The organism is Pseudomonas sp. PDM26 (assembly GCF_019219185.1).
Lineage (GTDB): Bacteria > Pseudomonadota > Gammaproteobacteria > Pseudomonadales > Pseudomonadaceae > Aquipseudomonas.
This window is the reverse complement of record NZ_JAHUWC010000001.1, coordinates 515960-573630: the sequence shown is the minus strand read 5'-3', so window position 1 is coordinate 573630 and position 57671 is coordinate 515960. Positions and strand designations below refer to the sequence as shown.

Annotated in this window: 49 protein-coding genes (2 of these 49 running past the window's edge); 20 read left to right on the top strand and 29 right to left on the bottom strand. The window is 60.6% G+C overall.

Annotated elements, in window-relative coordinates; all coding sequences use genetic code 11:
- From KW849_RS02590 to KW849_RS02560, 7 genes are all read right to left on the bottom strand, one after another.
- A protein-coding gene (locus KW849_RS02590) for a DUF2058 domain-containing protein (protein WP_108215292.1) crosses the window boundary here: on the bottom strand, positions 1 to 110 show its beginning. The gene continues 433 nt to the left of window position 1, outside the view; the window shows 110 of its 543 coding nt (coding positions 1-110); the start codon lies at positions 108 to 110; its stop codon lies off the left edge, out of view.
- A gap of 28 nt (positions 111 to 138) precedes the next feature.
- The gene (mazG, locus tag KW849_RS02585; protein WP_218427365.1) at positions 139 to 972 is read right to left on the bottom strand and encodes a nucleoside triphosphate pyrophosphohydrolase; all 834 of its coding nucleotides are present in this window, start codon (positions 970 to 972) and stop codon (positions 139 to 141) included.
- A gap of 110 nt (positions 973 to 1082) precedes the next feature.
- On the bottom strand, positions 1083 to 3326 hold the full coding sequence (gene relA, locus KW849_RS02580; protein WP_218427363.1) for a GTP diphosphokinase: 2244 nt from the start codon (positions 3324 to 3326) through the stop codon (positions 1083 to 1085).
- 121 nt (positions 3327 to 3447) lie between these two features.
- Positions 3448 to 4800: a 23S rRNA (uracil(1939)-C(5))-methyltransferase RlmD gene (gene rlmD / locus KW849_RS02575; RefSeq protein WP_218427361.1), complete on the bottom strand. Its 1353-nt coding sequence runs from the start codon at positions 4798 to 4800 to the stop codon at positions 3448 to 3450.
- Entirely contained in the window at positions 4800 to 5702 is a 903-nt protein-coding gene (gene cysM, locus KW849_RS02570; RefSeq protein ID WP_218427359.1) for a cysteine synthase CysM, read from the bottom strand. Before cysM ends, rlmD begins: the two co-directional genes overlap by 1 nt.
- A 168-nt stretch (positions 5703 to 5870) precedes the next feature.
- Positions 5871 to 7292 carry a sensor histidine kinase gene (locus tag KW849_RS02565; protein ID WP_218427357.1) on the bottom strand — a complete coding sequence of 474 codons (1422 nt, stop codon included), beginning with the start codon at positions 7290 to 7292 and terminating at the stop codon, positions 5871 to 5873.
- Positions 7282 to 8001: a response regulator transcription factor gene (locus KW849_RS02560; RefSeq protein ID WP_108215286.1), complete on the bottom strand. Its 720-nt coding sequence runs from the start codon at positions 7999 to 8001 to the stop codon at positions 7282 to 7284. Before KW849_RS02560 ends, KW849_RS02565 begins: the two co-directional genes overlap by 11 nt.
- Positions 8002 to 8216: 215 nt before the next feature.
- Between KW849_RS02560 and KW849_RS02555 the strand changes: the two genes are divergently transcribed.
- The 4 genes from KW849_RS02555 to KW849_RS02540 all read left to right on the top strand — a co-directional run bounded on the left by KW849_RS02555 (position 8217) and on the right by KW849_RS02540 (position 13048).
- Complete coding sequence (locus tag KW849_RS02555; RefSeq protein ID WP_218427355.1) at positions 8217 to 10970, top strand: response regulator; 2754 nt, start codon at positions 8217 to 8219, stop codon at positions 10968 to 10970.
- Between the two features lie 169 nt (positions 10971 to 11139).
- Complete coding sequence (locus KW849_RS02550; RefSeq protein WP_218427353.1) at positions 11140 to 12132, top strand: 2-hydroxyacid dehydrogenase; 993 nt, start codon at positions 11140 to 11142, stop codon at positions 12130 to 12132.
- 77 nt (positions 12133 to 12209) lie between these two features.
- Positions 12210 to 12644 carry a hypothetical protein gene (locus KW849_RS02545; RefSeq protein WP_218427351.1) on the top strand — a complete coding sequence of 145 codons (435 nt, stop codon included), beginning with the start codon at positions 12210 to 12212 and terminating at the stop codon, positions 12642 to 12644.
- Positions 12644 to 13048, top strand: a complete 405-nt coding sequence (locus tag KW849_RS02540) for an META domain-containing protein (protein WP_218427349.1) — start codon at positions 12644 to 12646, stop codon at positions 13046 to 13048. The genes KW849_RS02545 and KW849_RS02540 overlap by 1 nt, the downstream gene beginning before the upstream one ends.
- A gap of 197 nt (positions 13049 to 13245) precedes the next feature.
- On the opposite strand, the gene KW849_RS02535 is transcribed toward KW849_RS02540, so the two are convergent.
- A complete protein-coding gene (locus KW849_RS02535) occupies positions 13246 to 13713 on the bottom strand; it encodes a TlpA disulfide reductase family protein (protein ID WP_108215282.1) in 468 nt (155 codons plus the stop codon).
- Between the two features lie 114 nt (positions 13714 to 13827).
- Between KW849_RS02535 and arsC the strand changes: the two genes are divergently transcribed.
- From arsC to KW849_RS02520, 3 genes are read left to right on the top strand one after another with little or no spacing between them, the layout of a single operon-like run.
- Positions 13828 to 14181, top strand: coding sequence for an arsenate reductase (glutaredoxin) (arsC, locus tag KW849_RS02530; RefSeq protein ID WP_218427346.1), 354 nt, complete (start codon positions 13828 to 13830; stop codon positions 14179 to 14181).
- Positions 14178 to 14774, top strand: coding sequence for an NAD(P)H:quinone oxidoreductase (gene wrbA / locus KW849_RS02525; RefSeq protein ID WP_218427344.1), 597 nt, complete (start codon positions 14178 to 14180; stop codon positions 14772 to 14774). The genes arsC and wrbA overlap by 4 nt, the downstream gene beginning before the upstream one ends.
- Before the next feature lies 1 nt (position 14775).
- Positions 14776 to 15201 (top strand): DUF2069 domain-containing protein, encoded by a 426-nt coding sequence (locus KW849_RS02520; protein WP_115947293.1) that lies wholly within the window; start codon positions 14776 to 14778, stop codon positions 15199 to 15201.
- 118 nt (positions 15202 to 15319) lie between these two features.
- Here the strand turns inward: KW849_RS02520 and KW849_RS02515 are convergent, their stop codons facing one another.
- Positions 15320 to 15994, bottom strand: a complete 675-nt coding sequence (locus KW849_RS02515) for a DNA-3-methyladenine glycosylase I (protein WP_218427342.1) — start codon at positions 15992 to 15994, stop codon at positions 15320 to 15322.
- 196 nt (positions 15995 to 16190) lie between these two features.
- Positions 16191 to 17015 (bottom strand): tRNA 2-thiocytidine(32) synthetase TtcA, encoded by an 825-nt coding sequence (ttcA, locus tag KW849_RS02510; protein ID WP_108215277.1) that lies wholly within the window; start codon positions 17013 to 17015, stop codon positions 16191 to 16193.
- A 408-nt stretch (positions 17016 to 17423) separates the two neighbouring features.
- Here ttcA and KW849_RS02505 point away from each other — a divergent pair, with 408 nt between their 5' ends.
- Both KW849_RS02505 and KW849_RS02500 read left to right on the top strand, forming a co-directional pair.
- The gene (locus KW849_RS02505; RefSeq protein ID WP_218427339.1) at positions 17424 to 18026 is read left to right on the top strand and encodes a Yip1 family protein; all 603 of its coding nucleotides are present in this window, start codon (positions 17424 to 17426) and stop codon (positions 18024 to 18026) included.
- 157 nt (positions 18027 to 18183) lie between these two features.
- Positions 18184 to 18678 carry a SprT family zinc-dependent metalloprotease gene (locus KW849_RS02500; RefSeq protein ID WP_218427337.1) on the top strand — a complete coding sequence of 165 codons (495 nt, stop codon included), beginning with the start codon at positions 18184 to 18186 and terminating at the stop codon, positions 18676 to 18678.
- A 52-nt stretch (positions 18679 to 18730) separates the two neighbouring features.
- Here the strand turns inward: KW849_RS02500 and KW849_RS02495 are convergent, their stop codons facing one another.
- Together KW849_RS02495 and KW849_RS02490 are read right to left on the bottom strand one after the other, a co-directional pair.
- Positions 18731 to 19906: a CaiB/BaiF CoA-transferase family protein gene (locus KW849_RS02495; RefSeq protein WP_218427335.1), complete on the bottom strand. Its 1176-nt coding sequence runs from the start codon at positions 19904 to 19906 to the stop codon at positions 18731 to 18733.
- A 144-nt stretch (positions 19907 to 20050) separates the two neighbouring features.
- Positions 20051 to 21385, bottom strand: a complete 1335-nt coding sequence (locus tag KW849_RS02490) for a dicarboxylate/amino acid:cation symporter (protein WP_218427333.1) — start codon at positions 21383 to 21385, stop codon at positions 20051 to 20053.
- A 338-nt stretch (positions 21386 to 21723) separates the two neighbouring features.
- On the opposite strand from KW849_RS02490, the gene KW849_RS02485 reads away from it, so the two are divergent.
- The gene (locus KW849_RS02485) at positions 21724 to 22722 is read left to right on the top strand and encodes an AraC family transcriptional regulator (RefSeq protein WP_218427331.1); all 999 of its coding nucleotides are present in this window, start codon (positions 21724 to 21726) and stop codon (positions 22720 to 22722) included.
- A gap of 138 nt (positions 22723 to 22860) precedes the next feature.
- Here the strand turns inward: KW849_RS02485 and KW849_RS02480 are convergent, their stop codons facing one another.
- From KW849_RS02480 to KW849_RS02470, 3 genes are all read right to left on the bottom strand, one after another.
- On the bottom strand, positions 22861 to 24207 hold the full coding sequence (locus tag KW849_RS02480; protein WP_218427329.1) for an ATP-binding protein: 1347 nt from the start codon (positions 24205 to 24207) through the stop codon (positions 22861 to 22863).
- The gene (locus tag KW849_RS02475) at positions 24204 to 24881 is read right to left on the bottom strand and encodes a response regulator transcription factor (protein ID WP_102669958.1); all 678 of its coding nucleotides are present in this window, start codon (positions 24879 to 24881) and stop codon (positions 24204 to 24206) included. The genes KW849_RS02480 and KW849_RS02475 overlap by 4 nt, the downstream gene beginning before the upstream one ends.
- Positions 24882 to 25001: 120 nt before the next feature.
- Positions 25002 to 25604: a porin family protein gene (locus tag KW849_RS02470; protein ID WP_218427327.1), complete on the bottom strand. Its 603-nt coding sequence runs from the start codon at positions 25602 to 25604 to the stop codon at positions 25002 to 25004.
- Between the two features lie 145 nt (positions 25605 to 25749).
- Between KW849_RS02470 and KW849_RS02465 the strand changes: the two genes are divergently transcribed.
- The gene (locus tag KW849_RS02465; RefSeq protein ID WP_218427325.1) at positions 25750 to 26541 is read left to right on the top strand and encodes a dienelactone hydrolase family protein; all 792 of its coding nucleotides are present in this window, start codon (positions 25750 to 25752) and stop codon (positions 26539 to 26541) included.
- A gap of 195 nt (positions 26542 to 26736) precedes the next feature.
- Complete coding sequence (locus KW849_RS02460) at positions 26737 to 27462, top strand: 4'-phosphopantetheinyl transferase (RefSeq protein WP_218427323.1); 726 nt, start codon at positions 26737 to 26739, stop codon at positions 27460 to 27462.
- A gap of 126 nt (positions 27463 to 27588) precedes the next feature.
- Here the strand turns inward: KW849_RS02460 and KW849_RS02455 are convergent, their stop codons facing one another.
- On the bottom strand, positions 27589 to 29199 hold the full coding sequence (locus tag KW849_RS02455; protein WP_218427321.1) for an ATP-binding protein: 1611 nt from the start codon (positions 29197 to 29199) through the stop codon (positions 27589 to 27591).
- Positions 29196 to 29918: a response regulator gene (locus tag KW849_RS02450; protein ID WP_218427319.1), complete on the bottom strand. Its 723-nt coding sequence runs from the start codon at positions 29916 to 29918 to the stop codon at positions 29196 to 29198. Before KW849_RS02450 ends, KW849_RS02455 begins: the two co-directional genes overlap by 4 nt.
- A gap of 741 nt (positions 29919 to 30659) precedes the next feature.
- On the opposite strand from KW849_RS02450, the gene KW849_RS02445 reads away from it, so the two are divergent.
- Complete coding sequence (locus tag KW849_RS02445) at positions 30660 to 33554, top strand: ribonucleoside-diphosphate reductase subunit alpha (protein WP_218427316.1); 2895 nt, start codon at positions 30660 to 30662, stop codon at positions 33552 to 33554.
- A gap of 258 nt (positions 33555 to 33812) precedes the next feature.
- On the opposite strand, the gene flgE is transcribed toward KW849_RS02445, so the two are convergent.
- From flgE to KW849_RS02415, 6 genes are all read right to left on the bottom strand, one after another.
- The gene (flgE, locus tag KW849_RS02440) at positions 33813 to 35144 is read right to left on the bottom strand and encodes a flagellar hook protein FlgE (RefSeq protein ID WP_218427314.1); all 1332 of its coding nucleotides are present in this window, start codon (positions 35142 to 35144) and stop codon (positions 33813 to 33815) included.
- Between the two features lie 31 nt (positions 35145 to 35175).
- Positions 35176 to 35898 (bottom strand): flagellar hook assembly protein FlgD, encoded by a 723-nt coding sequence (flgD, locus tag KW849_RS02435; RefSeq protein ID WP_218427312.1) that lies wholly within the window; start codon positions 35896 to 35898, stop codon positions 35176 to 35178.
- A 15-nt stretch (positions 35899 to 35913) separates the two neighbouring features.
- Positions 35914 to 36357, bottom strand: a complete 444-nt coding sequence (gene flgC / locus KW849_RS02430) for a flagellar basal body rod protein FlgC (RefSeq protein ID WP_007980123.1) — start codon at positions 36355 to 36357, stop codon at positions 35914 to 35916.
- 3 nt (positions 36358 to 36360) lie between these two features.
- Positions 36361 to 36768 (bottom strand): flagellar basal body rod protein FlgB, encoded by a 408-nt coding sequence (flgB, locus tag KW849_RS02425; protein WP_008051530.1) that lies wholly within the window; start codon positions 36766 to 36768, stop codon positions 36361 to 36363.
- Positions 36769 to 37109: 341 nt separating this feature from the next.
- Positions 37110 to 37937 carry a protein-glutamate O-methyltransferase CheR gene (gene cheR, locus KW849_RS02420; RefSeq protein ID WP_108215260.1) on the bottom strand — a complete coding sequence of 276 codons (828 nt, stop codon included), beginning with the start codon at positions 37935 to 37937 and terminating at the stop codon, positions 37110 to 37112.
- Positions 37938 to 37949: 12 nt separating this feature from the next.
- Positions 37950 to 38915 (bottom strand): chemotaxis protein CheV, encoded by a 966-nt coding sequence (locus tag KW849_RS02415; protein ID WP_218427310.1) that lies wholly within the window; start codon positions 38913 to 38915, stop codon positions 37950 to 37952.
- A gap of 83 nt (positions 38916 to 38998) precedes the next feature.
- On the opposite strand from KW849_RS02415, the gene flgA reads away from it, so the two are divergent.
- From flgA to KW849_RS02395, 4 genes are all read left to right on the top strand, one after another.
- Positions 38999 to 39757, top strand: a complete 759-nt coding sequence (gene flgA, locus KW849_RS02410) for a flagellar basal body P-ring formation chaperone FlgA (protein WP_218427308.1) — start codon at positions 38999 to 39001, stop codon at positions 39755 to 39757.
- Between the two features lie 167 nt (positions 39758 to 39924).
- On the top strand, positions 39925 to 40251 hold the full coding sequence (gene flgM, locus KW849_RS02405) for a flagellar biosynthesis anti-sigma factor FlgM (RefSeq protein WP_218427306.1): 327 nt from the start codon (positions 39925 to 39927) through the stop codon (positions 40249 to 40251).
- Between the two features lie 48 nt (positions 40252 to 40299).
- Entirely contained in the window at positions 40300 to 40767 is a 468-nt protein-coding gene (locus tag KW849_RS02400; RefSeq protein ID WP_218427303.1) for a flagella synthesis protein FlgN, read from the top strand.
- Between the two features lie 93 nt (positions 40768 to 40860).
- Positions 40861 to 41607, top strand: coding sequence for a flagellar brake protein (locus tag KW849_RS02395; RefSeq protein ID WP_218427301.1), 747 nt, complete (start codon positions 40861 to 40863; stop codon positions 41605 to 41607).
- 63 nt (positions 41608 to 41670) lie between these two features.
- Here KW849_RS02395 and KW849_RS02390 read toward each other — a convergent pair whose 3' ends face one another.
- From KW849_RS02390 to KW849_RS02375, 4 genes are all read right to left on the bottom strand, one after another.
- Positions 41671 to 43047: an MFS transporter gene (locus KW849_RS02390; RefSeq protein ID WP_218427299.1), complete on the bottom strand. Its 1377-nt coding sequence runs from the start codon at positions 43045 to 43047 to the stop codon at positions 41671 to 41673.
- A gap of 70 nt (positions 43048 to 43117) precedes the next feature.
- Positions 43118 to 44362 carry a glutamine synthetase family protein gene (locus KW849_RS02385; RefSeq protein ID WP_218427879.1) on the bottom strand — a complete coding sequence of 415 codons (1245 nt, stop codon included), beginning with the start codon at positions 44360 to 44362 and terminating at the stop codon, positions 43118 to 43120.
- A gap of 301 nt (positions 44363 to 44663) precedes the next feature.
- On the bottom strand, positions 44664 to 45356 hold the full coding sequence (locus KW849_RS02380; protein ID WP_218427297.1) for a sensor histidine kinase KdpD: 693 nt from the start codon (positions 45354 to 45356) through the stop codon (positions 44664 to 44666).
- A complete protein-coding gene (locus tag KW849_RS02375; protein WP_108215251.1) occupies positions 45353 to 46957 on the bottom strand; it encodes a tetratricopeptide repeat-containing response regulator in 1605 nt (534 codons plus the stop codon). Before KW849_RS02375 ends, KW849_RS02380 begins: the two co-directional genes overlap by 4 nt.
- A gap of 338 nt (positions 46958 to 47295) precedes the next feature.
- On the opposite strand from KW849_RS02375, the gene KW849_RS02370 reads away from it, so the two are divergent.
- Entirely contained in the window at positions 47296 to 51429 is a 4134-nt protein-coding gene (locus KW849_RS02370; protein WP_218427295.1) for a CheR family methyltransferase, read from the top strand.
- Here the strand turns inward: KW849_RS02370 and KW849_RS02365 are convergent.
- Positions 51398 to 51970, bottom strand: a complete 573-nt coding sequence (locus KW849_RS02365) for a hypothetical protein (protein ID WP_218427293.1) — start codon at positions 51968 to 51970, stop codon at positions 51398 to 51400. The two genes, KW849_RS02370 and KW849_RS02365, sit on opposite strands and share 32 nt — an antisense overlap.
- Before the next feature lie 383 nt (positions 51971 to 52353).
- Between KW849_RS02365 and KW849_RS02360 the strand changes: the two genes are divergently transcribed.
- Positions 52354 to 52623, top strand: a complete 270-nt coding sequence (locus KW849_RS02360) for a hypothetical protein (RefSeq protein ID WP_218427290.1) — start codon at positions 52354 to 52356, stop codon at positions 52621 to 52623.
- Positions 52613 to 53329, top strand: a complete 717-nt coding sequence (locus KW849_RS02355) for a response regulator transcription factor (RefSeq protein WP_218427288.1) — start codon at positions 52613 to 52615, stop codon at positions 53327 to 53329. The genes KW849_RS02360 and KW849_RS02355 overlap by 11 nt, the downstream gene beginning before the upstream one ends.
- Positions 53330 to 53606: 277 nt before the next feature.
- Here the strand turns inward: KW849_RS02355 and KW849_RS02350 are convergent, their stop codons facing one another.
- Positions 53607 to 57671 carry the 3' portion of a DUF5801 repeats-in-toxin domain-containing protein gene (locus KW849_RS02350; RefSeq protein ID WP_256357020.1) on the bottom strand. The gene runs 2373 nt beyond the window's last position, so only the last 4065 of its 6438 coding nucleotides appear in the window; the start codon falls outside the window, past its right edge; its stop codon occupies positions 53607 to 53609.

Below are 57671 nucleotides of genomic sequence, written 5' to 3'. Positions count from 1 at the left end.
CCTTTGTGGGCCAGGCGTTGTTGTTTCTGCTTGTCTTTGCTGACCTGCTTGGCCTGCTTCTGGTTGACCAGCCCTGCTTTGAGCAACTGGTCGCGAAGGGAAATGCTCATGGTGCTTATTACTCACTTAGGCCACTGCTCAACCGCAGCTGGGCAAATTCTTTTCCTGACGTTTGGCTTCGCCCCACAAGGCGTCCAACTCTTCGAGGGTGCAATCTTCCATGGGACGGCGGGTGTCGCGCAATGCCTGTTCGATAAAACGAAAGCGTCGTTCAAACTTGCCGTTGGCGCCACGCAGTGCGGTTTCCGGATCGACCTTGAGATGCCGCGCCAGATTGACCACGGAAAACAGCAGATCGCCGATCTCGTCGGCCACGGCTTCGGGATCGTTTTCCGACATCGCTTCGAGGACTTCATCGAGTTCCTCGCGCACTTTATCGAGCACCGGCAAGGCGTCTGGCCAGTCGAACCCGACCTGCCCCGCGCGCTTCTGCAGCTTTGCCGAACGCGACAACGCTGGCAATGCGGCGGGAACATCATCGAGCAACGACAGCTGTTCGGGCGCTGAAGATTTCTCCACACGCTCCTCGGCCTTGATCTCTTCCCAACGCTGCTTGACCTGCTCTTCACTCAAGCGCGGGACATCCAGTGGCGCATACAGGTCGCCGGTGGGGAACACGTGGGGATGACGGCGGATCAGCTTGCGGGTGATGCCGTCGACCACGCCAGCGAATTCGAAGCGCCCCTCTTCCCGAGCCAACTGGCTGTAATAAACCACCTGGAACAACAGATCGCCCAGCTCACCCTGCAAGTGATCGAAGTCGCCGCGCTCGATGGCGTCGGCGACTTCATAGGCTTCTTCAAGGGTGTGCGGGACGATGGTGGCCCAGGTTTGCTTGAGATCCCACGGGCAACCGTACTGCAGGTCGCGCAGACGGCTCATCAGGTGCAACAAATCTTCAAGGCTGTACATCGATAATCTCATTTAGAGGCAGGCCCCTGTAGGAGCTGCCGCAGGCTGCGATCTTTTGATTTTAAAAACAAGATCAAAAGATCGCAGCCTGCGGCAGCTCCTACAGGGGGTCACGGCGTACGGTTACGCCGGGTTTCGATGATGTTCGGCAACTGGGAAATCCGCCCCAGCAACCGCCCCAATGCGTCCAGCCCCGGAATCTCGATGGTCAGGGACATCAGCGCGGTGTTGTCCTCCTTGTTCGAGCGGGTGTTGACCGCCAGCACGTTGATCCGCTCATTGAGCAGCACCTGCGAGACGTCACGCAGCAGACCGGAACGGTCGTAGGCGCGGATGATGATGTCCACCGGATAGGTGAGCACCGGCACCGGCCCCCAACTGACCTGGATGATTCGCTCGGGCTCGCGCCCGGCCAGCTGCAGCACCGAGGCGCAGTCCTGGCGGTGAATGCTCACGCCGCGACCCACGGTGATGTAACCGACGATTGCATCGCCCGGCAACGGCTGGCAGCAGCCGGCCATCTGGGTCATCAGGTTGCCGACACCCTGGATCTGGATATCGCCGCGCTTGCCCGGCTTGTAGCCGGTGGCCTTGCGTGGAATCAGTTCCAGCTGCTCGTTGCCACGCTCCGGCTCGACCAGCTGCTGCGCCAGGTTGACCAGTTGCGCCAGGCGCAGATCCCCGGCGCCGAGGGCGGCGAACAGGTCTTCGGCGGTTTTCATGTTGGCCTTGTCGGCCAGCTTGTCGAAATCCACCGCAGGCAGACCGAGGCGATTGAGCTCGCGCTCAAGCAGCGTTTTACCGGCCGCGACGTTCTGGTCACGGGCCTGCAACTTGAACCAGTGAACGATCTTCGCCCGCGCCCGGGATGTGGTGACGTAACCCAGGTTCGGGTTCAGCCAGTCGCGGCTCGGGGTGCCGTGCTTGCTGGTGATGATCTCGACCTGTTCACCGGTCTGCAGGCTGTAGTTGAGCGGCACGATGCGCCCGTTGATCTTGGCGCCGCGGCAGTTGTGACCGATTTCGGTGTGTACGCGGTAGGCGAAGTCCAGCGGCGTCGCACCCTTGGGCAAGTCGATGGCGTGACCGTCCGGGGTAAAGATGTAGACCCGGTCGGGCTCGATATCGACCCGCAGCTGTTCCGCCAGGCCACCGATGTCGCCCAGCTCTTCGTGCCATTCGAGCACCTGGCGCAGCCAGGAGATTTTCTCTTCGTAGTGATTGGAGCCGGACTTGACGTCGGTGCCCTTGTAACGCCAGTGCGCGCACACACCGAGTTCGGCTTCTTCGTGCATCGCATGGGTGCGGATCTGCACTTCCAGCACCTTGCCCTCGGGCCCGATCACCGCCGTGTGCAGCGAGCGATAGCCGTTTTCCTTGGGGTTGGCGATGTAGTCGTCGAACTCTTTCGGAATGTGCCGCCACAGGGTATGGACGATGCCGAGCGCGGTGTAGCAATCGCGCATTTCCGGCACCAGCACGCGAACGGCGCGAACGTCGTAGATCTGGCTGAACTCCAGACCCTTGCGCTGCATTTTGCGCCAGATCGAATAGATGTGTTTGGCCCGGCCGCTGATGTCGGCATCGACGCCGGTGGCCTGCAATTCGTTTTTCAGCTGGCTCATCACGTCGCTGATGAAGCGCTCGCGATCCAGGCGCCGCTCGTGGAGCAACTTGGCGATCTGCTTGTACTGGTCCGGCTCCAGGTAACGGAAGGACAAGTCCTCCAGCTCCCACTTGATGTGACCGATACCCAGGCGATGGGCCAGTGGCGCGTAGATGTCGAAGACTTCACGGGCGACGCGGTTGCGTTTTTCGTCGTCGGCGGTCTTCACCGCACGGATGGCGCAAGTACGCTCGGCCAGTTTGATCAGGGCGACACGAACGTCGTCAACCATGGCCACCAGCATCTTGCGCAGGTTTTCCACCTGGCCCTGGGTGCCCATCACCAAGGACTTGCGCGGGCTCAGGCTGTCGCTGATCGCCGCCATGCGTTGCACGCCGTCGATGAGTTTGGCCACCACCGGGCCGAAGCGCTGGCTGACCGCCGGCAACGGGATCTGGCCTTCGCGCACGCCCCGGTACAGGACCGCGGCGACCAGTGAGTCCTGATCGAGTTTGAGATCGGCGAGAATCTCGGCGATCTCAAGGCCGGTACGGAACGTGGAGTTCCCTTCCGACCAGAGATTCTGTGCCGCATTGGCTTGTTGTTCTGCCTCGCGAGCGTACTCGCAGGCCTCTTTCAAGGCTTCGCGATCCAGTGCCAGATCGACACTCACCGCGTGATCGAGCCAAGCCTCGAGATTGATACTGCCGTCGGTGTTGATCGGCTGGTGTGCTCTCACCTGTACCATCTTGCTTACCTTCCCTACGACGCAGATTCAATGCGTCAAATCGCTGACCTTCGTTACCCATGCGCCCACGTCGGGCTGGTGCGCGGCTGCACGGGCGGGCCAGTCGGACCAGACGAGCATCCTAGCTCGCTTCAAATAACGCCATGGCCTCGACATGTGCCGTTTGAGGAAACATATCGAGAATCCCGGCACGTTTTAACCGGTAGCCCTGCTTGATCAATTCGACCGTGTCACGCGCCAGAGTGGCCGGGTTGCACGACACGTACACCAACCGTTCGGCGCCCAGGGTCTTGAGCTTGTGAACAACCTCGAAAGCACCGTCACGCGGTGGGTCCAAGAGTACCGCACAAAAGCCTTCGGCGGCCCATTCGGCGTCCGTCAAAGGCTGGGATAAATCGGCGTGAAAAAACTTCGCGTTATGCAGATTATTGCTAGCTGCATTCGCTGCTGCCCGATCGACCATCACCTGCACACCTTCGACCGCCACCACTTCGCGAGCGGCCTTGGCCAGTGGCAAGGCAAAGTTGCCCAGGCCACAGAACAGATCGAGTACGCGCTCATCTGCTGTCGGCTTCAACCAGTCCAGCGCCTGGGCGACCATCGCTTCATTGACTGCGGCGTTGACCTGGATGAAATCCCCGGGACGGTATGCCAGCTCCAGACCCCACTGTTCAAGACGATAGCCCAACGATTGATCGGCCTCGACCGGATGCGGTTCACCGTCGCCATGCAGCCATAACTGGGCTTGGTGGAGCGCGCAGAAATCCTTGAGGATCGTCAGGTCGGCGTCGGACAACGGCGCCATGTGCCGCAGCAAAACCGCCAACGTCGAGCCGCTGAACAACTCCACATGCCCGAGTGCCTGAGGTTTGCTCAAGCGCCGCAGCATCTGGGGCAGGCGGGTCATGATGGGTTGCAAGGGTTGTACCAGCACCGGGCAATCATCGATGCCAACGATGTCCTGGCTGCCGGCGGCGCGGAACCCGACTTCGAGTTTCTTCGCCTTCATGTCCCAGCGCACCGCCACACGGGCACGACGACGGTAGCCGAATTCCGGACCGGTCAATGGTTCGGCCCACTCCTCGGGCGCGACACCGGCGACCCTGGACAATTGCTCGGCGAGCATGCGCTGTTTCAGGGCGAGTTGTTCGTTGTGGGGCAGATGCTGCACGCTGCAACCGCCACAACGGCCGGCATGGGCGCACGGCGCCGGGCGGCGCAATTCGCTGGCGCTGAACACCCGCTCGGTCCGCGCCTCGACCACTTTACCGTGGGCACCGAGTACGCGAGCCTCGATTTCTTCGCCGGCCAATGCACCGATGACAAACCAGGTACGACCTTCGAAAAACGCGATGCCGCGACCGTCATTGGCCAGGCGCTCGATGGTCAGGCGCTGTTTTTTGCCGGTCGGGATTTGCGGGGCCTTGCTGCCACCGGTGGGCTGGAAGCGCAGGCCTCTTTCATGTTTGGCCATCAGTTGGGCGCGTCGAAAATGCCGGTCGACAAGTAACGGTCGCCGCGGTCGCAGATGATCGCGACGATCACCGCGTTTTCAACTTCTTTGGACAGGCGCAGCATTGCCGCCACCGCGCCGCCCGAGGACACGCCGCAGAAAATGCCTTCTTCGCGGGCCAGACGACGGGTCACGTCTTCAGCTTCGCTTTGGGCCATGTCGACGATCCGATCCACGCGGTCAGCCTGGTAGATCTTCGGCAGGTATTCCTGAGGCCAGCGGCGGATACCCGGGATCGCCGAACCTTCCATCGGTTGCAGGCCGATGATCTGCACGTTGTCGTTCTGCTCTTTCAAGTAGCGCGACACGCCCATGATGGTCCCGGTGGTGCCCATGGAACTGACGAAATGGGTGATGGTGCCCTGGGTCTGGCGCCAGATTTCCGGGCCAGTGGTGGTGTAGTGCGCCTCGGGATTGTCACCGTTGGCGAACTGATCCAGTACCTTGCCGCGACCCTCGGCTTCCATCTTCTGCGCCAGGTCACGGGCGCCTTCCATGCCCTGTTCCTGGCTGACCAGAATCAGCTCGGCGCCATAGGCCGTCATGGCCGCCTTGCGCTCGGCGCTGGAGTTGTCCGGCATGATCAGGATCATCCTGTAACCCTTGATCGCGGCGGCCATGGCCAGGGCGATTCCGGTGTTGCCCGACGTCGCTTCGATCAGCGTATCGCCAGGATGGATCTGCCCGCGCAGTTCGGCGCGGGTGATCATCGACAGCGCCGGACGGTCCTTGACCGAACCCGCCGGGTTGTTCCCTTCGAGCTTGAGCAAAAGGGTATTGCTGGTGGCGCCGGGCAGGCGCTGCAAACGAACCAGCGGAGTGTTGCCGACGCAATCGGCGATGGTTGGGTACTGCAAGGTCATGGCGTATTCGCAATCCAGACTGCGGGGGCGTCTATCATACCGGCAAACGTTCGCAGGCCATATCACGCAAAGTATGGTGCTTATGGTTTATGGGAATAAGCCCGGATTCATTGGTGTGTGGAAGGGCCTCATCGCGAGCAGGCTCGCTCCTACAGGGGGCTGAGGTGATCACACATTTTTCGGTTGAAACACGGTCAATGCAGGAGCGAGCCTGCTCGCGATGACGTTGTCACTGGCACCGCCATCATCCGCCAACAAGCGCATATTCAAGCGCAACCCGGTCCCGGTGTTCTGCGCCCAAAGCTGTCCACCCTGACGCTGTACCGCGTTCCGGGCAATGCTCAAGCCCAGTCCGAATCCACCATCCCCCGGCCGCGAACCGTCGAGTCGGGTGAACGGCAGGAAGATCCGTTCCAGATCAGCTTGCGCCACACCATCGCCCTGATCCTCCAGCCACAGGTGCCAGAAGTCGCCATCACGCTGGCCGCCCAGCAGGACAATGCCTCCCGCCGGCGAATGACGAATGGCATTGCGCAGAATGTTTTCCAACGCCTGGGCCAGGGTGTTGAGATGACCGCGAACCCAACAGGATGAATCCACCGTGCATTGCAACTGCGAATCGGGCCAGCCACTTTCATAGCAGGCATTCTCCGTGAGCATTTCCCACAGGGCCTGGATCTGGATCGCTTCGTCGGGCAACCGGGTGCGCTCGGTATCGAGCCAGGCCAGTTGCAGCGTGTCTTCCACCAGGCGCTGCATGCCATCGACCTCACGGCCGATGCGTTCGCGCAATGGCTCCAGCCCCTGCTCGCTTTCACTGGCCACCCGCAGGCGGCTCAAAGGCGTACGCAATTCGTGGGACAAGTCGCGCAGCAGTTGCTGCTGCAAGGCCACGGTGCTTTGCAGGCGTTCGGACATATGGTCGAACGCCCGCCCCAGCTCACCCAATTCATCGCAACGATTGGTGGTGCGGCTCGATAGGCGCACATTCAGTTGGTCGGCACGCCAGGCATTGGCCTGCGCGCGTAAGTGATTGAGTGGCACCACCAGCAAACGGTAGAGCCCGACGCACAGCAGCAAAGTGAACAGCCCTGGAATCACGCCGTTGGTGATCACCCGCCAGAACACCCGGTATTGCCCAGGCAGAAAGCGCTCGGGCAGTTCGATCACCAGGCTGCCGGCGGACGGGTCGCCGGGAAACGGCACGCGCATCCAGGGCCGGCCTTTCTTGTGGATGGGCCAATCGAGGCCGCGCAAAAAAGTCAGGCGTTCGACTTCCTTGTCCGTCAGCGATTGGTTGCTCAAGGACTGCAAATCACCGCCGATGACACCGACCCAGCCGTATTCCCGCTGACGCATGCCTTGCAGCCAGTGATCGACACCGGCGCTCTGGTGCTGCCGCCAAGCCTGCTCGGCTTCGGCGGCGTAGCCCGTCAGGGTGCCGCGGGCTTCATCGGAGAGGAACTGGTTGCGCTGCTCCATGTAACGCCCCCAGGACCAACTCAACCAGATCATCAGCAGACAGAAAGCGACCAATAGACAAGCCAGTTTCCAGAACAGCGAATGCCTGCCCGGCAAGTTACATTTCATCGACGGCGCTCAGGATGTAACCCTTGCCCCATACCGTACGCACTTCACGCTCGGTGTAGCCAATGGCCTTGAGCTTGCGGCGGATCTGGCTGATGTGCATGTCCAGGCTGCGGTCATGGGCCGCATAACCGCGTTGCAGCACCTGTTGATAGAGGAAGGCTTTGCTCAGGACTTCGTCGGCGCTGCGGTGCAGCGTCTCCAGCAGCCGATACTCGCTGCGGGTCAGGCCGCCAGCCTGTTCGCCATAAAACACCTCGAAGCTTTCATCGTCGAAACGCAGGCTGTCCATCGAAGGGGCGGGCACGGCGGGCGCAGGCCGGCGGTCGAATGCCACCCGCCGCAGAATGGCTTCGATGCGCACCCGCAACTCCACCATGCTGAAGGGCTTTGGCAGGTAATCATCGGCCCCCAGGCGAAAGCCGCTGATGCGATCGGCCTCGGCACCGAGGGCCGACATCAGCAACACCGGGGTGGAATGGCTCTGGCGCAATTGAGTCAGTACCGCCAGGCCGTCCATGCCCGGCAGCAGGATATCCATCAACACCACGTCGAAAGGCTGCCGGCGGGCAATGTCCAGGCCTTCCTGGCCGTTCTGGCACCAGGTCACCTGGAAGCCGCTGCGGTCCAGGTGCTCGTGAACGTAGGCGCCGAGCACAAGGTCGTCTTCGATGGACAGGATTCGAGGGAGGCCAGCAGTGATGGGAGTCATGACTATCTGCAAATAATTCTCAGTTGAGCGATTATTCAAGATTGCCTCGCCAGGGGCAACCCACGGTTTGTCCGTATCGCCAAAGAGTCGTCCGGGCCGACGAATGACTGCACCATTTTTACGAAGATTGCCCGCGAGCAAATCGCTACACTGCGCAAGTGGTGCATGGCGGATGCATGTACGGGCCTATGAATAGCGGGATGCAGGAGAGTTGCGTGCTCAAGAAACTGGGAATCAAAGGCCGCGTGCTGTTGCTGACCCTGTTGCCCACCAGCCTGATGGCGTTGGTGCTGGGGGGTTATTTTACCTGGATGCAACAGGCTGACCTGCAAACCCAGCTTATGCAGCGTGGCGAAATGATCGCCGAGCAGTTGGCTCCATTGACGGCGCCAGCCATGGGCCACCAGGACAACGAACTGCTCGAACGCATCGCCACTCAGGCCCTGGAACAAACCGACGTACGGGCCGTGACCTTCCTGGCTCCCGACCGCACCTTGCTGGCCCACGCCGGCCCGACCATGCTCAATCAGATGCCCTCTGGCAGTGGCACGCAAATGCTGCGCCACAGCGGCAGCGATGCGACCCGCTATCTGCTGCCGGTTTTCGGCAAACACCGCAACCTGGCCGGAGACGTGATTCCCGAAGAAGCAGACCGCCTGCTCGGCTGGGTCGAGCTCGAACTGTCCCATAACGGCATGCTGTTGCGCGGTTATCGCAGCCTGTTCGCCAGCCTGATGTTGATCGCTACGGGACTGATCGGTGCGGCACTGCTGGCCCTGCGCATGGGGCGCACGATCAATCGGCCGTTGAGCCAGATCAAGCAGGCCGTGGCCCAACTCAAGGACGGCCACCTGGAGACCCGCTTGCCGCCCCTCGGCAGCCAGGAGCTGGATGAACTGGCTTCCGGCATCAACCGCATGGCCGGCACCCTGCAAAATGCCCAGGAAGAATTGCAGCACAGCATCGACCAGGCCACCGAAGACGTGCGCCAGAACCTGGAAACCATCGAGATCCAGAACATCGAGCTGGATCTGGCGCGCAAGGAGGCCCTGGAAGCGAGCCGGATCAAGTCCGAGTTCCTGGCCAACATGAGCCATGAAATCCGCACGCCGCTCAATGGTATTCTCGGCTTCACCCACCTGTTGCAAAAAAGCGAGCTCACCCCACGCCAGCTCGACTACCTGGGCACCATCGAAAAATCCGCCGATAGCCTGCTGGGCATCATCAACGAGATTCTCGACTTCTCGAAAATCGAAGCTGGCAAGCTGGTGCTCGACCATATTCCGTTCAACCTGCGCGACCTGCTCCAGGACACCTTGACCATCCTCGCCCCGGCCGCCCACGCCAAGCAGCTGGAACTGGTTAGCCTGGTGTATCGGGACACGCCGCTGTCACTGGTGGGCGACCCGCTGCGGCTCAAGCAGATCCTGACGAACCTGGTGAGCAATGCGATCAAGTTCACCCGCGAAGGCACCGTCGTCGCCCGCGCCATGCTCGAAGAAGAACACGAAGACACCGTGCAGCTGCGCATCAGCATTCAGGACACCGGCATCGGCCTGTCGAACCAGGACGTACGCGCCCTGTTCCAGGCCTTCAGTCAGGCCGACAACTCGCTGTCGCGGCAACCGGGCGGCACTGGCCTGGGTCTGGTGATTTCCAAACGCCTGATCGAACAGATGGGCGGCGAGATCGGCGTCGACAGCACACCGGGGGAAGGGTCGGAGTTCTGGATCAGCCTGAGCCTGCCCAAAGCCCGCGACGATGCCGAAGACCTGCCCGCCGCGCCGCTGCTCGGGCGCCGGGTGGCGGTGCTGGAAAACCACGAACTGGCCCGGCAGGCGTTGCAGCATCAACTGGAAGACTGTGGCCTCGACACCACACCGTTCAACACCCTGGAAAGCCTGACCAATGGCGTCACCGCCGCCCACCAGACCGATCAGGCGATCGAACTTGCAGTGCTCGGCATCACCAGCAACGACATGCCGCCGGAACGCCTCAACCAGCACATCTGGGACCTCGAGCATCTTGGCTGCAAAGTGCTGGTGCTGTGCCCGACCACGGAACAGACGCTGTTCCATCTTTCCGTGCCCAACCCCCACAGCCAGCTCCAGGCGAAACCGGCCTGTACCCGCAAGTTGCGACGCGCCCTGTCTGATCTGGTCAACCCGCGCCCGATGCGCAGCGAGCCGGGCGAACCGTTGTCCAGCCGTGCACCGAAGGTGCTTTGCGTCGACGACAATCCGGCCAACCTGATGCTGGTGCAGACCCTGCTCGAAGACATGGGCGCCAATGTGCTCGCCGTGGAAAGCGGTTTTGCCGCCATCAAGGCGGTGCAGAAAGAGTCATTCGATCTGGTGTTGATGGACGTGCAGATGCCCGGCATGGACGGCCGCCAGAGTACCGAGGCGATCCGCCAATGGGAAAGCGAACGCCATTGCACGCCGCTGCCGATCGTGGCCCTCACCGCCCACGCCATGGCCAACGAAAAACGCGCGATGCTGCAAAGCGGCATGGACGACTACCTGACCAAACCGATCAGCGAACGGCAATTGGCGCAGGTGGTGCTGAAATGGAGCGGCCTGGCGCTGCGCAATCACCGCCCGGAGCGCTCCGGCGATGGGCATGCTGGCGCCCATGACCTGTTGGTCCTCGACCACGACGAAGGATTGCGCCTGGCCGCCGGCAAGGCTGATCTGGCGGCGGACATGCTGGCGATGCTGCTGGCGTCCCTGGAGGCTGACCGCGAAGCCATCCGCCTCGCTCGGCAAAGCAACGACCACAACGCCCTGATCGAACGGGTCCATCGCCTGCATGGCGCAACGCGTTACTGCGGCGTACCGCAATTGCGTGCGGCCTGCCAACGCAGCGAAACCCTGCTCAAGCAACGGGACCCGAATGCCAGCGTGGCACTGGAGGAGCTCGACCGGGCGATCAATCGCCTGGCGGCCCAGGCGCGCATGAATGCTTGATGCAGCGCAACTGCGTCAATCAGACATCAGCGTAAGCTCAGCGCAAACCCTGTAGGAGCTGGCTTGCCAGCGAAGGCGGCCCCAAAGACAGCACAGGGTTTGAGATCCTCTTCGCTGGCAAGTCGGATCGCCGCACCGCAGCTCCTACAGAAACGGGAGAGAGGACATCATGCGTACGATTTTTTTCAGCAGCCAGAACTACGACCGCGACAGTTTTCTCGCGGCCGGGCAACCGGCGGGCATCGAGCTGCACTTTCAGCCTGCGCGCCTGAGCCTGGACACGGTGGCACTCGCCCATGGGTATGAAGCGGTCTGTGCGTTCATCAATGATGACCTCGGCGCGGCGGTGCTCGAGCGCCTTGCCGCCGGAGGCACACGCCTGATCGCACTGCGCTCGGCCGGTTACAACCACGTCGACTTGCCGACGGCAAAGCGTCTGGGACTGGCCATCGTGCGCGTCCCGGCCTATTCGCCCCACGCCGTGGCCGAACACGCGGTGGCGCTGATCCTCGCGCTCAACCGCCGCTTGCCCCGCGCCTACAACCGCACTCGCGAAGGGGATTTCAGATTGCAGGGGCTGACCGGTTTCGATCTGGCGGGCAAGACCGTCGGCGTGGTCGGCACCGGTCAGATCGGTGCCACCTTCGCCAAAATCATGAGCGGATTTGGCTGCCGGTTACTGGCCTATGACCCCTACCCCAACCCGCAGGTCGAGGCCCTCGGCGCGCGCTACCTGAGCCTGCCACAGCTGCTGGCCGAATCGCAGATCATCAGCCTGCACTGCCCGCTCAACGAACAGAGCAAGCACTTGATCAACCCCGAATCGCTGGCGCACATGCAACCGGGTGCAATGCTGATCAATACCGGGCGTGGCGGCCTGGTGGACACCCCGGCGCTGATCGATGCCCTGAAAGACGGTCGCCTGGGCTACCTGGGCCTGGATGTGTATGAAGAAGAAGCGCAAATCTTCTTCGAAGACCGTTCCGACCTGCCGTTGCAGGACGATGTGCTGGCGCGGCTGCTGACCTTTCCTAACGTGATCGTCACCGCGCACCAGGCCTTCCTCACCCGCGAAGCCCTGGACGCGATTGCCGCCACCACGTTGCAGAACATTGCAGCCTGGGCAGCGGGCTCGGCGCAAAACCAGGTCGAGGGCGCCTGAAACGGATCGAAGGTCACCCGCCTGCAATATGTCGCGTGCAAGCCCGTGCTAGCATATCGCGCATATTTGGAGGACCCATGGTCGAACACGATTTCCGCTACAGCCTGATGAACCCGCAACACACCCTCACCGAATGCCGCGCCCTGGTGCCGGGGCGTTATCAGGTCACCGGCAACGGTGGCTCGATTCGCAACAACGACGTGCTGGTCGTGACCCTCAAAGGTGCCAAGGACTTGTCCATGCGCCTGACCGTCGAAACGGTTCGCCACCTGATCAACCCGCCCGGTCAATGGGTCGCGGTGGCCAGTGGCCCGGTATTCGGCGAACTGGCTATTCACACCTGGCAAGTGAACTGTGACAGCTGCGCCAAAGAGCTGAGCTTCGAGTTCGCCGTCGATGCCAAGCTGGGCAACAAGGCCGAAAAGCCTGCCGCCACTGCGCGGATTGCCGAGCTGGGCTGGACCACCGTTAGCGAGAAACACCTGTGCCCGAAATGCCAGGAGCCTGCGTGATGAAACGCCTCGCTCTGAGCGCGATGGCCGGCGCCAGCCTGCTGGGCTGCGCCGCCGAGCCGGTGCAGTTGCAACAAAACCGCAGCTACATTCTGGAATGGATCGGCGAGCGGCCGTTGATGGACTACAGCCACCTGACCATCACCCTCGCTGAAGACGGCCGGGCCTATGGCAATGGCGGCTGTAACCACTGGTTCGCACCGTACACCCTTGATGGCGACAAACTGACTTTCGGCAAAATCGGCAGCACCCGCAAACTGTGTGCTCCGGCGCTGATGGAACAGGAAAAACGCTTCCTTCAGGCCCTGGAAAACGTCCAGCGCTGGGACGTCTCCCCGATCGAGCAGATCCGCTTCTGGCCAGCCGAAGGCAAGCCGCTGCGTTGGTGGCTTGAGGAAGGTTGATCGCCCTTAATGTCAGCCTGGTGAAACCTGTGGCGAGGGGGCTTGCCCCCGTTGGGCTGCGAAGCAGCCCTAAACCCAGTCACCTCTTTTCGTCAGTTGAACTGTGCAGAACGGTTTTGCGACTGCTTCGCAGCCCAACGGGGGCAAGCCCCCTCGCCACAAAAAGCCCGCTCGCCGCAGTGACAACGATCATCTGATCAGTTTTTCGCCTGCAGCGCCTCAAGCTTCGCCATCACCCCCGCCGCCGTCTGTTCGCCCATCAACTGCTCACGCACCTTGCCCTTGTTATCGATGATGTAGGTCACCGGCAATGCCTCGCTGCGCGGCAGCTCGAACAGCTCGGTAGGGTCCTGCGCCAGCACGGTGAACCTGATTCCCAGCTTCTCGCTCGCGCCCTTCAGCTCTTGCCCCTGGACGTTGTCGAAGTTGACCCCGAACACGCCGATTTTCTTGTCCTTGAGCTGCTCGGCCAAGGCATTCAACTCCGGGATCTCGGTACGGCAAGGCCCGCACCATTCTGCCCAGTAGTTGAGTACCAGCCATTTGCCGTCCAGTCGGTCGGCGGCGATCTTGTGGCCGTCCTGGTCGATGCCATAGTCATTCCCGCAGCCCCCCAGCATCAATGCACCGATGATCGCCAATGCCGCTGCCAGTCGCCTTGTCATGTCGTGTTCCTTGTCAAAAATTGAATGCGCCTGCGACCCATCGCCTCTCACGGTTCTGGATTGCGCGCTGCACAGTTAGAATAGCCGCCACCTTACGCAAGATGCGACCCGCTCATGACCGATCTGACGCTTTATCACAACCCGCGCTGCTCGAAATCCCGCGGTGCGCTCGAACTGCTTGAAGCCCGTGGCCTGACGCCAACCGTGGTCCGTTACCTGGACACTCCGCTGGACGCCGCGCAAATCCAGAGCCTGCTGGGCAAACTCGGGGTCAGCGCCCGGCAATTGCTACGCACCGGCGAGGACGAGTACAAAACCCTCGGCCTGGCCGACAACAGCCTGAGCGAAGCGCAATTGATCGCCGCTATCGCCGCCCACCCGAAACTGATGGAGCGACCGATTCTCGAAGTCGGTGACAAAGCCATCATCGGCCGCCCACCGGAGCAGATCCTGGAACTGTTGCCATGAGTGCACCGTACATTCTGGTTCTGTACTACAGCCGCAGCGGCTCGACCAACGAAATGGCCCGGCAGATTGCCCGCGGTGTCGAACAGGCCGGGCTTGAAGCGCGCCTGCGCACGGTGCCGGCGATCTCGACCGAATGCGAAGCCGTGTCTGCGCAGATTCCCGACGAAGGCGCGCTGTACGCCAGCCTCGACGACCTGAAAAACTGCGCAGGCCTGGCACTCGGCAGCCCGACCCGCTTCGGTAACATGGCCGCACCGCTCAAGTACTTCCTCGACGGCACCAGCAACCTGTGGCTGACCGGCGCCCTTGTGGGTAAACCGGCGGGGGTATTCACCTCCACGGCGAGCCTGCACGGCGGCCAGGAAACCACGCTGCTGTCGATGATGCTGCCGTTGCTGCACCACGGCATGCTGATCACCGGCCTGCCATACAGTGAAGCGGCACTGCTGGAAACCCAGGGCGGCGGCACGCCATACGGCGCCAGCCACCATGCCGGTGCCGACGGCAAAAGCGGTCTGGATGCCCATGAAGTGGCGCTGTGCCGCGCGCTGGGTATGCGCCTGGCGAAGACTGCACAGAAACTGGAGAGCTGAGGTGGCAAAAAAGCCAAAGATTCTGCCCGCCCTCGAATGGCTCGAACCACGCGTCAAGGCGATGCGCATCATCAGTCTGCTGTGTTTTTTCGGCCTGGTGGGATTGCTGTGCATCTACTATCTGTTGGTCGCCGACCTGCACGGCGCCCGGCCATGGGTGATTCTGTTGATCGAGCTGGTGCCGTTGCTGATCCTGGCACCGGGGATGATCGTCGGCAGCCCACGCGGGCATTCGTGGATGTGCTTTGTGGTGAACCTGTATTTCATCAAGGGCGCATTGGCGGCCTATGACCCGAACCGGCAGATGTTCGGTTTGCTGGAGATGGGCGCGAGTTTGGCGGTGTTCTGTTCAGCGTTGTTGTATGTGCGCTGGCGGTATCAGTTGAACCGCAAGCTGGCTGGCGAGGGCGAAGTTTCCGTCGCCTGATCTGACGCCTTCGCTGCGATGCGGCGACCCGACAAGTCAGCTCCTACAGGGTTTGCGGTGAACTTGTAGGAGCTGGCTTGCCAGCGATTGGCCGGGGTCGCGCTCGACCGACTCGGTCTTAATGATTCACTGTATAAGCCAGCATCATCGAAATCTGGCTCATCGGCCGTCCGCCACTTTCTTCATGCCACTGGTTGAACACGTCCTGCACCAACGCCAGGTCGCGCAGGCTGCTCGGCACCTTGTCGATGATGTCCTGCGCATTCAGCGCCGCCACCACGTCATAGCTCGGTACAAAGGTGTCCTTGCCGATCATCCGCAAGAAGCGCGGGGCAGACAGGCCGCCCAACTGATGTCCGCGTTTTTTCAGGAAGGTCCAGAGCCCGACGATATCGGTCACCGGCCAATCGGCGATCAGCGCACCGAAACTGCCCTTTTCATGGGCCACGTCCAGTATGAACTGCGCATTGCGCGGCACACTCTTGAGCTTGCCAAGGTGACGGATGATCCGCGTGTCCTGCATCAGCCGTTCCAGGTGCTCGGCGCTCATCAGCACGACTTTTTCCGGATCGAACTTGAAGAACACTTCTTCGAAGGCCGGCCATTTGGCATCCACCAGGCTGTGCTTGAGCCCGGCGCGGAATACCCGTAGCGCCATTATCGAGAGGTAGCGATCGTCGCTGATCTTGCGCAGTTGCGCGGGAGTCTTGGGAACGGGCAGGTGGGCTTCCAGTTCAGCCGCCGAACCAAAGCGGTTCAGACAGTACTCGTTAAGCCACTTGTAGTCGCGCATGCCCTCTCCTGGAGGTTGAAACAAAAAACCAATGTGGGAGCGACCTGTGGCGAGGGGGCTTGTCGGAACGCCGCACCGCCCCGTTTGAGTGCGTAGCACTCACAAAATCTTTGGTACATCAGCGATTTTGGGGCCGCTTCGCAGCCCAACGGGGGCAAGCCCCCTCACCACAGGCTCGCTCCCACAGTAATTGTGGTCAGAGGTTGACGACGTTGACGAAGCGCGAAGCCGCGCTTTCGTCGATCTTCAGGCTGGTGAAGTCGAACAGGTTGCGGTCCGCCAGTTGCGACGGGATCACGTTCTGCAGGCTGCGGAAAATGCTCTCGGTCCGGCCCGGGGTCTTGCGTTCCCAGTCCTGCAGCATTTCCTTGACCACCTGACGCTGCAGGTTTTCCTGGGAACCACAGAGGTTGCACGGGATGATCGGGAATTGCTTGAAGTCCGAGTAGGCCTGGATGTCTTTTTCGTTGCAGTAGGCCAGCGGGCGGATCACCACGTTACGGCCATCGTCGGCGCGCAACTTCGGTGGCATGGCCTTGAGCGAACCGTTGAAGAACATGTTCAGGAAGAACGTTTCGACGATGTCGTCGCGGTGATGACCGAGGGCCATCTTGGTCGCGCCGATTTCGTCGGCGAAGGTGTAGAGCGTTCCGCGACGCAGACGCGAGCACAGCGAGCAGGTGGTCTTGCCTTCCGGGATCAGCTCCTTGACCACCGAGTAAGTGTCTTTCTCGACGATGTGGTACTCGACACCCAGTTCCTTGAGGTAGGCCGGCAGCACGTGCTCCGGGAAGCCCGGCTGCTTCTGGTCCATGTTCACGGCCACGATCTCGAACTTGATCGGCGCGACCTTCTGCAAGTGCATCAGCACATCGAGCATGGTGTAGCTGTCCTTGCCACCGGACAGGCAGACCATGACCTTATCGCCGTCTTCAATCATGTTGAAATCGGCAACCGCCTCACCGGCCAGTCGGCGAAGGCGCTTTTGCAGTTTGTTCTGGTTTACCGTGAGAGTGCCCATGACGCGAAATCCGTGAGGTGTGACGAAAGGCGGGCATTTTACGCAAATTCTTAGCACTTGTGGCGAGGGGGCTTGCCCCCGTTCGGCTGCGCAGCAGTCGCAAATCAGACACCGGGTAGGCCTGTTTAACCAGGCAGCCTGTAATTGGGGCCACTTCGTGGCCCAACGGGGGCAAGCCCCCTCGCCACAAAAGCTGCAACATCTCCATTTCACCGACAGACCCGACAGCGATTAACAGCATTGTTTACAGCGCGATTTGCTCTAAAGCCCCTACTCCCCCTGGGGAAACTCCTCCCTATACTGCGACATAAGGTCATATACAAATTTCAGACCTGTGACTTGCTTGGCCGCATTGGCCCGTAGGCGCTCCACTGGGGGGCGACGGTAAAGACAAGAGGAGTGACTGGCATGATCCATCACGTAGTGGGGCTCTTCACCCACCCTGACCAAGAATGGAAAGATATCCGTGGCGACCAGGAGGAAAGCATCGGCCACATGTACCTGACCCATACGCTGATCCTGGCGACGATCCCCGCCGTGTCTGCCTTTATTGGCACCACGCAGGTCGGCTGGGTCATCGGCAATCGGCCTCCTGTAATGCTGACCGTAGAAAGCGCGATATGGATGACAATCATGTCGTACCTGGCGATGCTCGGCGGTGTCGCGGTAATGGGCGCATTCATCCACTGGATGGCCCGCACCTATGACGCCAACCCAAGCCTCGCCCGCTGCATTGCGTTTGCCACCTACACCGCCACACCGCTGTTCATCGGTGGCCTCGCCGCCTTGTACCCGCACTTGTGGCTGGGAATGATCGTCGGCACCGCCGCCATCTGCTACACGGTGTACTTGCTGTACGTGGGCTTGCCGACATTCATGAACATTCCATCTGACGAGGGTTTCCTGTTTTCAAGTTCGGTGCTAGCCGTAGGACTGGTGGTGCTGGTTGCCATCATGGCGTTCACTGTGATTGTCTGGGGACTCGGCGTGGGCCCGGTCTACACCAGTTAGCCGCTCATCACTGAAAATGAGAACTGCCGACAAAGGCCGCCGCAAGGCGGCCTTTTCATTCTTCAGCAACGAGAACGCACACGACCATTCGGCAACTTGGCGATTCGCAAGGCCCGAGGGTTGCGGCATACTCGACCGCTCTGGAGATCCATCAAGCATGCCCGAGCAACTCAATACCCGCGTCGAAGACTGTTTCCAACAAGCCGAATCCTTTTTCAAACGACCTTTCAAACGCCCCGTGGTGAGCCTCAAGCTGCGCGGGCAAAAAGCCGGTGTCGCGCATCTGCACGAGAACCTGCTGCGCTTCAATCCGCAGTTGTACCGGGAAAACACCGAAGACTTCCTCAAGCAGACCGTGGCCCATGAGGTCGCGCACCTGATCGCCCATCAGTTGTTCGGCGACCGCATTCAGCCCCATGGCGAAGAGTGGCAACTGATCATGCGCGGCGTGTACGAACTGCCGCCCAACCGCTGCCACACCTATGACGTCAAACGCCGCCGCGTGACCCGCTACATCTACAAATGCCCGTGCGCCGACAGCGACTTCCCGTTTTCCGCCCAGCGCCACAGCCTGGTTCGGCAAGGTCGGCGGTATTTGTGCCGGCGGTGTCGCAACACCCTGGTGTTCAGTGGGGAAATGCGGGTCGAGTAGTGGATTTTGTAGTGGTTGCACTGGCCTGCTCGCGATGGCGGCCTCTGAGGCACTAGAGAATCACCTTGGCAAACCGCAATTCTGCAATCCGCTCAGCACTAAACCCCAACTCCCCCAACACCTGATCCGTATGCTGCCCCAGCGCCGCGCCAATATGCCGGGGCTCAGGCAACCCTTGCGAAAACTTCAACGGACACGCCATCTGCGCCTGGGTCGAGCCATCGCCACGGGGCACGTCGGTCACCAACTCCCGCGCCTGCAGCTGCGGATGACGTAGCGCTTCTCTCAGGCTCAACACTGGTTCGACACAAGCATCCAGCTCCGCGAAAAGCGCGCACAACTCGGCAAAGTCATACTTTTCGAATTCCACCCTCAGCGCGGCTTTAAGCTGTTGCTGGTGCGCCGCAGACAGGCCGAGGCCGGCCAGCTCCTCAAGCCCCAACGCCGTGCACAACTGTTTCATGAATGCCGGTTCCAGGCTGCCCACCGACAGCCAGCGCCCATCCCGGGATCGGTAGTAATCGTAGAAGCTGCCGCCATTGAGCACCTGGTCTTCCGGCCCCGGCTCGACGCCACAGGCCAGGTACCCGGCACCTGCCAGCGCATTCAGGCTGAACGAGCAGTCGGTCATGCTGACATCCAGGTGCTGGCCCTGACCGGTTTGCTGCCGGGCAATGACCGCCGCCAGCAAGCCGATCACCCCGTGCAGCGAACCACCGGCGACATCCGCCACCTGCATGCCCAACGGCAGCGGCCCACTGTCGGCACGACCTGTGTAACTCGCCACCCCGGACAGGGCCAGGTAGTTGATGTCATGGCCCGCGCGGTCCTTGTAGGGGCCGGTCTGGCCGTAGCCGGTGATCGACACATAAATCAATTTGGGATTGATCGCCTTCAGGGCTTCGTAGCCCAGGCCCAAACGTTCCATGACACCCGGGCGAAACTGCTCGAGCACGATGTCGTAATCCTGTAGCAACGACCTGATCACCTCAAGGGCCTCAGGCTGTTTGAGGTCCAGGGCGAGGCTGCGTTTGTTGCGGTTGAGGTAGGCATGACTGGCTGACACCCCTTGATCATGGGGTGGCAACACCCGCAGCAGATCCATGCGCGTCGGTGATTCGATGCGCAGCACCTCGGCGCCCATGTCCGCCAGCAGCAACGAGGCGAATGGCCCCGGCAGCAGTGTCGAGAAATCCAGAACCTTTAATGATGCCAGTGGACCGAGCATGGGCGTTCTCCCTATACGATGCCCCCAGACTAGGCAGCCGAACGCATTGCAGCAATCACCTTATGCGCCACGTGCAGTGACCGTTGCGCTCAAACACCGGGCATGAAAAAACCCGCCGAAGCGGGTTTTTCATCAGGACAAGGCTTACTTGGCGTTAACCGGGGCTACCTCTTCGACGTGGCCCAGAACATCGTCTTTAGGCTCGTCGGCGATGCCGCGACCGCCCGAGGCCAGTTCGGCTTGCAGCACGTCGGTGTCCAGTTCCTTGACCCACTTGGCTACAACGACAGTGGCAACGGCGTTGCCGATCAGGTTGGTCAGGGCGCGTGCTTCGGACATGAAGCGGTCGATGCCGAGAATCAGCGCCAGGCCGGCAACCGGCAGGTGGCCCACGGCGGACAGCGTTGCAGCCAGTACGATGAAACCGCTACCGGTCACGCCCGCAGCGCCTTTGGAGGACAGCAGCAACACCACCAGCAGGGTGATCTGGTGCGTGATGTCCATGTGGGTGTCGGTTGCCTGGGCAATGAACACCGCGGCCATGGTCAGGTAGATGGCGGTACCGTCGAGGTTGAACGAGTAGCCGGTCGGGATCACCAGGCCTACCACGGATTTCTTCGCGCCCAGACGCTCCATCTTGATCAGCATACGTGGCAGCACCGATTCCGAAGAAGAAGTACCGAGCACGATCAGCAGTTCTTCACGGATGTAGCGGATCATCTTCAGCACGCTGAAGCCATGCATGCGAGCGATGGAGCCCAGCACGATCAGGATGAACAGCAGGCAAGTGATGTAGAAGCAGGCCATCAGTTGACCCAGTTGCACCAGCGAGCCGACACCGTAGGCACCGATGGTGAAGGACATGGCACCGAAAGCACCGAGCGGCGCGAGCTTCATGATCATGTTGATGATGTTGAACATCACATGGGCGAAGCGATCGATGAAGTCCAGCAGCGGCTTGCCGTAGGCACCCAGGCGATGCAGGGCGAAACCGAAGATCACCGAGAACATCAGCACTTGCAGGATGTCGCCCGTGGCGAATGCGCCAACGATGGTAGCCGGGATCACGTTGAGGAGGAAGCCGATGACACTTTGATCAGCGCCAGCCGCTACGTAGGTAGCGACTTTGGAGGCATCCAGGGTGCTTACGTCGATGTGCATGCCAGCACCTGGCTGCACGACGTTGACCACGACCAGCCCCACCAGCAAAGCGATGGTCGAAACGATTTCAAAGTAAAGGAGTGCGTAACCGCCAGTCTTGCCGACCGCTTTCATGTCCTGCATGCCGGCGATTCCGCTGACGACGGTGCAGAAGATGATAGGGGCGATGATCATTTTGATCAGTTTGATGAACCCGTCACCCAGTGGCTTAACCGCCACACCAAGCTGTGGGTAGAAGTGACCGAGCGCGATACCGATGACAATTGCAACGATCACCTGGAAATACAGGGATTTGTACAGTGGCTGACGAGTCGTCATTGCAAAGTTCCTCAAGGGTGCCCGGTGACAACATCCATCTGTTGCCCGCAACACCGCAATTGCGAACCCTCCTGCACTGGAGGGATTTGTTTTTTCGAGCTGCGCAACGGCAGGCATCTGCACGCTGTATCGCAAGGCCCGTGCCACCTTCCGTAAAACCCCTGCAAGCCTGTTGATATCCGGGGCTGCAGCGATTCCCCTGACACCGAACGGTTACACGCATGTGGCGGATTTCCGCCCTTCCATTAAAAGTCGTCCTGCTATTTGGCGGATATCCGCCCTGTTCATGCCCACGGTGCGCAGCTAACATCCGTCGATCAACGGTCAGACCTGCTGCCATGCGCGAACGCACCATCGCCAGTCATTTCGCCCGCGCCGCCCTTGGTGGTGCGCGTCGGCACGGCTACGACTATTGCGCCGTGCTACAACAACTGGGGATCAGCCCCGAGTTGCTGGACGAGCCCCGGGCACGCATCGCGCCTGAGCAATTCACCCAACTGATCCAGGCGTTATGGCTGGCGCTGGACGACGAGTACCTGGGGTTCGGGCAAGCCCCAAGCAGGCCGGGCAGCTTCGCGATGATGTGCCATGCCGTGATTCACTGTCGCAACCTGGATAAGGCACTCCATCGTGGCTTATTGTTTTATAGCCTATTCCCCGGGGCTCCGCGCTTGACCCTGAGCCGAGAAGATGAATGGGTGCGCCTGAGCCTGGACGATTCGCAACTCTGGGACCCGGACCATTTCCTCAGCGAAAGCCTGCTGGTGATCTGGCACCGTTTCGGCAGCTGGCTGATCGGCCAGCGCATTCGCCTGGAACAGGCCTCGTTCAGCTACCCCCGGCCCGAACACGGCGCCGAGTACGACCTGTTGTTTTCCTGTCCGCTTGAGTTTTCCAGGCCCCAGAGCAGCCTGTTGTTTCACAGCCGCTACCTGGCCATGCCGCTGTTGCAGGACGAACGCACCCTCAGGCATTTCCTCGAGCGCTCCCCCGCCGACCTGCTCTCGCGTCCGGATGACGGCGACAGTTTGAGCAGCCGCCTGCGGCGCTTGCTCAGTCGCGACAGTTCACGCTGGCCCGACCTGGAAGCCGTGGCCGCCCACCTGCACATCAGCCCGCAGACCTTGCGCCGACATTTGCGGGAAGAGGGTTCGAGCTTTCAGGAATTGAAGGACCAGCTGCGCCGGGACATCGCGATTTATCACCTGAGCCGCGCTGACCTGTCGTTGCAACAGATCGCCGAGCAGCTGGGGTTTTCCGAACCGTCGGCGTTTCACCGGGCGTTCAAGAAGTGGACGGGGCTGACACCGGGGGCTTATCGGGCGCAGGAACACTGAGGTTCAAGGTTCAGCTACCGGGTGAGCGCACTGGCCCCATCGCGAGCAGGTTCGCTCCTACAGGGGACCACATTTTCCTTGGGCACATGATCAACTGTGGGAGCGAGCTTGCTCGCGATGGCGTCCGATAAAACACCACTAAACCACCGGAAAAAGAATCCGGAACGCCGCACCGCCCATCGGTGAATCGCCCAAGGTCAGCTTGGCGCTGTAGCTCTCGATGATGTCCTTGACCACCGCCAGGCCGATGCCCTGCCCCGGGTGCTGGCGATCCAGGCGCTCTCCGCGCTCGAGAATCCGTGCGCGCTGATTTTGTGGTACGCCGGGGCCGTCGTCCTCGACACACAACTCGGTGCCGCTGAGAGTTTCACGCACACTGATACGTATTTCGCCCAGGCACAGGCGATAGGCGTTTTCCAGCAAATTGCCCATCATCTCCAATAGAGCGCCTTGTTCGATCGGTACGTAACACGGGTCGGGCAAATCGAACGCGACGTGCACGCGCTTGTCGCGATAGACCTTGTCCAGTGTGTCGCACAGGCTTTTCAGTACCGGGTGCAAGCGCACCTGATGACGTACCAGACCGCTTTTGCGCAGGCTGGCGCGCTGCAATTGGTAGCTGATCTGCTGGCTCATGCGTTCGATCTGGGCTTGCAGCACCCAGGCCTGATCGCGATCCTCAGGACGCTGGGCCAGGTCTTCACTGACGCCTTGCAACACCGCCAACGGCGTTTTCAGGCTATGGGCCAGGTCATCGAGGGAATCACGGTAGCGACTGCGCTGCTCACGCTCACTGTAAAGCAAACGGTTGAGAGAACCGGTCAGGCGCAGCAACTCCCGGGGATGTTCCTCACTGAGGCTTTCACGGGTGCCACCTTCGATCTGGTCCAGTTCCTGGCTCAAGCGCCGCAATGCCTGCAAGCCCCAGGTCAGGCCGATCCACAGCAACGCCAGCAGCACCAGCAGTGCCGCGCCAAAACCCAGATAAAGATTTTCCCGCAGGCCTTCGAGGGTCAGTTCGTATTCGCGAACTGGCTGCAGCGCCACGATGCTGAAGGCCGCACTTTTGCCGCCGAGCAACTTGACCTCGACGTCGTAGACAAAGAACTCCTGGCCATTGGCTTCGCGAATCCGCGCAAACTCGTTGCCACGCCCGTCGTAGCGCGGCTTGTAATTGATCCGTTCTTCCTGGGTCGCCTTCGAACGCCAGACCAGGCGCCCTTCCCGGTTATAGATATAGCCGAGCAATCGGCTGTCGGCGAGGTTGAAGCGTTCGTCAGGCAATTGCGCCGGCATCTGCAGGCTGTTGTTCTCCACCCGGGCGGCGGAGATCAACGTGGTCACGTCCGATGCCAGACGCTGCTCGATGGAATCCTGCAACGCCAGGCTGAAGGCCCCCTGCATCGCCGGCAGCAGCGCCAGCATGAACAAAACCGCCAACAGCGTGGCGGCGAGCATCAAGCGAATGCGTAGCGAGCGGATCAAGTGCAACGCTCATTGAACAGGTAGCCCAGGCCGCGCACGGTGTCGATCGGTTTGAACCCGCCCGGCCCCTCCAGTTTGCGGCGCAGACGGCCGACCAGCACCTCGATCACATTCGGATCGCGCTCGTCGTCATCCGGGTAGAGTTGTTCCATCAAACGGTCCTTGGGCACCACTTGCTGGTGATGGCGCATCAGGTATTCGAGGATGCGGTACTCGTACGCGGTCAGTGCCAGCGGCTGTTCATCGAGGGACGCCTGCTTGCGGTTCAGATCCAGCAGCAACGGGCCAGCGACAATGGTCGACTGGGTGAAACCGCTGGAGCGGCGCAGCAAGGCATTCAGGCGGGCCTCCAGTTCTTCGAACTGAAACGGCTTGACCACGTAATCGTCGGCGCCGGCGGCCAGGCCTTCGACCTTGTCCTGCCAGTTGCCGCGCGCGGTGAGGATCAGGATCGGGAAGGTCTTGCCACTTGAGCGCAACTGGCGGATCAGGTCGAGGCCACTCATGCCCGGCAGTCCGAGGTCGATCACCGCCAGGTCAAAGTTGAACTGCGCGGTCTGGTACAGCGCCTCCTCGGCGTTGGCCACGGACTCGACCACGTGGCCGCTCTCCGTCAGGCGGGTTTGCAGGTGATGACGCAGCAGCGCTTCATCTTCGACGACCAGCAGTTTCATAACGCTCTCCCGGGCAAATCAACATCTCCAGAGGCGCAACGTCGCACCTCGATTGCTAACATGGCAACGCCGGATCAACCATTACGGTTGATCCGGCGCAGGCTGCTCACGAAACGCTTGTCAAAAAGCGTAGTTGGCGGACAGGTAAGTCTGGGCGCTGCTGGTCAGGTCCAGCGAACCCTGCTTGCTGCCACCGCGCTCACTCATCTCGGTGCTGGCGTTAGTGCGCAGGTAACGGTAACCCAGTTCCACCGAGGTTTTCTGCGTAACCTGTTGCAGCACACCCACCTGCCCACCGATGGCATAACCGATATTGCTGTCGCGGCTGAAGCCTGGCGACTCCTGAGTCATTTTGGTCAGGCCGGCCGTGGCGCCACCGAACAATTTGGTGCTGCCGCCCACCGGGTAGAACAGATCGTAGCTGCCCAGGAGGTTTTCCTGACGCAGTTTAATGCCATTGTGCGAGCCCGACACGTTGTCGTAGGTGGCGTAGTACCGGCCCTTGGTGTTTTGCTGGCCCAGACGAACACCCCAGGTAGTGTCCTTGCCGATCACGCCATCGGCGTTGGGGTGATTAAGGTTGTCGTTCAGGGCGTGGGACTTTTTGACCTTGTCGCTGGTCTGTCCAAGAGTAAGGCTGGCGAAGTTGTCGTCGGACGCGAAGGCTGCAGTGCTTGCGCCCAGAACCGTGATTGCCAGAAGCAGTTTTTTGAATCCAGTCATTGGGGAGTTTCCTCATGTGCCGTTTGTTTTTTGGGTACGGGGCAAGGTTACGCACTGCGCCCTGAACTCCCCCTGAACGCACTCTGAACCTGGGCTGAACCGTCCCTTCCCGATGTTTCGACAGTTTTCAACAGGAGATCCGACCATGCGCATGTTCTTCGCCGTCCTCCTACTGGCCTTGAGCGGGCTCAGCCAGGCCGCCATCCAGACCCGGGAAATCCCCTACCAAAGTGCCGATGGCACGAAAATGATCGGCTATTACGCTTATGACGATGCCATCAAGGGCCCGCGCCCCGGGGTCGTGGTGGTGCATGAGTTCTGGGGCCTGAACGACTACGCCAAGCGTCGCGCCCGGGATCTCGCCGGCCTGGGCTACAGCGCCTTGGCCATTGACATGTACGGCGACGGCAAAAATACCGAGCACCCCAAAGACGCCATGGCGTTCATGCAAGCCGTGACAAAAGACAGTGCCGTGTCGAGCGCGAGGTTTCAGGCCGGGCTCGACCTGCTGAAAAAACAACCGCAAACCGATCCGCATAAAATCGCCGCCATCGGCTACTGCTTCGGTGGTGGCGTGGTGCTCAATGCCGCAAGACAGGGTGTGCCATTGGCAGGCGTGGTGAGTTTCCATGGCGCGCTGGCGACCAATACACCGGCAACGCCAGGCAGCGTCAAGGCGAAGATCCTGGTGGAACACGGGGCGCTGGACAGCATCGTCACCCCGGAAAACATCACGGCTTTCAAGAGCGAGATGGACAAGGCCGGCGCCGACTACCAATTCGTCAGCCTCGACGGCGCCAGGCACGGCTTCACCAACCCGGATGCCGACCGGTTAAGCCATGGCGATCATGGCGGGCCGGACATCGGCTACAACAAGGCCGCGGATGAAAAGTCGTGGGCGGACATGCAGGCGTTTTTCAAGAAGATCTTTGGTTGACACCTTGCTCTGTGGCGAGGGGGCTTGCCCCCGTTGGGTGGCGAAGCCACCCCAAACCCTGCAACTGCAATCCGGCAGACACACCGTGTTCGCCGGATTAACGACTGCTTCGCAGCCGAACGGGGGCAAGCCCCCTCGCCACAAAAGCCACGCCGCCACTACCCAGTCTTGGTGCTTAACGGCAAAATGCCCGACATGAATTCAGCCCCCGCCCTGCCCGCCTGCTGCACGCCCCTCGATGACCATTGGCCGCTGCCGTTTGTGCTGCCCGATACGGTCCTGTTGAGTACTCACTTCGATAGCGCTCAACTGACCAGCGATGATTTTCAGCGCAGCGCCGTCGAAGCGCCGGCGAGCATCCAGCGCTCGGTCGCCAAACGGCAGGCGGAGTTTCTCGCCGGACGGGTGTGTGCCCGGGCCGCGTTACAGCGGCTTGAAGGTTTGAGCTTCATTCCGGCCATCGGTGAAGACCGGGCACCGGTCTGGCCTGCTCATATCACTGGCTCGATCACCCACAGCACTGGCCGGGCCTCGGCGATCGTGGCGAACAAAAGCCATTGGCGCGGCCTGGGCATGGATCTGGAAAACCTGCTCAATGCCGAACGGGCCGAACGTCTGGCCGGGGAAATCCTCAATCCGCCGGAGCTACAACGCATGGCGGCAGGTGGTCACGATCAACGGGCATTGCTGGTCACTCTGACCTTCTCGGTCAAGGAAAGCCTGTTCAAGGCGCTCTATCCGATCGTTCAGCAACGCTTTTATTTCGAACACGCCGAAGTGCTGGAGTGGCGTGAGTCGGGTGAGGTGCGGTTGCGACTGCTCACTGATTTGTCCAGCGAATGGCGCAACGGCACAGAGCTGGATGCGCAGTTCGGGGTCAAGGATGGGCAGTTGTTGAGTCTGGTCAGCATCAAGGCCTGAGGTTTATTGGCGCCTGTCAGGCCGCCATCGCGAGCAGGTTCGCTCCTACAGGGATTTGTGGCGTGACATAGATCCAGTGTGGGAGCGAGCCTGCTCGCGATGGGGCCGCAACAGACAACACAAGGCTCAACGTTTCTCCTGATTACGCGGCCAGCTCAGACTGAAACAGGCCCCACCCAAACTTTTACTCTTACTGATCAACGCCCGCCCGTCATGCCAATGGATGATTCGCCGCACGATCGACAACCCCAATCCATGCCCGCCTGACGCCCGGGTGCGGCTGTCGTCGAGTCGCAGGAACGGCGTGAAGATCTTCTCCCACGCCGACTCCGGCACACCCGGCCCGTCATCCTCGATATCCACCCGGCATCGCTGCTGCCCCACCTGATAACTGATAGTCACCCGTGATTGCGCATGGCGCATGGCATTGCTCACCAGATTCTGGATCGCCCGATGCAGATATCGCGGTTCGGCTTCAACCCAGGCATCGTCGTTATCGGCGGCCGACAGGCACAACCCCCGCTGTACCGTGACGTCGGCGCGCAACGGCGCCAGCTCTTCGATCACTTGATTGACCAAGGCATCCAGATCGATCCGCTGAAAGTTCAGCGCCGGCGAACCCTGTTCGAGCCGCGCATAGGTCAGCATCTCATCGACCAGCCGGTCTAGGTCCTCGATGTCGTGATCCATGCCCTGGCAGTATTTTTCCAGGGCTTGCGGCGTGGTGGCCGAGCCAATCATCTCCAGGCCAAAGCGCAGGCGCGCCACCGGCGTGCGCAATTCGTGGGACACCGCGCGCACCAGTTCGCGCTGAATCGCCAGCAACTGCTGCAAGTGCTCGGCCATGCCGTTGAACGCCGAGGCCAGCCGCCCCACAGAGTCCGCGCCGCGCGCCGGCACGCGGGTTTCCAGGCTGCCCTTGGCGATGCGCGTGGCGGCGGCCTCCAGGCCACGCAAGCGTCGCTCCAACTGACGCACCAGCAGATAGACGATCAAGCCGATCAGCGTCAGGCCCAGCGCAGCAATCAGCACCAGCCATTCCGGCGGATAAGGATTCATCTGATACAACGGGCCGATTTCCAGGACCCACGGCGTGCCGACCATGCCGGCAAATACCCGGATTGAATCGCCGCCCTTGCCCAGCGCCATCACCGTGTCGCCCTCGGACACCCGGCGACGCTGGTCTTCGTCCATGTCCGCCTCGTCAACCGTGACCAGACGCAGGTCGAAACCGAAGCCCTTGTCCTGCTTCAATTGCGCCAGGCGCATGGGCTGGTCGGCGACCGGGGTGCGCACCAGTTCATCGGTCAACAGGTAGATGGTCGCCCGGGCCAGTTGCTCGCTGATCTGCTGCACTTCCCCGGTGAGCATCAATTGTTCCTTGTCGCTGACCAGCTTGTACACCTTCGCCGCATGCGGGCCGGTCTGTTCCACCAATGCCTGGCCGCGCAACACACGGGTGCGCTGGGTCAGGTCGAGGTCGGTCTCGGCAAAGTTTTTCAGCGCCAGAGGAATGCCCAGCAGCCGCTCCCACACCAGCAAGGCCCGGTGGCGCTCGGTCTGGTTCATCGGTTGCAGGTTGTCGGCCATCAGCGTGAATGTGCCGTGGGCCAGGCGCTCGCGGTATTGCTCGCTGCGCACCTGATTGAGCAGGTGCAACGCCAGCACACCGAGCACCGCCACCAGAATCAGCGCAGCACACATGCCACCATAGATACGCAGGAAGATCGAGTTCACAGGGTCTGGTCTACGCAAGCCTCGGGAACGAACAGATAGCCTTTGCTGCGCACGGTCTTGATCAGCCGTGGATGCTCCGGGTCATCGCCGATCTTCGGGCGGATGCGTGAGATGCGCACATCGATGGAGCGGTCCTGACCGTCATAGCCGATGCCCCGCAGCGCGGTGAAGATCTCTTCCCGGGACAGAATGCGCCCGGCATTGGCCACCAACAGCCAGAGCAAGTCGAATTCGGCGCTCGTCAACTCGATGCCGTTGCCCTGCAACCAGGCTTCGCGCAAGGCGTTGTCGACGATCAACGGGCCGAACTGTAGACGCCGCTGTTTTTCCGGGGCGACTTCGGGTGCTTCACTGCGACGCAGCAGGGCCTGGATGCGCGCCAGCAACAGACGCGGGCGTACCGGCTTGCAGACGTAGTCATCAGCGCCGAGGTCCAGGCCAAGAATCTGATCAGTGTCATCGGTGCGGGCGGTGAGCATCAGGATCGGACCGTCATAGCGGGTGCGGACTTTGCGGCAAATGCTCAGGCCATCTTCGCCGGGGAGCATCAGGTCGAGGATCACCAGGTCCGGTTGTTCCTTGATGATGCGGTTCGCAGCGAGCGCACCATCGCCTTCGATCGAAACACGCAGGCCATTGGCTTCCAGGTAATCGCGGGTCAGTTCAGCCAGTCGCTGGTCGTCCTCCACAATCAATACCTGCCAGGCTTCTTGCTCCACGGGTGACCTCTACTTGCCAGAAACACTCATAAGGAAGGATCCGCCCGTCTTTTTGTAATGATTCGGGGGGACAAATATGTATACACGCTGGGCCGATTGTATAAACGCCGCCCGTCGAGAACACAAGCGGGTAAATGCGTTCGGAGGACGCGGTTTTTTGTGATAGGGTTCGCGCCCTTAAAAATCCGCCGAAGCATTTTCGATCATTGAAAAATGCTGAAAAAAGGTCCGGTCCAGCAAGGTCGCGGCCTACACGCCGGTTCCCTCTTTCACACACAATTTACGCACAGGTTTATCCACAGGCAGTACGTTGCAATCGCCCCCCAAAACGCATTATCTTGTAGCCCGGCGCTAAAAAAACCCTAGATGTAGGGTTTTGCGCTAAAAAACCAAACACAAACCAGACACCAATTTCAAGCGCTTTTATTGCCTCTGTCCGGTTGAACCATACGTATTTTCGAAAGACCAAACCGCGCATGCGGATGGCTACTGTATTTCGGCCCCGAGTGGTGAAAACGGTACGGGTGTTGCAGTCCCAACTGTCACCTGCAATGGACCAAGGTTTCAGGCCCAAGGCGTGAGACCAAAGACTTCGGCATGGAAGCGGCGCTCGATAAAGCCCCCTTCCTACTGTCCCGAAGTCGTTATGCCCGGCGCTCGCCGGTTGTAGTGCTTCAGGACGGAACGGTGGGCACCGTGATGGTGCCCAAACAAACATAGAGAATGTGGAGACACTCCCCCATGCAAACCGACACAACTCGCGAGAACCCGCAGGGCACCTTGCCGCAGGCCGCTGATTCGAATTCGGATCTGTCCGCCACCGCGCCTGGCCAACTGCGCGTGATCAAGCGTAACGGCACTGTCGTTCCCTACACCGATGACAAGATCACCGTCGCCATCACCAAAGCGTTCCTCGCAGTTGAAGGCGGCACCGCTGCTGCCTCGTCGCGAATCCACGACACCGTTGCCCGCCTGACCGAACAGGTCACCGCGACCTTCAAGCGTCGCATGCCATCGGGCGGCACTATCCACATCGAAGAAATCCAGGACCAGGTCGAACTGGCCCTGATGCGTGCCGGCGAGCAGAAAGTCGCTCGCGACTACGTGATCTACCGTGACGGTCGCTCGAAAGAACGCGCTGCCCACGCACCGGCCGAGGAAGCGGTCAACGCTCACCCGTCGATCCGCATCACCCGTGCCGACGGCAGCCTGGCGCCGCTGGACATGGGCCGCCTGAACACCATCGTCACCGAAGCGTGCGAAGGCCTGGAAGAAGTCGACGGCGACCTGATCCAGCGCGAAACCCTGAAGAACCTGTACGACGGCGTGGCCCTGAACGACGTCAACACCGCCCTGGTGATGACTGCCCGTACCCTGGTTGAACGCGAGCCGAACTACTCGTTCGTGACCGCGCGCCTGCTGATGGACACCTTGCGCGGCGAAGGCCTGGGCTTCCTCGGTGTGGCCGAGAGCGCCACCCACCACGAAATGGTCGACCTGTACGCCAAGGCGCTGCCGGCCTACATCGCCAAAGGTATCGAGTTCGAACTGCTGAACCCTGTGCTGGCCACCTTCGACCTGGAAAAACTGGGCAAGGCGATCAACCACGAGCGCGACCAGCAATTCACCTACCTGGGCCTGCAGACCCTGTACGACCGTTACTTCATCCACAAGGATGGCGTGCGTTTCGAACTGCCGCAGATCTTCTTCATGCGCGTGGCCATGGGCCTGGCAATCGAAGAGAAGCACAAAGAAGACCGCGCGATCGAGTTCTACAACCTGCTGTCGTCCTTCGACTACATGGCTTCGACTCCGACCCTGTTCAACGCCGGTACCCTGCGTCCACAGCTGTCGAGCTGCTACCTGACCACCGTGCCGGATGACCTGTCGGGCATCTACCACGCGATCCACGACAACGCCATGCTGTCGAAATTCGCTGGCGGCCTGGGCAACGACTGGACGCCGGTGCGTGCGCTGGGTTCGTACATCAAGGGCACCAACGGCAAATCCCAGGGCGTCGTGCCGTTCCTGAAAGTAGTGAACGACACCGCCGTCGCCGTTAACCAGGGTGGCAAGCGCAAGGGCGCTGTGTGTGCCTACCTGGAAACCTGGCACATGGACATCGAAGAGTTCATCGAGCTGCGCAAGAACACCGGTGATGACCGTCGTCGTACCCACGACATGAACACCGCCAACTGGATCCCGGACCTGTTCATGAAGCGCGTCTTCGATGACGGCAAGTGGACCCTGTTCTCGCCGTCCGAAGTACCGGACCTGCACGACCTGACCGGCAAGGCCTTCGAAGAGCGCTACGAGTACTACGAAGCCCTGACCGAGTACCCGGGCAAGGTCAAGCTGTTCAAGACCATCCAGGCCAAAGACCTGTGGCGCAAGATGCTGTCCATGCTGTTCGAAACCGGCCACCCATGGCTGACCTTCAAAGACCCGTGCAACCTGCGCAGCCCGCAGCAGCACGTCGGCGTGGTCCACAGCTCGAACCTGTGCACCGAGATCACCTTGAACACCAACAAGGACGAGATCGCCGTTTGCAACCTGGGCTCGATCAACCTGCCGAACCACATCGTGGGCGGCAAGCTGGACACCACCAAGCTGCAACGCACCGTGAACACCGCCGTGCGCATGCTCGATAACGTGATCGACATCAACTACTACTCGGTGCCGCAAGCGAAGAACTCCAACTTCAAGCACCGTCCGGTCGGTTTGGGCATCATGGGCTTCCAGGATGCGCTGTACCTGCAGCACATCCCTTACGGTTCCGACGCTGCCGTCGAGTTCGCCGACAAGTCGATGGAAGCGGTCAGCTACTACGCGATCCAGGCGTCCTGCGACCTGGCCGACGAGCGCGGTTCATACGAGACGTTCCAGGGTTCGCTGTGGTCCAAAGGCATCCTGCCGCTGGATTCGCAACAGATCCTGATCGAGTCCCGTGGCCAGAAGTACATCGATGTCGACCTGAACGAATCCCTGGACTGGGCACCGGTTCGCGCCCGTGTACAGAAAGGCATTCGTAACTCGAACATCATGGCCATCGCACCGACCGCGACCATCGCCAACATCACTGGCGTTTCGCAGTCGATCGAACCGACCTACCAGAACCTCTATGTGAAATCGAACCTGTCGGGCGAATTCACCGTGATCAACCCGTATCTGGTTCGCGACCTGAAGGCTCGCGGTCTGTGGGATTCGGTCATGATCAACGACCTGAAGTACTACGACGGTTCGGTGCAGCAGATCGAGCGCATTCCGCAAGAACTCAAAGAGCTCTACGCAACCGCGTTCGAAGTGGACACCAAGTGGATCGTCGACGCGGCCAGCCGTCGTCAGAAGTGGATCGACCAGGCTCAGTCGCTGAACCTGTACATCGCTGGCGCTTCAGGCAAGAAGCTCGACGTGACCTACCGCATGGCCTGGTACCGTGGTCTGAAAACCACTTACTACCTCCGTGCCCTGGCCGCGACCAGCACCGAGAAGTCGACCATCAACACCGGCAAGCTGAACGCTGTTTCCAGCGGCGGCAACCACGGTGACGACTCGGTCCTGGCAGCGCCTGCCGGTCCTGCTCCAGTACCAAAGGCTTGCGCCATCGACGAGCCGGATTGCGAAGCTTGCCAATAAGCTGAGCCGGTAAGCGTCGCAAGGCGCTTACTCGAAACCCCCGATCAGCCTCTGGCGGGTCGGGGGTTTTCTTTTGCCTGTCTGTAGGAGCGAGCTTGCTCGCGATGGTCTTGAGGGCGCCGCGTGTATCCAGACAACACGCGTTATCGTTGACGACCATCGCGAGCAATCGAGCGTCGACCGGCTGCTCCTACAGGTTTTCGCCAGGCACAAAAAAGCCCCTCTGATAAGGGGCTCCTTGCACAGCACAATCCAACATCAAGTCATCTGAATGATGGTCTGCATGATGGTGCTCTGGGTGGAGATGGTCTTGGCGTTAGCCTGGTAGTTGCTCTGCGCCTTGATCAGGTCGACCAGCTCGTTGGTCAGGTTGACGTTGGACTCCTCCAGGGAGTTGGAAACGACTGAACCCAGGGTGCCGGTCTCCGGCGCATCGTAGCCCGGGATGCCCGACGCGTAGGTTTCTTTCCAGCTGGTGCCGCCTACCGGCTGCAGGCCTTGTTCGTTGGTGAAGCTGGCCAGGGAGATCTGGCCGATCGGCTTGGTCTGGTTGTTGCTGAAGTTGGCCAGCAGCACACCGCTGCCGTCGATGGTCAGGTTGGTGATCTGGCCAGTGGCGTAACCGTTCTGTGCCGGAATCGAACGCGCGGTGTCGGCGTTGAACTGGGTAGTGTTGGCCATGGCGATGGTCAATCCGGCCGGATCGGCTGCGGCGCCGTTGGCTGTCCAGACGCCATTGGTGACACTGCCCGGGGTCCAGTTGGTGATTTTCAGGTCACTGCTGATCACCGAAGTCGGTGGCGTGGTTGGCGGCGTTACCGGCGTGCTGACCGAAGTCAGTTTGCCGGTGGAATCGAACGACATGGTCGAAGCAACCGGAGCGGTAACGGTAGGATCACTGCCATCCGGGTTGCGACCATCGATCAGCGTGTAGGTGTCCCACGTATTCGCCCCAGTCTTGACCATGTATTGATCCATGGTGTGCTGGTTACCCTGGGTATCGAAAATCGGGGTGCTGAACGATTTGGTAAAGGTCTCGGTCTTGGACGGGTCGAACTTGTTCGCCGCAACCGTCTGGTCGATCACCGCCGAGGTGGAGTTCAGGTTGATCGTCGACGACACGGTGCTGGTGGATTTCGGTGCCAGGTTGGAGGTGTCGATCCGCAGGTCGGTCAGCACGCCATTGACGATCTTGCCGTTGGAGTCCACACCGTAACCTTGCAGGCGGGCCGTACCGTCGCTGTTGGTGACGTAGCCTTCCTTGTCGGTCTTGAACGTCCCGGCACGGCTGTAGGTCAGCGAACCGTTGTTGCTCAGGACGAAGAAACCATTGCCCTGGATACCCATGTCGAGCACGTTACCGGTGTTGCTTATGTCACCCTGGCCGAACTGCTGGGAAACGTTGGACAAGCGCACGCCGTTGCCGACAGTCTTGCTGCCGGTGCCCAGGCGGGTCGCCGAGTACACGTCTTCGAATTCTGCACGTGACGATTTGAAACCGGTGGTCGCGACGTTGGCGATGTTGTTGCCGGTCACGTCCAGTTGTTTATTGGCTGCATAGAGACCGCTAAGGCCGATATTGAAAGACATCATCCACTCCTTTGTGCCGTGTTAGTCGGCTCTACATACCAATGGTTTGTACTTTGGACAGGGCGACGCTGCCCAGTCCGGCCAGGTTGAGCATCAACTCACCGCCGGTCTGGCTGATGGTCACGCTGTTGACGGTCGCGGGCAGGTTGGTGATCAACGCGACGGACTGGCCATCGATCGTACTCGTTGCGCCGAAGGTGTAAGTGCCCGCAGGTACCGTCTCACCCGCATTGTTCTTACCGTCCCAGATGAAGCTGGCGTTGCCGGCCTTCTGCGAACCGAGGTCGATGGTGCGCACGGTCTTGCCGTCGGCGTCGGTGATCTTCAGGGTGGCGGACGCCACCGAAGACGGAACCACCACCGTGCCACTGAGGCTCTTGGTGGTATCGACCACAGCCTTGTCGCCCGGCGCGATGACCGAACGGCCCACCAGCGACGATGCCTGCAAGGCCTGGGACGAGTTGTAGTTGCTGGCCAGGCCGCTCACGGTGTTGTTGAGCGTGGTGATGCCTTCCAGGCTGCTGAACTGCGCCAACTGGGCCACGAACGCGCCGTTGTCCTGAGGTTCCAGCGGGTTCTGGTTTTTCAGCTGGGTCACCAGCAACTGCAGGAACGCATCCTTGCCCAGGGCTTGGTTGCCCGTGGCGTTGCCGGTTGCCGACGCGAGGCCGTCAGTCGTGGTGTTGGTCTTGATCGAGGAATTGGCCAGGATGTCGTTGAGGCTCAAACCGCTGGTGGAATCGGTAACACTCATCTGAGTCGTCCCTTATCACTGACCGAGGGTCAGGACCTTCTGCATCATGGTTTTGGCGGTGTTCATCATTTCGGCGTTGGTCTGGAACGACCGGCTCGCGGAAATCATGTCGGCCATTTCTTCCACCACGTTGACGTTCGGGTAGTAGACGTAGCCCTTGGCATCGGCCGCCGGATGGTTCGGCTCGTAGCGCGCCTCGAGGTTGCTCTGGTCTTCGACCACACCCAGCACCTGCACGCCTTGACCGGCGGCATCCTGGCTCTGGAACAGCGAGTCGCTGCCGCCGCTCTGGCCGCCCTGGAACATGGTGGCGAATACCGGGTGACGCGCGCGGTAGGTCTGGTCGATGCTCGACGAAACCGTCTCGGCGTTGGCGATGTTCGAAGCGACGGTGTTCAAACGCGTGGTCTGGGCACTCATGCCGCTACCGGCAATGTTGAAAACACTGGATAGAGACATGGCTTACTCTCCGCGCAGGGCTGATACCAGCCCTTTGAATTTGCTGTTGAGCAGGGTGAAGCTGGCCTGGAAGCCGATCGCGTTTTCCGCGTAGTTCGACTGTTCCAGCTGGGCGTCCACGGTGTTCTGGTCGATCGACGGTTGCATCGGCGTGCGATACAGCAACGACTCGTCGCCATTGCCCAGGCCTTCAGCTTCGATGTGACGGCTGTTGGTCATGTTCAAGGCGAAGGTGCCGCTTTTGGTTTTCTCGTTCTGCTCGGCGAGCACTTTCGAGAAGTCCAGGTCCCGAGCCTTGTAGTTCGGGGTATCGGCGTTGGCGATGTTGTTGGCCAGGACTTCGGCACGCTGGGCGCGGAAGCCCAGGGCTTGTTCGTGGATACCGAGCGCTTTATCGAAGCTGATGCTCATGTCGGGAAACCTTCGGGTGACCTGATTTTTCGTAGGATCAACTTAGCAAGCCCCATGCCAATTCAAAAAAGCCCGGAAACCGGGGCTTTGCCGGCCATGGCAACGCGGCAATGCCAGAAAAGCGGCAACGGTTTTCCGCCGCATGCCGCTTTTCTGCCGCTTGTCCTACGCAACACGTCCCCCTCTGTAGGAGCTGCCGAAGGCTGCGATCTTTTGATCTTGATCTTCAAATCCAAAATCAAAAGATCGCAGCCTTCGGCAGCTCCTACCGTGATGCAAAAGTGCCTGGCATAAAAAAGGAGCCCCGAAGGGCTCCCGTTTTTTATGCCTGGCGCTTTGCATCACTTCGCCTGGTAAATGATCCCCGGGCTGCACTGGACCATCTGGTAATGATCCGGCAACCCGTTCAGCGCTTCGGAAGCGCCGAGGAACAGGTAACCGCCCCGCTTCAACGTGCTGTGGATGCGCAGCAGGATGTCCTTCTTCACCTCGGCGGAGAAGTAGATCAACACGTTGCGGCAGAACACAATGTCGAACTTGCCGAGGCTCGCGTAGCTGTCCAGCAGGTTGAAGGAACGGAATTCCACCCGGCTCTTGATCGGCGCCTTGATCGCCCAGCGTCCCGGCCCTTTCGGGTCGAAATAACGCTGCAGACGCTCAGGCGACAGACCGCGGCCGATGGCCAGGCTGTCGTACTCGCCGGTCTTGCAGTTGTTCAGCATGGTGCCGGACAGGTCGGTGGCAACGATCTGCACGCCCATCCTCAACTGGCCCATGTTGACCCGCTCGAACTCGTCGATGGACATCGACAGCGAATAGGGTTCCTGGCCCGACGAGCACGCCGCCGACCAGATGCGCAGGCGCTGGCCGGGACTGGCCTTGATCGCTTCGGGCAGTACCTTGTTCTTCAGGACTTCAAACGGGTAGGTGTCTCGAAACCACAGGGTTTCGTTGGTGGTCATGGCATCCACCACCTGCTCGCGCAAACCGCTGCGCGGTTGCGTCTGCATGCGCTGAACCAGCTCACCCAAAGACTTGATGCCTTGCTGTTCCATCAGTTTGTTGAGACGGCTGGAGACCAGGTACTGCTTGTTTTCACCGAGCAAAATGCCACAGGCTTTTTCCAGGAATACCCGGAACTGTTCGAAATCCAAATTACCCGTAGACAATGATGCCGCCTCTTAAATCGTGTTGACTGCCAGGGGCGCAGGCCCCTGGCTGATATCTGCTGCCTTGATCCGGTCGACTACCCGGGATGCCAGGTCATCGGGACGGAATTTGGCCAGGAAGTCATCGGCACCGACCTTCTTGACCATCGCCTGATTGAATACCCCCGACAACGAAGTATGCAGGATGATATGAAGCTTTTGCATGCGCGGGTCGTTGCGGATTTCCGCCGTCAGGGTGTACCCGTCCATCTCCGGCATCTCGATGTCGGAGATCATCATCAGGAACTCTTCTTCCGGCTTCTTGCCCTCGTCGACCAGTTTGCGCAGATAGTCCAGCGCTTGCCGACCGTCGTTCAACGCCACCACTTCGACGCCGACCGTTTGCAGGCAACGCGTGACCTGCTTGCGCGCCACCGACGAGTCATCGACCGTCAGCACGCGCAATGAAAGCGCCTTGTGCCGGGTTTCGACATCCACCACACCCACGGAAATCGCTTCCGGCGTCGGCGCCACTTCTGCCAGCACTTTCTCGACGTCGATGATTTCGACCAACTGATTGTCGACCCGCGTCACCGCCGTCAGGTAGTGATCGCGCCCGGTGCCCTTGGGCGGCGGATGGATCTCCTCCCAGTTCATGTTGACGATGCGTTCCACCGAGCGAACCAGGAAACCCTGGGTCTTGGTGTTGTACTCCGTGATGATCACGAAGGGATTGTGCTTGTCCTTCAACGCACCGGAGCCGGTCGCCATCGCCAGATCAAGGATCGGAATGGTCGCCCCCCGGATGTTCGCCACGCCGCACACGACAGGACTGGACTTGGGCATCAGCGTCAGTTTGGGGCATTGCAGCACCTCCCGAACCTTGAACACGTTGATCCCGTACAGCTGCTGGCCGTCGAGACGGAACAACAACAGCTCAAGGCGATTCTGCCCCACCAGTTGCGTGCGCTGGTTTACCGAATCCATTACACCCGCCATGCCCAGACTCCTACACCAACGCCAAGTGTTGTTGCGACGCGCCTTCATCACTAAACGGCACGGCGCTTGCTTTTTTAATCGTTATGAACACAGAACCGACATTTTTCCGACGCCTGACCACACTCTGCCGCAAATTGCCTGGCGTGCTGGCGGCCGTTTGCCTGTTCAACGCTGGCAGTCCTGCCCTTGCTGACGCGGTCACCTTGCCTGACATGCTTATCGGCGTCACCCAGGGCTTTCTTGAATTCACCGTAGAAGACTATCTGGCGACCAGCCAAACGGAAGGTCGCTACGAGATCCAGGTCAACCCGCTCGATCCGCGCATGCACATGCCCATGTGCGACAAGGAATTGACAGCAACCCTTGAAAGTCCCAAGCCGCTGGGACGGGTCACGGTCAAGGTCCGCTGCGAGGGTGCCTCCCCCTGGACCGTGTTCGTGCCCGCTCAAGTCCGCCTGTTTCGCGAAGTCGTGACCAGCGCCCGGCCACTGCGCCGCGCCAACATTGTCGAACCTTTGGATGTGGTCCTGCGCGAACGCGATATCAGCCTCATCAGCCAGGGCTACCTGACCTCTCCAGACCAGGCGATCGGGCAGCGACTGACCCGACCAATGGTCGCCGACCAGGTGATGACCCTGGTGCATATCGAACAGGCCGAGGTCATCCGCAAGGGTGATCAGGTGGTGATTACCGCCCGCAGCGGTACGCTCAGCGTGCGCATGCCGGGCGAAGCCCTGTCAAACGGCAGCCTGAGCGAACAGATTCGGGTGAAAAACCTCAATTCCCAGCGAGTCATCAAGGCGCAGGTCATGGCGCCGGGGCAGGTGGAAGTGTCCATGTAAGGCTCCCTGCTCATCGGAATGTGGCGCTTGCCCCGGCTGTTCCCTAGACTGTGCTCCATGCAGGGCAAGCGCTGGCGCGCGCGAGGTTCATTGATAAATGGGCCTAAAGTTTTCCAGGGAATGGCCGAAAACATGGCAAGCGTCCAAATTCCCAGAGGTTTTTTATCATGGTCATCGATTTCAGCCGTTTGAACAGCTCCTCGTCCCTTACGGGCAGTACACGTACCAGCGCCAGCAAGGAAAACGCCGAAACCGGCAAGTCCGCGCCGCTGGAGTCCGCGGCCGAACAGGCCGGTACCGTCAGAAGCGGGGAATCGGTACATCTCAGCGATGAGGCTCAACAGTTGCAAAAAGTCACTGACAAGCTGCGCGATCAACCCGCCGTCGACAACGCCCGCGTGGCCGAGTTGAAAGCAGCGATTGCCGATGGCAGCTATAAAGTCGACAGCAACCGTGTAGCCAGCAAACTGCTCAACTTCGAAGCCCAGCGCTAGGCCATCGCCAGCGCCAGGCTTTTGGACGCTTAAAACCCAAGGCCAGCCATGCACGACACTCATTTACTGCAACTGATCACCGACGACTTTGCTCCAGCGCAACACCTGCTGGATTTACTGCAGACCGAATCCCTCGCATTGCATGGCCGCGACATGCCATTGCTCGAGAACATCCTGGCGCAGAAACAGGCATTGGTCGTCTTGCTCGAACAGCATGGCCGCAAGCGCAGTGAAATTCTCGCCAGCCTCAACCTGCCGACCAACCGAGGCGGTCTTGAGCAACTGGCCAGCCAGTCGAGCATTGGCGAGCAGTTGCTGGCGCAAAGTGACGTGCTGACCGATCTCCTGGCCCAATGCCAGGCCATCAACACCAACAACGGCCAGTCGATCCTCACCCAGCAGGCCGCTACAGCCACCCAGCTGAAAATCCTCAACGGCGGTGAAACCCCGGCGCTTTACGATGCCAGCGGAACATTCTCCAAACTTGCCAAGCCGCGCCCGCTCAGTCAGGCATGAGCCGGTCAATGCCCCCCGCTCTATCAAGACGCGCAACATACTGGCAAACTGCTATCCTGCCGTAGTCAAATTTTGTCTGGAGATTGATTAACCGTGTCCAATGCCTTATCCGTGGATGATGCTCCGCAGCCACCCAAGGTGCTCTCCACGCCCTTGGAAATCTCCAGCAACCTGCGCCAGCTGCTCGAAAGCCATGACCCGCTGATCATCACGTTCCACGAGCGCAGCCAGCGCTTCCAGAGCTACCTGGTGGACCTGGACCGTGACAGCAATATGATTGCCCTGGACGAAATGATTCCCCGTGATGGCGAGCGCTACCTGCTGGCGGGCGAGCCGTTCAGGGTCGAAGGCTTCCACGAAGGCGTACGCATTGCCTGGGAAAGCAACGGCCGATTGAACATCGACGAATCCGCTGGCAGCCGCTGCTATCGCGGCGCCCTGCCCGATGAAGTGGTGTACCACCAGCGCCGTAATGCGTTCCGTGCGGCACTGAAGCTGGCACAACTGGTCAACGTCAACCTCGACGGCGAAAAGCTCAAGGCCTCCACCAGCGGCAAACTGCTGGATATTTCCGCTACCGGCTGCAAACTGCGTTTCGACGGTGACATCACCGGCAGCCTGCAACTGGGTCAGGTCTACGACCGCTTCAGCGCCGACCTGCCATTCGGCAAGATGACCGCACCGGTCGAGTTGCGTTATCTGCACTTCGAAGAAAAGATCTCCACCACCTTCGCCGGCGTTCGCTTCCATAACATGAGCGGGCTGGTGCAGCGTCAGGTCGAACGCTTCGTCTACCAGTTGCAACGCGAAGCGCGTCGCTTCGACAAAGACGATCTCTGATAGAGCGTCAACAAAAAACGGGCAGCCCCTTGCGGTGACTGCCCGTTTTTTTGTGCCATGGATTTAAGGCCTGGCCTCGCTGAAATTGGGGTCCCGTCCTGTATCAGGGTCTTCCGGTGGTTGATCGGTTTCAGTTTCGCTGACAGGTTCAGATTCAGGCTCTGTCCCGGTACTCACCGGATTTTGCATCTGCTCCTGCACCACCTGCTCATCGACCCGCGGGTCGAGGCAGGCCACCAGTGGCGAACTCGTCATATTGTCCGGCATGGCCACGTGATGCAGCGGTGCGTCGTCGACCTGATGCAGGTTGGTCACTGCTTTCGGGCGAATCCGCCATACCAGCACCAACGCAAAGAAACTGAAGAAGGCATAGAGCATCTGGCTGCCGAACAGCTTCATCAGCACGCCTGCCACCAGCGGCCCGATACTCGCGCCAACGCCGTAGGTCACCAGCAACATTGCGGTCAGGGACACCCGGCGATCGCCTTCGACGTGGTCATTGGAAAACGCCACCGCCAACGGATACAGGCAGAACTGCACCAGCGAACAGACAAAACCGGCGATAAACAGAACCTCCAGCGGCACCTGCGGCATGATCGCCAGCGGCAGTGCAGCCAGGGCCAGGCTGAAGGCGAAACTGCGGATCAACACGGCCCGATCGTAGCGGTCGGACAACCAGCCCAACGGCCACTGCACCAGCAACCCGGCAAAAATACAGCTACCCATGAACAGACCGACCAGCTCCGTGGACAAACCTTGCTGCGAGGCATACAGCGGCGCCAGACCGTAGAACGAACCGACGATCAGCCCTGCCCCCAGCACCGTACTCAATGACTGCGGCACACGCTTGATAAAGAACCGTGGTTCCATCGGTGCCGGGTGCAGCGGTGCCGGGTGGATCCGCCGGGTCAGGGCCACAGGCACCAGGCACAGGGCGAAACACAGGGCGACCAGCATCAGCAACTCCAGACCCAACGCCGGGTGCATGACCAGAATCAGTTGCCCCATCACCAGGCCCAGGTAGGAGGCGATCATGTAACCGCTGAACACCAACCCGCGTTGTTTGGCTTCGGCCTGCTCGTTCAGCCAGCTCTCGATCACCATGTACTGGCACATCATGCCGAGGCCGACGATCACCCGCAGGAACAGCCAGGCCGGCAGCCAGTCGATCAGGCCATGGCCCAACACCGCCGCGCCGACGATTCCGGCACAGGCCGAGTAGGCCCGGATATGCCCGACCCGGGCAATCAACCGGTGACCGATCTTGCCCCCCAGCACCAGGCCGAAGTAGTTGGCGGCCATCAACGCACCGACCCACAGGCTGTCGACATGGTCGGCCGCCAGGCGCAGGCCCAGGTAAGTACTCAACAGGCCCGAGCCGATCAACATCATCAGCGAGGCGAAATACAGTGCTCGAAAGGATTTCCAGATTTGGCGCATCGGCGTTCCGAGCGGCTCCTTGCAGTGAGAATCGGCTGTCGCTAAACGATAGCCGGATGTCGACGGATCGTCAGGCCTGGGCTGCTAAAACACGCCGTTCCCAGGGAGTAATTTCATTATGGAAACTGCTCAGCTCCAGAGTCTTCGAAGCGATGTAGCCTTCGATGAATTCCACGCCGAACAGTTCCTTGGCCAACTGGCTACGTTTCAGACGCTCCAGTGCCGCATGCAAGGTACAGGGCAACGAAAGATTGTCCGGCACTTCGAACTCACCCTGGATCGGCGCGCTCGGCTCTAACGCGTTCTCGATGCCATGCAACCCCGCCGCCAGGCTTGCGGCAATCGCCAGATACGGATTGGCATCAGCGCCCGGCAAGCGGTTCTCGACCCGACGGGCCACCGGCAAACTGGCCGGTATGCGCAAGCCGGCGGCCCGGTTGTCATAGGACCAGCAGGCATTATTCGGTGAGGCATAAGGATGGCACAAGCGCTGATAGGAGTTCACGTTCGGCGCAAACAACGCAGTGAAGTCGGCCATGCACACTTGCTGTCCGGCAATGAAGTGACGGAAGGTTGTCGTCTCCTGCCCCGCCTTGTCACTGAACACGTTTTTCCCCGAATCGATCTCGACGACACTCTGGTGAATATGCATCGAACTGCCCGGCGTATGCGCCAGCGGCTTGGCCATGCACACCACGCTCAGGCCATGCTTGAGGGCAACCTCTTTGAGCAAGTGCTTGAACAGCAACGTCTGGTCGGCCAGCAGCAATGGATCGCCATGCAGCAGATTGATCTCGAACTGGCTGACGCCCATTTCGTGCATGAACGTATCGCGGGGCAGCCCCAACGCAGCCATGCATTCGTAGACTTCATTGAAGAAGGGTCGCAGCCCATTGTTGGAGCTGACGCTGAACGCCGACTGACCATCCTCGCGACGACCATCCAGCCCCAGCGGTGGCTGGAACGACTGAGTCGGGTCGGTGTTAGGCGCAAAAACGAAGAACTCAAGTTCGGTCGCCACCACAGGCGCCAGGCCGCGGGCCGCGTAACGGGCAATCACGGCCTTGAGCTGACCACGGGTCGACAGGCTGGAGCTGGTGGTAGTGCCCAGTTCATTCGCGTCGCAAATAGCGAAGCCCCGCGGTGGGTGGCTCCAGGGCAAGCGGTGGATTTGTGCCGGGTCCGGGATCAGCGCCAGGTCGCCATCATCGCTGCCGTAAAAACGCGCCGGCGGGTATCCGCCCATGATGCATTGCAACAGCACGCCCCGCGCCATCTGCAAACGTCGACCGTCGAGAAACCCCTCGCAGGTCATCACTTTGCCCCGTGGAACGCCATTCAAATCCGGCGTGACACACTCAACTTCATCAATGCCCGTCAATCGCTGCGCGAGTGAGCTCAGGCCAACGGTGGTCATGACGCAATCCTTGTTATTGTACGGGCCGCGAACGGCGACCGTACAAAATAGGCTCCGCGTGTTCGGAATTTCAAGCAGCCCTCATCAATAAAGACGCAAAACCTCGTAGGAGCTGCCGGAGGCTGCGATCTTTTGATCCTGGAAATTAAAAGATCGTCCGAGCGCGGACCGAGCCTTCGGCAGCTCCTACGACAAACAGTCAGGGCAGGTAAAGACGGAACACCCCACCGCCCAACGGACCACCATTGCCGATTTCGGTGCGTCCGCCGACGCCGTTGCGCTGATGCAACGCGGCAATTCGTCCGGCGAAGTACAGGCCCAGCCCGGTGCTGCCGGTACTTTGATTGATGCCCTGCACGTAATCGGCCTGGTGCTCGATCATCTGCGCCGGATACCCCTGGCCATCGTCATTGATGGTCAACACCAGTTGCCCGGCTTCGTCGCTGACGCTGATCAAAACGGCATGCCGTGCAAAGCGGATGGCATTGTTGATGCAGTTGGCCAATACCGACGCGATCAACTCACGATCGAAGAAACCCAGCGGGCTCAGCGGGTCCACTTCATAGGTGGCCATGATGCCGCGGCTGGCGAACACTTCCTGATGGCAAGCCAGTTGCGCTTCGATGAAGTCGTCCAGTTCATGGTACGCCGGCTGCAACGGCATCTGGTTGACGCCCAGTTTGTACAGCCCCAACAACTGCACCAGCATGCCGTTGAGGTGGGCAAACTCGAAGTCGATCACGCCCTGCTCCGGCGTCCGTTGCGCCGCCTGCGGCAATCGCACCAGCCACTGGCTGTGGGCCTGCATCAGCATGGCCAGCGAGTTCTTCATATCGTGCACGGTAGAGGCGATCACCGTGGAGAAATCCAGTACCTGTCGGTTGTCGTTCATTGGCCAAACGCCTTGCTTTTCAGCTTCTGGTAACGCGGATAACGCGCGTCGGAGTCGGGCATCAGGCCGACCATTTTCAGGCAGGTCCGGCATTCTTCCAGCTCCGCTGAAGGAACGCCGGTATCGGTGCCGTGCAACAACGACTGTGCCAGGTTCAGGGCGATACTGATGTTCTTCGGCTGCATCGCCAGGGCTTTGCGGAACACCGCTCGCGCCTCCACCAGATTGCCAGTCTTGTACACACGCACGCCCTGACGGTTGAGTTCAGCGGCGGCGGTGCCGGAGTTGAGGATGCTCGGGTCGTCGGTCTGCTTGGCGATGTCCTTCATGACCACAGGATCGTCGCCGTAGATTTCCACGCAGTTTTTCAGCATCGCGGTGCCGGCCTCGGTCTGCCCGAGCATTTTCAGCTGTTTGGCCACCAGCAACGCCGCTTCGGCGCTCATGAATTGCTCCATGCCATCCAGGCGCAACAAGGCTTGCTCGGTGAGCTTGTCTGCCGTCTCGGCATCGTTGAGCAACAGACTGGTGGCCTTCATCAGGCGTGCGCGGATTTGCAGGCCCGGATCGGAAGGGTTTTCCTTGGCCACGGCGCTTAATGTGGTATTGATTTCCAGGCGGGTCCGCGTGTCCAGGCCTCTTTCGCTGCCCTTGCTGATCAAGGCGTGGGCCAGGCCGAGGTTGCTCTCGGCATCCTTGAACCGCGACTGCGCACCCTGGCTCACAGCCTGGCGATAGGCCTTGGCCGCCGTGTCGAAATCCTCGTTGGTCATCGCCAGCTTGCCCAGCAACGCCTGGCGGCGAACCGCCAGCGGCGACAGGCGAATCGCTTCCTCCAGAACACGCTGTGCACCCTTGGTATCGCCTTCGGCGATCAGCACGTCCGCCATGCCGTCATACAGCGACGGCATCATCGGGAAGACTTTCAGGGCTTTTTCGTAAATGCCTTTGGCCTGCGCGACCTGACCGCGTTTGAACAGCAACTTGCCCAAACCGGCAAACGCCCATGGCAATGGGCGGTCGGCGATGATGCCGTCGTACAGGCGCTCCAGCGCTTCGTTCTGATTGAGGTCGCGCAGGGCGTCCGCGCGATAGCGCAGGCACAGTGGCGAATAGCGGATGTCTTGCTTGCACAGGGCGATGCAGGCATTGAGCACCTCCATCGGCTTGCCCCGGTCGAGGGCCTGCAGGATCGGCTTGAGCAGGGTCTTGCGCTGCTCCAGGCGCTCCAGGCGCTGGGCCAGGCTGGAACGGTTGAACGGCTTGGTCAGGTAGGCATCGGGCTCGTGCTCCAGCGCACTGAGTACCATGGCCTGGCTGGTTTCGGCGGTGACCATGACGAACACCGCTTCATGGCTGATCAGCTTTTCTTCCATCAGGTCTTCGAGCACCTGCTGGCCGTTCTTCTTGCCGTCGCCCAGATGAAAGTCCTGCAGGATGAAGTCGTATTGCTTCTGCGAGCACATTTTCAGCGCCTGCTCGCCGGTATCGGCAGTGTCCACTTCCTTGACGCCCAGCTCGCGCAGCATCGACCTGACCGAACTGCGGAAGTCCGAGAAATCATCGACGATCAGAAAACGCTTTTGGTGATACGACAGCATCGAAGATTTCCAGGCAATTTAAGAAGAACCCAAAGGCAAATACACGGACGGACTCAACTTCGCAGCCCTTGTTTTGGCGCGCAGATGATAACGGGTGGCACTAGGCTATCAAGCACCTCTTCATAGCGATGAGGCTCCCGAACCAGCCGCAAAGGCAAAATGGCCCCTGACTGTCCGGGTTATCGGCCAGCAGTGGCGTTCCCTTGAGAATCTTCCCCTGCGGCAGACTCTAAATATTTGAAGGCTCTACTGAAAAACAGGATTATTCTGGTTTATCGATTTGCACTTTTCTCCTTCAGGACTCAAGCGCAAGACCCCCACCGCCAAAGGACGACCCCATGAGCACACCCTCCAATACCGTTCCAGAGCGAAAGGCCCTGAGCCCAAGCACGCTGGACTTTCCGGTGGTGGGGATCGGCGCGTCGGCGGGCGGGCTGCAAGCGATCAAGCGGTTCTTCGAAAACATGCCGCAGGACAACGGCATGGCGTTCGTGATCATTCTTCACCTGTCTCCCGACCACCAAAGCTTCGCCGACAGGATCATCCAGGAATCGACCAGGATGACGGTCTTGCAGGTCGGCAGCACGGTGCCTATCGAAAAGAACCGGGTCTACGTCATTTCGCCGGCGCAACAGCTGAACATGAATGACGGCCTGCTTGAGGTCAGCCCTGTCGACCCGCGTCTGGGACGTCACTCGTCGATCGATCTGTTTTTCCGCGACCTGGCCGATGTACACCGTGAGCGCGCGTTCTGCCTGGTGCTGTCGGGCACCGGCTCGGATGGCGCGGTCGGCCTGTCCCGCATCAAGGAACAGGGTGGCATTACCATGGCCCAGGTGCAGGAAGACGCCGAGTTCGACGGTATGCCACAGGCTGCCATCGATACGCACATGGTCGACTTCGTGTTACCGGTAGTTGAAATGCCGCAAAAGCTGCTGGAGTTGTGGAGCAACGCCCGGGAAATCAAACTGCCCACGGTCAGTGATCAGGGGATGCAGAGCATCGCCCCGGCGTCCGAGCGCGATACCGCGGCGGCCGAGCAAGTGCTGCACGACATTCTGATCCTGCTGCGCACCGGCACCGGCCATGACTTCAAACACTACAAGCGCGCCACCGTGCTGCGGCGTATCGAACGCCGGATGCAAGTCACGGCGCAACCGGACCTCGTCGCCTATTACAAATTCCTGCAAAACAATCCCGAGGAAACCAAGGCGCTGCTGGGCGACATGCTGATCGGCGTGACCAACTTCTTCCGTGACCGCGAAGCCTTCGAAGCCCTCGAACGGGATGTGGTGCCGCAATTGGTCAGCGCCGCCACGGCATCGGCGCAGTCGGAGAAAAAAGAAGAAATACGCGTCTGGTCCGCTGGCAGTTCCACCGGCGAAGAAGCCTACAGCCTGGCGATGCTGCTGCACGATCAGATGCAACTGGACTCCAGCAACGCCTCGTTGCAAGTGTTTGCCACCGACATCGACGAACGCGCGATCAGCTACGGGCGCACCGGCTTGTATCCGCAAGCGATCGTCACCGACGTGCCGCCGTCACGGTTGCGCCATTATTTCATCAAGGAAAACGACCATTACCGAGTGCGCAAGGAGCTGCGCGAAAAGGTCTTGTTCGCCAAGCACAGCCTGTTGTCCGACCCGCCGTTTTCGCAGATTGACCTGATCGTTTGCCGCAATCTGCTGATCTACCTGGATCGCGAAGTGCAGCGTGAAATCCTCCAGATGTTCCACTTCGCCCTGCGTCCCGGCGGCTTCCTGTTCCTCGGCACGTCCGAAAGCGCCGATGCCTGCCACGAGCTGTTTGCTCCTGTCGACAAACGCAACCGGATCTTCCGTGCCAAAACCGGCACGGCCTCCAGCCGGCGCACGCCCACCATGCCCCGTGGCGGCTACGTACGTACCAATATGCCCCGGCAGGCTCCGGAAACCAGCGAGCAACGCAAACTGTCGGTGGCCGACCTGCACCACCGCGCCCTCGAACAGTCGGCGCCACCGAGCGTGCTCGTCGACACCAACGCCGACATCCTGCACATGAGCGAGAGTGCCGGGCGTTTCCTGCGGCATGTGGGCGGCGAACTGTCGCGCAACCTGCTGAACCTGATTCTTCCGGAGTTGCGCCTGGAAATCCGCACCACCCTGTTCCAGGTCCAGCAGAGCGGTGCCTCGGTCAAGTCCCGCGAGGTGCCGATCAAACGCGATGAACGACGCTACCTGATCGATCTGGTCGCCCACCCCTACAAGGATGAAACCTCGGACGGCGAGTACATTCTGGTGATTTTCGAGGAGGTCGAGATCGACCCCGCGCAAGCGTCCTTGAGCACCCAGCTGCAAACCGAAAGCCAGGTACTGTCCAACCTCGAGCGCGAGTTGCAACGGACCAAGCTGCACCTGCAAGACACCATCGAGCAATCGGAAATCTCCAGCGAAGAGCTGAAGGCCTCCAATGAAGAAATGCAGGCGATCAACGAAGAGCTGCGCTCGGCCACCGAAGAGCTCGAGACCAGCAAGGAAGAACTGCAGTCGATCAACGAAGAGCTGCTGACGGTCAACTTCGAACTGAAAACCAAAGTCGAAGAGACCGACAAGATCAACGACTACCTGAGCAACCTGATCGCCTCCACCGACATCGCCACGGTTTTTGTCGACCGCAGCATGCGCATCAAGTGGTTCACCCCCCGTGCCACCGACATCTTCAGCATGCTGCCGGTCGATACCGGACGCTCGCTGCTCGACATCACCCATCGCCTGCACTACGAAGACCTGGCGGCCGATGCGGCCCAGGTCTTCGAATCGCTGAACATGATAGAGCGCGAAGTCAGCAGCACCGACAACCGCTGGTACATCGCCCGCCTGCTGCCCTATCGCTCCAGCGAAGACCACATCGACGGTACAGTGCTGACCTTCATCGACATCACCAAGCGTCGCGCGGCCGAGGAAGAATTGCGCCTGGGCGAAGAACGCATGCGCCTGGTCGCCGAAAGCACCCGCGACTACGCCATCATCACCCTCGATGAGCACGGTGTGATCACCAGCTGGAACAAGGGTGCCGAATTGATCTTTGGCTACAGCAAGTACGAGGCCGAAGGGACTCGCTACGATTTCATCTTCTGCGCCGAGGATCGTGCCAATGGCATTCCGGAAAATGAACTGCAAACGGCCCGCAACCATGGCCGCTTCGAAGATGAACGCTGGCACCTGCGCAAGGACGGCAGCCGTTTCTTTTGCAGCGGCGAAGTCACCCTGCTCAACGGTGACAAACTTCAGGGCTACGTGAAAATCGCCCGGGACCTGACCGGCCACAAGCGCCAGCATGAAGAGCAGAGCCAGCAACTGGCCGAGACGCGCAACACCAGCTATCTCAAGGACGAGTTCTTTGCGGTCATGTCCCACGAACTCAAGCACCCGCTGAACCTGATCCAGCTCAACGCCGAACTGTTGCGTCGCTTGCCCGTGACGAAAAACCTGTCTCCAGCCGCCAAAGCCGTCAATACCATCTGCGAAGCCGTCACCAGCCAGGCGCGGATCATCGATGACCTGCTGGATGTCGCCCGGGTCCGCACCGGCAAACTCAAGCTGCAATCGGTTGCTGTGGACCTGAACAACGTCCTGCGCGACATCTACACCGTGGTCCTCAATGACGGGCACGACATCACGGTCGAACTGCAAGTACCCGCCGAGGCACTGATGATCCAGGCCGACCCGACGCGTCTGGAACAGATCATCTGGAACCTGGTGAACAACGCACTGAAATTCACCCCGGCCAAGGGCCGCGTGCAACTGATCGCGAGCCAGGCGGGCAACATGGCCAGGCTGGATGTCAAAGACAACGGCATCGGTATCGCGACAGAGCACCTCGAACATGTATTCGACCTGTTCGGCCAGGCGGAAAAACAGCACACCTCACACCAACGCGAGGGGCTGGGGATCGGCCTGTCGCTGGTCCGCCAATTGACCGAGGCACAACGAGGCACTGTGCATGTGAGTTCCGGCGGCGTCGGTGCCGGTTGCACGTTTACCGTCTACTTGCCATTGGCCGAGACCAACGGCCAAGCCCTTCCCGCCGCGCCGATCGAAGACGCTTCCGGCAGACTCAGCGGCTTGACCATCCTGCTGGTCGATGACTCCGCCGAGGTGCTGGAAACCTTGAAGATGCTGCTGGAGATGGAGGACGCCCAGGTGATCGCCTTCGACCGTCCGGCGGCGGCGCTGGACGCGGCAAAAAATACCCGGTTCGACCTGATCATTTCAGACCTGGGCATGCCGGTCATGAACGGCCATGAGCTGATCAGCGCCCTGCGCCAGTTGCCGCAAGCCAGGAATGTGCCCGCCATTGCGCTGACCGGCTACGGTGCGCAAAGCGATATTCAGAAATCACGGCAATCGGGGTTCAACCAGCACGTTGGCAAACCAGTGTCCTACGATGAGCTGATCGACACTATCGAGGCTCTGCGGCACTCATCGACCTGAGGCAACTCAAGTAAGCGCGCTGTACGCAGGCCCGTCGATCGATGGCCTGCCGCAGCCGCTCCTTTTGCTCGGCCCACACCCTCGGATCGACCTTGGTCGAGCGCATCAGTGTCAGTACGGAGGCTTTCGCAGCCTGATACTCAATCCAGGCATCGTCGGACTTGAGCTTCAAACGCTCACGCTCGGTCATTTCCATGCAACGCAGTGCCAGTACCGACTCGTCGGTGATCACCGGCCCCAGGCTTAGTTGCACCCGGTGCGGTGCGACGAAGGCCTGGGTCTCGAGCACAATCTCCCTTGCCCGCGCCACGCCCCATCTCAACGCCAGTGCCCGAGGCTCACCGCTGTGCCGATCATGGGACTCTTCGCTGATCGCCCAGCCATTGCGGCCATAAACCCCGATAAACACCTGAGCGAACCCCAGCAGGCTGATCCGCGCGCGCACCTCGACCTGCACGCCGTCGCCGAGCACTTCTTCATGGGTCTGAAAGGGTAAGCGGGTATTGGTCCAGAGCCAGTATCCGGTGCCTCTGTGTCGCATCGATTGCTCTCCACAGATGGAATTAGAAGTAAGGCACAGCCGTCATCGGGTTTCCATGCAGGTCGTCGGCTGATTTCGCCAAGCCCAGGCTTGTGGGTGACTCGGCCAGGCCGACACCGACAACAAATTGACTCAGTCGACATTGGCGCCCCTAACTGCACGCCATTCGTCGATTAATTGACGATTTTGATCAGGTTCAGACTTTGGTTGCAGGCCAACTGTGGCGAGTCTAATACCTTGATTTTCGAGGGTTACCCCCCTCCTTGAGAAGATCGCTCAGGCCTGCCCGTACCGGGCATGCATCGAGGACTGACGGACGGGCAGTCTGGCAGCGCTCCGGGCTGACCTAGACTCCGTTGAGAGGCGCGCGGGAGTCCATCATCATGTGCAATCCATTAATAATTGTTCTTGTAAATTTTCTCTCTCGGGCTTTGCCTGCCGTTTGGAAACGTTCGCCCTGCCTGCCGATGCCGGTAATGGAAATGGCCCCAGGGCTGCTGGTTGCCAAAGCCTGGACGGGCACCATCACGGCCTGCCGGCGTTCAAATCTGCCCTTCAATCGCGGCGCCCCAGCAAGCAAGTTGCTGACCCGGGAAGGCCAGGGGGTGGAGGTCATCGTTGGTTTTCAAGGAGGTCAGGAAGATGTTCGCTGACCAGGAAAAGCCAATAGGCGTGATGTTGATCGATTGCCGCCCCCTCGTACTTAAGGGCCTTCATGAGTTGATTGATGCCAGAAAGCCCAGGATGGAAGTGACAGGCCAGGCCACCACCTATACCCATGCGCTGGATCTTGCCGATCAGCTGCGGCCCAATGTCATTTTTTTCAGTTTCTTTCCGGATGCGCTGAATCCTCTGGAGGTCATCGCGGGACTCACCCATAGCACCGACATGAAAGTGCTGCTGCTCAAGGGCCTGTACGAAGCCGTCCCCGCCGCCCAGGCGATAGAGGCTGGTGCTCGCGGCATCGTGCTGGCGGAAGACCCGACAGAATCGATTATCCAGGCCATCCTCAAGGTCCACCATAGCGACATCGCAATGGATAGAGCCTGGGCTGGCGGCCTTCGCGGCTATGCCGCGACCGGGCATATACCCTTCAAATGCAATCGAGAGCAGGCGAAACAGGCGCGGTTGACCCTGCGCGAGAGAGAACTGATTCGCGCCATCGTGGGCGAACCGTCCGCCAAATATGTGAGCATCGCCGGGCGCCTGGGGATCAGTGAGCACACCGTGCACAACCACCTCAGCAACATCTATCAAAAGCTTGATCTCATCAACCGCATCGACTTGCTGATGTATGCGCTCAAACACGGGCTCACCAACAACGAAGCACCGCCCGCCACCTGGGTGGAACTGGAATGAAATTCAAGTCAATACAAGACGGTCTGCCCCTCACTTTCAGGGGGTAGGCCGTCACCGTTTCGCCATCCTTGTCGGCGACCTGGAACAGGGTGCCCCCGCAATGCCGATGTCGTTCTCGATACATCCTGCCGCGTTAACCTGTATCTCCCCCGCCGCGTTTCTTAAGCCTTGTGTTGCTCGATAGTTCACTGCGGATGCGATCTTGTATTGGAACTGCAGAAAAAATGCGAGGGTGGCTTCCTGGGCCACCCCCGCATCCGTTCACGCGCGCAAAGCCTCAAGCACTGCCAAAAAAGATGTCGGTATTCTGAACATCGACCCCGACCAAGGTGATGGTCGTTGTTTGTCCACCCGTCTCGGCAACCGTCACGACGCTGTCCGCGCCGGTGTTGTTGATCGATTGGACAACGGCGTTCGGGTCGCCGTTGAGCACCAGCCTGTCATGCACGCCCGAGCCCACATCGAAGCCGCTGACCTGGTAGCGGTTCTGATTGACTGACAAATCGATGTTGAAGGCATCTCGCTCACCGCCAGTGCCAACCAGCGTGAAGTCGAAGAGTGCGTTGCCCGGATCGTTGGCGAACAGGTTGGCGTCAAAACTACTCGTTGCCGAGTCGCCATCCTTGTCCGTCAGCGTCGCGCTGAACGCCAGCTGGACATCGCTGGCCAGGCTCTCGCTCTGCTGAAGGAACTGGATCACCGGGATCTTGATCTCGCCTCGGCCCATCGTCAGCTGAACCGCGTCGATCAGCTCCGTGCTCTCCTTCTGGATGAGGAAGGACACCTGTCCGCCAGCCTCCGGCGTCAGGGTGTTCACCTCGATGCGGTTCGAAAACGTGCCATCCGCGTAGTAGATCCGATAGTACAGGTCCTCGGTCGCCGTGTTGTAACCCGCCACGGAGTTGTCGATAAAGACCTTCATGCCCGTCAGCAGGCTCTCTGGATTGATGACGAAACTTTCATCGGCGGCGCTGATTGCCGCCAGGTTATCTCCCTGGAAAAGGTTGTTGGAGACGCCGATGCCGGACGTGCTGACGTTCATGGCCGCCGGGTCTATGTACGACGGCAGGGGGTTGGTCTGTAGCGTGGCTTCGGTGGGGTCGGGTGCGCCGAGCCCGATGCCGGTCAGGATGTCCGCAGTCGACGCCAGCGCCTTCGCGGAAAAGAACACAATCTCCTCGGATGCCGAAGGAATAGCCGGGTTATTCGTCTGAGGAATCAACAACGTGCGCACTGGATCCGGGCCGCCGGCATCGAGCGAGCCGTCGGCACTGCTGAGCACGATCGTCGAACTGAAGCCTTGCACCAGATCCAGTGCATAGCGGCCATCGGCATAGGCGGTCAGCGTGTAGTCGACGGTGGTGTTCGCCGTTGCAACGTTGTTGTCGAAATCACCGGTCAAGGTTCCTGCGAACTGGTACGCGCCATTGACATCCGGTGATGGCGACAGCTCGTGGAGTGTGCCGGTCCCGGTCGTGGTCGTGTTGTCTGGCCTGATGAGGGTGAACTGGTCATTGACCAACGAGATATCCAGACCGGCCGCACCCAGCCCATCGGCTCCCGTCGCCATGTTCCAGAACCCGGATTGCGCAAGGACGCTACCGGTCCCGATCAGGTTGCCGAAACTGAGTGCCGGCCCGTCGTCCTTGAACACCAGGTTCTGCCCGATGTTCAGCGTCGCCTGGGCGCTGTCGCCGTCCCCGTCGGTCTTGATCGCCGTCAGTGTCACCAGGTTGTCCGAGGTCAGACTCGTCGAATCATCGGGATTGGTTGTGTTGGAATGCACCACGGCGCGGCTCTGGTCCAGCGTGACGCTGCCATTGGCAGCGACGCTGACCGCGAACACCAGCAGGTTGGTGAGGGCCGTGCGACCTTCGACCACGGCGCCATTGAGCGACAGGTTCACCGCCTGGCCCGAGGCCGTGTCGATCAGCCCGGAGGCTCCCGCCACCACGCCCAGCGCATAGGTCAGCGTCCCCGCCCCATCGGCGCCAAACGCCGAGTTGAAGTTGGCGGCAAAGCTCTGGCTGGCGTCGGTCGTCAGTACCGTCTCATCCACGGTCAACGTCGGCTCCACGCCGGTGCTGCTGATGCTCGGCCCGTCGTCCTTGAACAGCAGGTTCTGCCCGATGTTCAGCGTAGCCTGGGCGCTGTCGCCCTCCTTGTCGGTGATGGTCGCGGTCAGCGTCACCAGGTTGTCCGAGGTCAACGTCGTCGAGTCATCGGGATTGGTGGCGTTGGCATGCACCACGGCGCGGCTCTGGTCGAGCGTGACGCTGCCATTGGCGGCCACGCTGACCGTGAACACCAGCAGGTTGTCCGTGGCCGTGCGGCCTTCGACCACCGTGCCGTTGAGCGACAGATTCACCGCCTGGCCCGAGGCCGTGTCGATCAGCCCGGAGGCCCCCGCCACTACGCCCAGCGCATAGGTCAGCGTGCCCGCACCATCAGCACCAAACTCTGAATTGAAATTGGCGGCGAAGCTCTGGGTGTCATTGGTCGCCAGTGCCGTTTCGTCCACGGTTAGCGTCGGCTCCGTGCCGGTGGTGGTGATGCTCGGTCCGTCGTCCTTGAACACCAGGTTCTGCCCGATGTTCAGGGTCGCCATGACGCTGTCGCCGTCCCCGTCGGTCTTGGTCGCGGTCAACGTCACCAGGTTGTCCGAGGTCAGGCTCGTCGAATCATCCGGATTGGTGGCGTCGGGATGCACCACCGCGCGGACCTGATCCAGCGTGACGCTGCCATTGGTGGCGACACTGACCGTGAACACCAGCAGGTTATCCGTGGCCGTACGGCCTTCCACCACCGTGCCGTTGAGCGACAGGTTCACCGCGTCGCCCGTGGCCGTGTCGATCAGCCCGGAGGCCCCCGCCACTACGCCCAGCGCATAGGTCAGCGTGCCCGCACCATCGGCACCAAACTCTGAATTGAAATTGGCGGCGAAGCTCTGGGTATCGTTGGTCGCCAGTGCCGTTTCGTCCACCGTCAGCGTCGGTTCCGTGCCGGTGGTGGTGATGCTCGGCCCGTCGTCCTTGAACACCAGATTCTGCCCGATGTTCAGGGTCGCCATGGCGCTGTCGCCGTCCCCGTCGGTCTTGGTCGCCGTCAACGTCACCAGGTCGTCCGAGGTCAAACTCGTCGAATCATCCGGATTGGTGGCGTTGGCATGCACCACCGCCCGGCTCTGGTCGAGCGTGACGCTGCCATTGGCAGCGACGCTGACCGTGAACACCAGCAGGTTGCCCGTGGCCGTGCGGCCTTCCACCACAGTGCCGTTGAGCGACAGGTTCACCGCGTCGCCTGTGGCCGTGTCGATCAGCCCGGAAGCTCCGGCCACCACACCCAGTGCATAGGTCAACGTGCCCGCATCATCAGCACCAAACGCCGAGTTGAAGTTTGCGGCAAAGCTCTGGGTATCGTTGGTGTTCAGTAGCGTTTCGTCCACGGTCAGCGTCGGCTCCACTCCGGTGGCGCTGATGCTCGGCCCGTCGTCCTTGAACACCAGGTTCTGCCCGATGTTCAGGGTCGCGTGGGCGCTGTCGCCGTCCCCATCGGTCTTGGTCGCCGTCAGTGTCACCAGGTCGTCCGAGGTCAGAGTCGTCGAATCATCGGGATTGGTTGCGTCGGGATGCACCACGGCGCGAATCTGGTCGAGCGTGACGCTGCCATCGGCAGCGACGCTGACCGTGAACACCAGCAGGTTGTCTGTGGCCGTACGCCCTTCCACCACCGTGCCATTGAGCGACAGGTTCACTACATCGCCCGTGGCCGTGTCGATCAGCCCGGAAGCTCCGGCCACCACGTTCAGCGCATAGGTCAGGGTACCGGCCCCATCAGCACCAAACTCTGAATTGAAGTTGACGGCATAGCTCTGGGTCGCGTCGGTCGCCAGTACCGTTTCGTCCACGGTCAGCGTCGGCTCCACGCCGGTGGCGCTGATGCTTGGCCCATCGTCCTTGAACACCAGGTTCTGCCCGATATTCAGTGTCGCCTGGGCGCTGTCGCCGTCCTTGTCGGTAACGGTCCCGGTCAGCATCACCAGGTTGTCCAAGGTCAAACTCGTCGAATCATCCGGATTGGTGGCATTGGCATGCACCACCGCGCGGACCTGATCCAGCGTGACGCTGCCATTGGCGGCTACGCTGACCGTGAACACCAGCAAGTTGGTGAGGGCCGTATGACCCTCCACCACCGCGCCATTGAGCGACAGGTTCACCACCTCGCCGGTGGCCGTGTCGGTCAGCCCGGAGGCTCCTGCCACCACGCCCAGCGCATAGGTCAGGGTACCGGCCCCATCGGCACCAAACGCCGAGTTGAAGTTGGCGGCAAAGCTCTGGCTGGC

Bases quoted from the DNA above. Each gene is read 5' to 3' on its own strand.
- mazG (WP_218427365.1), bottom strand. From the start codon at position 972: ATGTACAGCCTTGAAGATTTGTTGCACCTGATGAGCCGTCTGCGCGAC.
- relA (WP_218427363.1), bottom strand. From the start codon at position 3,326: ATGGTACAGGTGAGAGCACACCAGCCGATCAACACCGACGGCAGTATC.
- rlmD (WP_218427361.1), bottom strand. From the start codon at position 4,800: ATGGCCAAACATGAAAGAGGCCTGCGCTTCCAGCCCACCGGTGGCAGC.
- cysM (WP_218427359.1), bottom strand. From the start codon at position 5,702: ATGACCTTGCAGTACCCAACCATCGCCGATTGCGTCGGCAACACTCCG.
- KW849_RS02565 (WP_218427357.1), bottom strand. From the start codon at position 7,292: ATGAAATGTAACTTGCCGGGCAGGCATTCGCTGTTCTGGAAACTGGCT.
- KW849_RS02560 (WP_108215286.1), bottom strand. From the start codon at position 8,001: ATGACTCCCATCACTGCTGGCCTCCCTCGAATCCTGTCCATCGAAGAC.
- KW849_RS02550 (WP_218427353.1), top strand. From the start codon at position 11,140: ATGCGTACGATTTTTTTCAGCAGCCAGAACTACGACCGCGACAGTTTT.
- KW849_RS02545 (WP_218427351.1), top strand. From the start codon at position 12,210: ATGGTCGAACACGATTTCCGCTACAGCCTGATGAACCCGCAACACACC.
- KW849_RS02540 (WP_218427349.1), top strand. From the start codon at position 12,644: ATGAAACGCCTCGCTCTGAGCGCGATGGCCGGCGCCAGCCTGCTGGGC.
- KW849_RS02535 (WP_108215282.1), bottom strand. From the start codon at position 13,713: ATGACAAGGCGACTGGCAGCGGCATTGGCGATCATCGGTGCATTGATG.
- arsC (WP_218427346.1), top strand. From the start codon at position 13,828: ATGACCGATCTGACGCTTTATCACAACCCGCGCTGCTCGAAATCCCGC.
- wrbA (WP_218427344.1), top strand. From the start codon at position 14,178: ATGAGTGCACCGTACATTCTGGTTCTGTACTACAGCCGCAGCGGCTCG.
- KW849_RS02515 (WP_218427342.1), bottom strand. From the start codon at position 15,994: ATGCGCGACTACAAGTGGCTTAACGAGTACTGTCTGAACCGCTTTGGT.
- ttcA (WP_108215277.1), bottom strand. From the start codon at position 17,015: ATGGGCACTCTCACGGTAAACCAGAACAAACTGCAAAAGCGCCTTCGC.
- KW849_RS02505 (WP_218427339.1), top strand. From the start codon at position 17,424: ATGATCCATCACGTAGTGGGGCTCTTCACCCACCCTGACCAAGAATGG.
- KW849_RS02500 (WP_218427337.1), top strand. From the start codon at position 18,184: ATGCCCGAGCAACTCAATACCCGCGTCGAAGACTGTTTCCAACAAGCC.
- KW849_RS02495 (WP_218427335.1), bottom strand. From the start codon at position 19,906: ATGCTCGGTCCACTGGCATCATTAAAGGTTCTGGATTTCTCGACACTG.
- KW849_RS02490 (WP_218427333.1), bottom strand. From the start codon at position 21,385: ATGACGACTCGTCAGCCACTGTACAAATCCCTGTATTTCCAGGTGATC.
- KW849_RS02485 (WP_218427331.1), top strand. From the start codon at position 21,724: ATGCGCGAACGCACCATCGCCAGTCATTTCGCCCGCGCCGCCCTTGGT.
- KW849_RS02475 (WP_102669958.1), bottom strand. From the start codon at position 24,881: ATGAAACTGCTGGTCGTCGAAGATGAAGCGCTGCTGCGTCATCACCTG.
- KW849_RS02470 (WP_218427327.1), bottom strand. From the start codon at position 25,604: ATGACTGGATTCAAAAAACTGCTTCTGGCAATCACGGTTCTGGGCGCA.
- KW849_RS02465 (WP_218427325.1), top strand. From the start codon at position 25,750: ATGCGCATGTTCTTCGCCGTCCTCCTACTGGCCTTGAGCGGGCTCAGC.
- KW849_RS02460 (WP_218427323.1), top strand. From the start codon at position 26,737: ATGAATTCAGCCCCCGCCCTGCCCGCCTGCTGCACGCCCCTCGATGAC.
- KW849_RS02445 (WP_218427316.1), top strand. From the start codon at position 30,660: ATGCAAACCGACACAACTCGCGAGAACCCGCAGGGCACCTTGCCGCAG.
- flgE (WP_218427314.1), bottom strand. From the start codon at position 35,144: ATGTCTTTCAATATCGGCCTTAGCGGTCTCTATGCAGCCAATAAACAA.
- flgD (WP_218427312.1), bottom strand. From the start codon at position 35,898: ATGAGTGTTACCGATTCCACCAGCGGTTTGAGCCTCAACGACATCCTG.
- flgC (WP_007980123.1), bottom strand. From the start codon at position 36,357: ATGTCTCTATCCAGTGTTTTCAACATTGCCGGTAGCGGCATGAGTGCC.
- flgB (WP_008051530.1), bottom strand. From the start codon at position 36,768: ATGAGCATCAGCTTCGATAAAGCGCTCGGTATCCACGAACAAGCCCTG.
- KW849_RS02415 (WP_218427310.1), bottom strand. From the start codon at position 38,915: ATGGCGGGTGTAATGGATTCGGTAAACCAGCGCACGCAACTGGTGGGG.
- flgA (WP_218427308.1), top strand. From the start codon at position 38,999: ATGAACACAGAACCGACATTTTTCCGACGCCTGACCACACTCTGCCGC.
- flgM (WP_218427306.1), top strand. From the start codon at position 39,925: ATGGTCATCGATTTCAGCCGTTTGAACAGCTCCTCGTCCCTTACGGGC.
- KW849_RS02400 (WP_218427303.1), top strand. From the start codon at position 40,300: ATGCACGACACTCATTTACTGCAACTGATCACCGACGACTTTGCTCCA.
- KW849_RS02390 (WP_218427299.1), bottom strand. From the start codon at position 43,047: ATGCGCCAAATCTGGAAATCCTTTCGAGCACTGTATTTCGCCTCGCTG.
- KW849_RS02385 (WP_218427879.1), bottom strand. From the start codon at position 44,362: ATGACCTGCGAGGGGTTTCTCGACGGTCGACGTTTGCAGATGGCGCGG.
- KW849_RS02380 (WP_218427297.1), bottom strand. From the start codon at position 45,356: ATGAACGACAACCGACAGGTACTGGATTTCTCCACGGTGATCGCCTCT.
- KW849_RS02375 (WP_108215251.1), bottom strand. From the start codon at position 46,957: ATGCTGTCGTATCACCAAAAGCGTTTTCTGATCGTCGATGATTTCTCG.
- KW849_RS02370 (WP_218427295.1), top strand. From the start codon at position 47,296: ATGAGCACACCCTCCAATACCGTTCCAGAGCGAAAGGCCCTGAGCCCA.
- KW849_RS02365 (WP_218427293.1), bottom strand. From the start codon at position 51,970: ATGCGACACAGAGGCACCGGATACTGGCTCTGGACCAATACCCGCTTA.
- KW849_RS02360 (WP_218427290.1), top strand. From the start codon at position 52,354: ATGTGCAATCCATTAATAATTGTTCTTGTAAATTTTCTCTCTCGGGCT.
- KW849_RS02355 (WP_218427288.1), top strand. From the start codon at position 52,613: ATGTTCGCTGACCAGGAAAAGCCAATAGGCGTGATGTTGATCGATTGC.